This window comes from Salinimicrobium flavum (assembly GCF_042684505.1).
GTDB lineage: Bacteria > Bacteroidota > Bacteroidia > Flavobacteriales > Flavobacteriaceae > Salinimicrobium > Salinimicrobium flavum.
On sequence record NZ_JBHULT010000005.1, the window covers coordinates 403,699 to 461,369 of the forward strand.

Annotated in this window: 46 protein-coding genes and 1 tRNA gene (2 of these 47 only partly in view); 33 read left to right on the forward strand and 14 right to left on the reverse strand. The window is 43.2% G+C overall.

All coding sequences use genetic code 11. The features are described 5' to 3' along the window. Window positions 1–1,307, reverse strand: partial view of an alpha/beta hydrolase family protein gene (locus ACFSTG_RS02280; protein WP_380748047.1) — the 5' portion only. The gene continues 1,156 nt to the left of window position 1, outside the view; 1,307 of the gene's 2,463 nt are visible here — the first part of the coding sequence; the start codon lies at window positions 1,305–1,307; the stop codon falls past the left edge of the window. Between the two features lie 131 nt (window positions 1,308–1,438). On the opposite strand from ACFSTG_RS02280, the gene ACFSTG_RS02285 reads away from it, so the two are divergent. Next, the gene (locus tag ACFSTG_RS02285) at window positions 1,439–2,449 is read left to right on the forward strand and encodes a 3-oxoacyl-ACP synthase III family protein (protein WP_380748049.1); all 1,011 of its coding nucleotides are present in this window, start codon (window positions 1,439–1,441) and stop codon (window positions 2,447–2,449) included. Between the two features lie 105 nt (window positions 2,450–2,554). Here the strand turns inward: ACFSTG_RS02285 and ACFSTG_RS02290 are convergent, their stop codons facing one another. Then, window positions 2,555–4,918 carry a TonB-dependent receptor domain-containing protein gene (locus ACFSTG_RS02290; RefSeq protein ID WP_380748051.1) on the reverse strand — a complete coding sequence of 788 codons (2,364 nt, stop codon included), beginning with the start codon at window positions 4,916–4,918 and terminating at the stop codon, window positions 2,555–2,557. A gap of 400 nt (window positions 4,919–5,318) precedes the next feature. On the opposite strand from ACFSTG_RS02290, the gene ACFSTG_RS02295 reads away from it, so the two are divergent. Next, the gene (locus ACFSTG_RS02295) at window positions 5,319–5,681 is read left to right on the forward strand and encodes a CoA-binding protein (RefSeq protein ID WP_380748053.1); all 363 of its coding nucleotides are present in this window, start codon (window positions 5,319–5,321) and stop codon (window positions 5,679–5,681) included. Here the strand turns inward: ACFSTG_RS02295 and ACFSTG_RS02300 are convergent. Beyond that, window positions 5,658–7,097, reverse strand: a complete 1,440-nt coding sequence (locus ACFSTG_RS02300) for a sodium:solute symporter (RefSeq protein ID WP_380748055.1) — start codon at window positions 7,095–7,097, stop codon at window positions 5,658–5,660. The two genes, ACFSTG_RS02295 and ACFSTG_RS02300, sit on opposite strands and share 24 nt — an antisense overlap. Before the next feature lie 106 nt (window positions 7,098–7,203). Here ACFSTG_RS02300 and recR point away from each other — a divergent pair, with 106 nt between their 5' ends. The 3 genes from recR (at window position 7,204) to ACFSTG_RS02315 (ending at window position 10,300) form a co-directional block, all read left to right on the forward strand. Next, on the forward strand, window positions 7,204–7,821 hold the full coding sequence (recR, locus tag ACFSTG_RS02305; RefSeq protein WP_380748057.1) for a recombination mediator RecR: 618 nt from the start codon (window positions 7,204–7,206) through the stop codon (window positions 7,819–7,821). Between the two features lie 244 nt (window positions 7,822–8,065). Next, entirely contained in the window at window positions 8,066–9,376 is a 1,311-nt protein-coding gene (locus ACFSTG_RS02310; protein ID WP_380748059.1) for a dihydrolipoamide acetyltransferase family protein, read from the forward strand. Window positions 9,377–9,520: 144 nt separating this feature from the next. After that, window positions 9,521–10,300 (forward strand): 3'-5' exonuclease, encoded by a 780-nt coding sequence (locus ACFSTG_RS02315; protein WP_380748061.1) that lies wholly within the window; start codon window positions 9,521–9,523, stop codon window positions 10,298–10,300. Here the strand turns inward: ACFSTG_RS02315 and ACFSTG_RS02320 are convergent, their stop codons facing one another. After that, complete coding sequence (locus tag ACFSTG_RS02320; RefSeq protein ID WP_380748063.1) at window positions 10,301–11,866, reverse strand: Omp28-related outer membrane protein; 1,566 nt, start codon at window positions 11,864–11,866, stop codon at window positions 10,301–10,303. A gap of 141 nt (window positions 11,867–12,007) precedes the next feature. Here ACFSTG_RS02320 and ACFSTG_RS02325 point away from each other — a divergent pair, with 141 nt between their 5' ends. The 17 genes from ACFSTG_RS02325 to ACFSTG_RS02405 all read left to right on the forward strand — a co-directional run bounded on the left by ACFSTG_RS02325 (window position 12,008) and on the right by ACFSTG_RS02405 (window position 27,229). After that, window positions 12,008–12,487 carry a TlpA family protein disulfide reductase gene (locus tag ACFSTG_RS02325; RefSeq protein ID WP_380748065.1) on the forward strand — a complete coding sequence of 160 codons (480 nt, stop codon included), beginning with the start codon at window positions 12,008–12,010 and terminating at the stop codon, window positions 12,485–12,487. Between the two features lie 14 nt (window positions 12,488–12,501). Further along, window positions 12,502–14,151 carry a DUF6029 family protein gene (locus tag ACFSTG_RS02330; protein ID WP_380748067.1) on the forward strand — a complete coding sequence of 550 codons (1,650 nt, stop codon included), beginning with the start codon at window positions 12,502–12,504 and terminating at the stop codon, window positions 14,149–14,151. Between the two features lie 78 nt (window positions 14,152–14,229). Next, a complete protein-coding gene (locus ACFSTG_RS02335; protein WP_380748069.1) occupies window positions 14,230–14,844 on the forward strand; it encodes a fumarylacetoacetate hydrolase family protein in 615 nt (204 codons plus the stop codon). Beyond that, on the forward strand, window positions 14,844–15,182 hold the full coding sequence (locus tag ACFSTG_RS02340) for an Hpt domain-containing protein (RefSeq protein ID WP_380748071.1): 339 nt from the start codon (window positions 14,844–14,846) through the stop codon (window positions 15,180–15,182). The genes ACFSTG_RS02335 and ACFSTG_RS02340 overlap by 1 nt, the downstream gene beginning before the upstream one ends. After that, complete coding sequence (locus ACFSTG_RS02345; protein ID WP_380748073.1) at window positions 15,183–16,430, forward strand: competence/damage-inducible protein A; 1,248 nt, start codon at window positions 15,183–15,185, stop codon at window positions 16,428–16,430. It abuts the gene before it with no gap. A 347-nt stretch (window positions 16,431–16,777) separates the two neighbouring features. Beyond that, complete coding sequence (gene rpmB, locus ACFSTG_RS02350; RefSeq protein ID WP_029038579.1) at window positions 16,778–17,017, forward strand: 50S ribosomal protein L28; 240 nt, start codon at window positions 16,778–16,780, stop codon at window positions 17,015–17,017. 27 nt (window positions 17,018–17,044) lie between these two features. Next, complete coding sequence (gene rpmG / locus ACFSTG_RS02355; protein ID WP_182125037.1) at window positions 17,045–17,227, forward strand: 50S ribosomal protein L33; 183 nt, start codon at window positions 17,045–17,047, stop codon at window positions 17,225–17,227. A gap of 6 nt (window positions 17,228–17,233) precedes the next feature. Further along, window positions 17,234–17,386 (forward strand): DUF4295 domain-containing protein, encoded by a 153-nt coding sequence (locus ACFSTG_RS02360; protein WP_380748076.1) that lies wholly within the window; start codon window positions 17,234–17,236, stop codon window positions 17,384–17,386. Window positions 17,387–17,547: 161 nt separating this feature from the next. Beyond that, window positions 17,548–18,501, forward strand: coding sequence for a signal recognition particle-docking protein FtsY (gene ftsY, locus ACFSTG_RS02365; RefSeq protein ID WP_380748078.1), 954 nt, complete (start codon window positions 17,548–17,550; stop codon window positions 18,499–18,501). A 22-nt stretch (window positions 18,502–18,523) separates the two neighbouring features. After that, window positions 18,524–20,188: an amidase family protein gene (locus ACFSTG_RS02370; protein ID WP_380748080.1), complete on the forward strand. Its 1,665-nt coding sequence runs from the start codon at window positions 18,524–18,526 to the stop codon at window positions 20,186–20,188. 2 nt (window positions 20,189–20,190) lie between these two features. Continuing rightward, window positions 20,191–20,466, forward strand: coding sequence for a hypothetical protein (locus ACFSTG_RS02375; RefSeq protein WP_380748082.1), 276 nt, complete (start codon window positions 20,191–20,193; stop codon window positions 20,464–20,466). Next, window positions 20,445–20,612 carry a hypothetical protein gene (locus ACFSTG_RS02380; protein ID WP_380748084.1) on the forward strand — a complete coding sequence of 56 codons (168 nt, stop codon included), beginning with the start codon at window positions 20,445–20,447 and terminating at the stop codon, window positions 20,610–20,612. The genes ACFSTG_RS02375 and ACFSTG_RS02380 overlap by 22 nt, the downstream gene beginning before the upstream one ends. Window positions 20,613–20,755: 143 nt before the next feature. Next, window positions 20,756–21,046, forward strand: a complete 291-nt coding sequence (locus ACFSTG_RS02385; protein WP_380748086.1) for a hypothetical protein — start codon at window positions 20,756–20,758, stop codon at window positions 21,044–21,046. A gap of 45 nt (window positions 21,047–21,091) precedes the next feature. Beyond that, window positions 21,092–21,517 carry an SRPBCC family protein gene (locus tag ACFSTG_RS02390; protein WP_380748088.1) on the forward strand — a complete coding sequence of 142 codons (426 nt, stop codon included), beginning with the start codon at window positions 21,092–21,094 and terminating at the stop codon, window positions 21,515–21,517. A gap of 277 nt (window positions 21,518–21,794) precedes the next feature. Continuing rightward, the gene (locus tag ACFSTG_RS02395) at window positions 21,795–25,046 is read left to right on the forward strand and encodes a S41 family peptidase (protein WP_380748090.1); all 3,252 of its coding nucleotides are present in this window, start codon (window positions 21,795–21,797) and stop codon (window positions 25,044–25,046) included. Between the two features lie 425 nt (window positions 25,047–25,471). Beyond that, window positions 25,472–25,933, forward strand: a complete 462-nt coding sequence (gene tnpA, locus ACFSTG_RS02400; RefSeq protein WP_380748092.1) for an IS200/IS605 family transposase — start codon at window positions 25,472–25,474, stop codon at window positions 25,931–25,933. 435 nt (window positions 25,934–26,368) lie between these two features. Beyond that, window positions 26,369–27,229: an aminotransferase class IV gene (locus ACFSTG_RS02405; RefSeq protein WP_380748094.1), complete on the forward strand. Its 861-nt coding sequence runs from the start codon at window positions 26,369–26,371 to the stop codon at window positions 27,227–27,229. A 299-nt stretch (window positions 27,230–27,528) separates the two neighbouring features. Here ACFSTG_RS02405 and ACFSTG_RS02410 read toward each other — a convergent pair whose 3' ends face one another. Further along, window positions 27,529–28,647: a DmpA family aminopeptidase gene (locus ACFSTG_RS02410; RefSeq protein WP_380748096.1), complete on the reverse strand. Its 1,119-nt coding sequence runs from the start codon at window positions 28,645–28,647 to the stop codon at window positions 27,529–27,531. A 178-nt stretch (window positions 28,648–28,825) separates the two neighbouring features. Between ACFSTG_RS02410 and rimO the strand changes: the two genes are divergently transcribed. Both rimO and ACFSTG_RS02420 read left to right on the forward strand, forming a co-directional pair. Next, window positions 28,826–30,178: a 30S ribosomal protein S12 methylthiotransferase RimO gene (gene rimO, locus ACFSTG_RS02415; RefSeq protein ID WP_380748098.1), complete on the forward strand. Its 1,353-nt coding sequence runs from the start codon at window positions 28,826–28,828 to the stop codon at window positions 30,176–30,178. A 7-nt stretch (window positions 30,179–30,185) separates the two neighbouring features. Beyond that, window positions 30,186–30,288 (forward strand) — tRNA-Leu (locus tag ACFSTG_RS02420). A 328-nt stretch (window positions 30,289–30,616) separates the two neighbouring features. Here ACFSTG_RS02420 and ACFSTG_RS02425 read toward each other — a convergent pair. The 4 genes from ACFSTG_RS02425 to ACFSTG_RS02440 form a co-directional block, all read right to left on the reverse strand. Beyond that, the gene (locus ACFSTG_RS02425; RefSeq protein ID WP_380748100.1) at window positions 30,617–31,675 is read right to left on the reverse strand and encodes a class I fructose-bisphosphate aldolase; all 1,059 of its coding nucleotides are present in this window, start codon (window positions 31,673–31,675) and stop codon (window positions 30,617–30,619) included. 116 nt (window positions 31,676–31,791) lie between these two features. Next, window positions 31,792–32,475, reverse strand: coding sequence for a TIGR02117 family protein (locus tag ACFSTG_RS02430; RefSeq protein WP_380748102.1), 684 nt, complete (start codon window positions 32,473–32,475; stop codon window positions 31,792–31,794). A gap of 1 nt (window position 32,476) precedes the next feature. Continuing rightward, window positions 32,477–33,724, reverse strand: coding sequence for a cysteine desulfurase-like protein (locus ACFSTG_RS02435; RefSeq protein WP_380748104.1), 1,248 nt, complete (start codon window positions 33,722–33,724; stop codon window positions 32,477–32,479). Further along, a complete protein-coding gene (locus ACFSTG_RS02440) occupies window positions 33,717–34,397 on the reverse strand; it encodes a TVP38/TMEM64 family protein (protein WP_380748106.1) in 681 nt (226 codons plus the stop codon). Before ACFSTG_RS02440 ends, ACFSTG_RS02435 begins: the two co-directional genes overlap by 8 nt. Before the next feature lie 319 nt (window positions 34,398–34,716). Here ACFSTG_RS02440 and ACFSTG_RS02445 point away from each other — a divergent pair, with 319 nt between their 5' ends. The 6 genes from ACFSTG_RS02445 (at window position 34,717) to phoU (ending at window position 40,164) form a co-directional block, all read left to right on the forward strand. Continuing rightward, window positions 34,717–35,916: a porin gene (locus tag ACFSTG_RS02445; RefSeq protein WP_380748108.1), complete on the forward strand. Its 1,200-nt coding sequence runs from the start codon at window positions 34,717–34,719 to the stop codon at window positions 35,914–35,916. A gap of 12 nt (window positions 35,917–35,928) precedes the next feature. After that, window positions 35,929–36,864, forward strand: coding sequence for a PstS family phosphate ABC transporter substrate-binding protein (locus ACFSTG_RS02450; RefSeq protein ID WP_380748110.1), 936 nt, complete (start codon window positions 35,929–35,931; stop codon window positions 36,862–36,864). 68 nt (window positions 36,865–36,932) lie between these two features. Next, window positions 36,933–37,811, forward strand: a complete 879-nt coding sequence (gene pstC, locus ACFSTG_RS02455) for a phosphate ABC transporter permease subunit PstC (RefSeq protein WP_380748112.1) — start codon at window positions 36,933–36,935, stop codon at window positions 37,809–37,811. Continuing rightward, on the forward strand, window positions 37,804–38,658 hold the full coding sequence (gene pstA / locus ACFSTG_RS02460) for a phosphate ABC transporter permease PstA (protein ID WP_380748114.1): 855 nt from the start codon (window positions 37,804–37,806) through the stop codon (window positions 38,656–38,658). Before pstC ends, pstA begins: the two co-directional genes overlap by 8 nt. 8 nt (window positions 38,659–38,666) lie before the next feature. Continuing rightward, window positions 38,667–39,467 (forward strand): phosphate ABC transporter ATP-binding protein PstB, encoded by an 801-nt coding sequence (pstB, locus tag ACFSTG_RS02465; protein WP_380748115.1) that lies wholly within the window; start codon window positions 38,667–38,669, stop codon window positions 39,465–39,467. Between the two features lie 13 nt (window positions 39,468–39,480). Continuing rightward, on the forward strand, window positions 39,481–40,164 hold the full coding sequence (gene phoU / locus ACFSTG_RS02470) for a phosphate signaling complex protein PhoU (protein WP_380748116.1): 684 nt from the start codon (window positions 39,481–39,483) through the stop codon (window positions 40,162–40,164). Window positions 40,165–40,327: 163 nt separating this feature from the next. Here the strand turns inward: phoU and ACFSTG_RS02475 are convergent, their stop codons facing one another. Next, on the reverse strand, window positions 40,328–42,256 hold the full coding sequence (locus ACFSTG_RS02475) for a hypothetical protein (RefSeq protein ID WP_380748117.1): 1,929 nt from the start codon (window positions 42,254–42,256) through the stop codon (window positions 40,328–40,330). Window positions 42,257–42,318: 62 nt separating this feature from the next. Continuing rightward, complete coding sequence (locus ACFSTG_RS02480) at window positions 42,319–45,111, reverse strand: TonB-dependent receptor (protein ID WP_380748119.1); 2,793 nt, start codon at window positions 45,109–45,111, stop codon at window positions 42,319–42,321. A 239-nt stretch (window positions 45,112–45,350) separates the two neighbouring features. Between ACFSTG_RS02480 and ACFSTG_RS02485 the strand changes: the two genes are divergently transcribed. Next, on the forward strand, window positions 45,351–48,569 hold the full coding sequence (locus ACFSTG_RS02485) for a VPS10 domain-containing protein (protein ID WP_380748121.1): 3,219 nt from the start codon (window positions 45,351–45,353) through the stop codon (window positions 48,567–48,569). Between the two features lie 67 nt (window positions 48,570–48,636). Here ACFSTG_RS02485 and ACFSTG_RS02490 read toward each other — a convergent pair whose 3' ends face one another. Genes ACFSTG_RS02490 through ACFSTG_RS02500 form a run of 3 tightly spaced genes read right to left on the reverse strand, consistent with a single transcriptional unit; the run spans window position 48,637 to window position 54,945 of the window. Further along, a complete protein-coding gene (locus ACFSTG_RS02490) occupies window positions 48,637–51,471 on the reverse strand; it encodes a M16 family metallopeptidase (protein ID WP_380748123.1) in 2,835 nt (944 codons plus the stop codon). 38 nt (window positions 51,472–51,509) lie between these two features. Further along, entirely contained in the window at window positions 51,510–52,463 is a 954-nt protein-coding gene (locus tag ACFSTG_RS02495; protein ID WP_380748125.1) for a calcium/sodium antiporter, read from the reverse strand. Between the two features lies 1 nt (window position 52,464). Next, a complete protein-coding gene (locus tag ACFSTG_RS02500) occupies window positions 52,465–54,945 on the reverse strand; it encodes a M14 family metallopeptidase (RefSeq protein WP_380748126.1) in 2,481 nt (826 codons plus the stop codon). A gap of 117 nt (window positions 54,946–55,062) precedes the next feature. Between ACFSTG_RS02500 and bshC the strand changes: the two genes are divergently transcribed. Continuing rightward, a complete protein-coding gene (bshC, locus tag ACFSTG_RS02505; protein WP_380748127.1) occupies window positions 55,063–56,679 on the forward strand; it encodes a bacillithiol biosynthesis cysteine-adding enzyme BshC in 1,617 nt (538 codons plus the stop codon). Window positions 56,680–56,684: 5 nt separating this feature from the next. Then, window positions 56,685–57,671, forward strand: the 5' portion of a protein-coding gene (locus ACFSTG_RS02510; protein WP_380748424.1) for a pyridoxal phosphate-dependent decarboxylase family protein. It continues 390 nt past the right edge of the window; only the first 987 of its 1,377 coding nucleotides appear in the window; the start codon lies at window positions 56,685–56,687; its stop codon lies off the right edge, out of view.

Genomic DNA, 57,671 nt, shown 5'->3' on the forward strand with positions numbered 1-57,671 from the left:
TTCTTGGTGGTCACAAAACTTCCGGGGTCACTATACCTGTCCTGGTAATTTCTGTCAAAAAGAATGGTGGGTTCTTCTGAAGGATTGGAAGGGTTGAAAACATAAGTCCTGGTATTCCTGTTGTTCCACCAGTAATCATAGATCAAAGCTGTATCCTTATTCCCCCATAAAATTCCGGAATAACGGTCTTTGGTCTTAAAGATTGATTCTCCTTCTCCTTTAAAAGGCTTTTCCAGGAGAAAGATCTCATCGCGAAACTCCACCTCATTCTCCGGATCCCCTTCATCGAGAGCTTCAGCATAAACAAGGGTGGCGGGAGCGTCATTTCTCCATTCCAGATTACGCCGGCCTTTCCTTACGGCCATGAATCCTTTTGGAAGATCTTCAATAAGCGGAACTTCATTCACAACACTAACCAACTCTCCTTGTTTCGTGTAGATAATACTTTCCGAAGGAAATCGGTAATACGGCACGAGATAAGAGAAAGGTTTTTTGATCACACTCGTCATAACATAATTCCCATCTGGAGAAAACGAAATATCGTTATACATTTCTGAGTGTTTCCATGTTGACGAAGTACCGTCCAGGTTAACCTTCACCAGTTCAGCACGGGCAAGCTGCTCAAAATTATATTCATCGTTAGGGTTCTTTAATAGGTCCTGATAAGTTCTGTTCTGGGCTTCCTTTCCGTCACTTACAGACACGGTTGGCCCTGTAGGTACCGAAGTTTCAGTATCAATAAGATCTTTACGATCTTTTGGGAGCATTTTCACCAGAAGGGAGGAATTATCCTCAAACCAGTTGATCACATCGCGCATATTGGCATTCAAATGCGGTCCCACGAGCTTTCTGGCTTGTGCAGAAGCAAGATCTGCAACCCATAGTTCCACCCCTTCAGTAGCAGTATGGGTAAATGCGAGCTTTGTTTCATCAGGAGACCAACTGAAGTTGGTAAGACGGGCATCTTCAGGGAGGCCCTTGATCTGGATCGGCTCTTCTCCTTCAAGCGGTTTAACCTCAATATTGTTGAAATAAGTGGCTCGACTACTAATATTGGTTACCGGGTTGATACGCAACCCTGCCAATCGTAGTTCTTCTTCACTAAGCTCGGCAATAGATTTGTATTGGTCCCTGTAAAGGAATATCATCATTTCACCTTTGGTGTCGATCAGGGTTGACGGTGCAAGCGGCACATCAACCAGTTCCAGGATCTCCTGTGGTGGCTTTTGATAGGTCAGGTTTTCCTGCGAATAAAAGCTACCCGTAATAAGTAGCAGGATTAGAAGGCATAAAACATTTTTGTTCATGGACTTTAGGTTTTTTTGATATTTAGGCATTGAAATTAGGGGAATGTTAATCTTTCTTATATTGCACAACAGCATTTTATTAAATGCTTAAATTTAAGAGAAATATTTTTTAAGATCCTAAAATATAAAGAATGTATCAAAGTAAAATTGCAGGGTTGGGAAGTTATGTACCCGAAAATGTGGTGACCAATGATGACCTGGCCAAACTAATGGACACTAATGATGAGTGGATCCAGGAACGAACCGGAATCAGAGAACGCAGACATATAAAGAAAGGTGACGGCAATACTACAGCTACCATGGGAGTAAAGGCTGCCAAAATAGCTATTGAGCGGGCTAAGATCTCAAAAGATGATATTGACCTTATTGTTTTCGCAACCCTTAGTCCAGATTATTATTTCCCAGGTTGTGGAGTACAGGTGCAGGATATGCTGGAAATCAACACCTGCCCGGCCCTGGATGTAAGGAACCAGTGTAGCGGATTCATCTATGCTCTTTCTGTTGCCGATCAATATATCAAGACCGGAATGTATAAGAATGTTTTGGTTATTGGTAGTGAAAACCATAGTGGAGGATTAGATTTTTCAAATCGGGGAAGAGGAGTATCTGTGATCTTTGGTGATGGGGCCGGGGCGGCTGTTTTGACCCGAAGTGACCATAACGGTCAGGGTATTTTGTCAACTCATTTGCATTCTGAAGGAAAACACGCCCTTGAACTTTCATTGAAAGGTCCAAGTACTCTTCACTGGGTTCCTGAGATCATTGCTGAAAATCCGCAGGGTGATGATATTCCGTATTATCCATATATGAACGGGCAATTTGTGTTTAAGAATGCTGTCGTTCGGTTTTCAGAAGTGATTAAGGAAGGTTTGGAGGCAAACGGCCTTGAAGTAAAAGATATTGATATGTTAATACCTCATCAGGCAAATTTGAGGATTTCTCAGTTTATTCAGCAGAAATTTCAACTTGGTGATGATCAGGTTTACAACAATATTCAAAAATATGGAAATACAACTGCGGCTTCTATTCCTATTGCTTTAACCGAGGCATGGGAAAATGGAAAGATCAAAGAAGGAGATACAGTAGTTCTTGCCGCATTTGGTAGTGGATTTACCTGGGCAAGTGCCATCATGAAGTGGTAACTTAAAAAGCTTAAATTAGAGAGGCCTTGAAAATGGCATTTTTGAGACATAATAAAAAACCCGCGACTGTAATAGTTGCGGGTTTTCAGCTAAATTAACAAACTACTAAAACATTCCTCCGCCGTCCTTTTCATTATCATCCCTGTCCTTACGTTTAAGCGCTCCGTTCTTTCCGCCACCAAAACGGTAAGAGAAGCCCAGGTACACATTTTGTGAATCTCCCTGGAAAGTCCCGCGCTGGGAATATGGGATCTCACTGGTGAAGGTGAATTTTTGGGTGTTGAAGATGTCATTAAAATTAATGCTTAAGGTCGCCTTATCCTTTAGGAAGTTGTAGCGGGCACCTGCATTGATAAAGTAAAATTCTTCGGGACTTATTTGTAACATATCTGTACTGCTGCGGTACAAGCCGAACATCTGCAGTGTAAGTTTTTTAGTGACATTCCAGCTTTGAGTAAGCCTGAAGTTCCATGCAGAGCTTTCAACCTCCTGGTATTCTTCTCCCACCATCCCTTTTTCTGTACTTTGGTAAAGTTCAAAACTTGGGTTAATGCTCCACCAGTTAAAAGGTTTATACCTTCCGCTAAGTTCGAGTCCGTAGGCTGTGTTGTCTTCCCAGTTCATATAGGTGAGCAGCATCCTGGAGGGATCTTCGGGATCAATGATCAAGATCTGGCTTATCTCCTGTTCGATGAGCCTGTAGAAAATCCCGCCCGTAAAACTGCCTTTTTCGAAGTTCTGGGTATAGTTCAATTCTATGGAATTTGTGAACTGCGGGTCAAGTTCAGGGTTACCCACCCCTGTTATCCTTGGGGTAGAGAATTCCCGAACAGGATTTACCTGGTTCAGGCCGGGTCGGTCAACTCTTCTTCCGTAGCTCATTTGCAGGGTTTTCATTTCGTTGAACTTATAGGAAACAAAAGCACTGGGGTAAAGGGTTAAATAATCTGTCTCATAGATCTGGTTGTCGTTGAGGACCGCCTCTACGTCATAATGTTCAAACCGGGCGCCAAACTGGTATGACCATTTGTCGAAGTTCTGTCCAAAGGTGGAATAGAACGAATAAATGTTGTTGTCGTAATCATAAAGGGCATCTTCCAGAACGGTATGAGTGGTGCGATAGTCATTAGTACTCCTCCTGAACCTTGCCTCTGCACCCAATTCAAGTTTTGACTTTTCTGAAAGGGGATTCTCATAATCCAAATTTAGGGTGGTGTTGGTGATATCATCATTGACATCATCACTATAGGAGGTGTAATCTCCTGCCCCTTCTCCTGTATAGATGAACCGGGCTTTTTCTGAGTCGTCTGTAATACTGTGATCTGCTTCCATGATAAGGTTATGGCCTTCTTTTTCAAAATCCCTCTTGTACACAAAGTTGTAAGTGCTTGTTGCATTCTCATTCTGAAGAAAGAAATCCTGATAGATATTTCCGGTGGAGGAATCAAAAAGTATATCTGCATCGCCTGAAGGCTCCCCGTCATAGAAATTCTGGTTGGTGTAGACTGAAAAAGTATTCTTGTCATCCAGGTAAAAATCTACCCCTACCTTAAAAAGGTACGATTCACTATCGTTTACAAACCTTATGAGTTCGGTATAATTCCGGGTAAAATTCTCGATCTTCCCCATTTGTTCCCGCTTCCCGCCGTTAGTTCCCAGGTTTCCGAAGAAATTCAGTTTGCCGGTGCGGTAGTTCATATTTAGGGAGCCATTATACCTGGTGTGGTCTCCAATGGTCACGCCGGTGTTAAGGTTACCGTTGAAGCCCAGATTGGAATTCTTGTGCAGAATGATGTTGATGATACCGCTCATACCTTCAGGGTTGTATTTGGCTGAAGGATTGGTGATCAATTCAATGCTCTTGATGGAGGTACTGGGAATTTGCTTTAGCAGTTGTGCAGCGGGAATATTGGTAGGCTTCCCGTCAACCAGGATCCTTACATTGTCATTCCCCCTCATTGAAATATTACCGTCCTGGTCTACAGTGAGGCTTGGTATATTGCCCATAATCTCAGAAGCAGATGCTCCTGCGGTAGTAAGGTCCTTCCCTACATTGATCACTTTACGATCAATTCGCTGTTCTATGGTTGAACGTTCGGCCACCACTTCAACATTTTCCAGCTGGTCTACTGCAGGTTCCAAAAAGATCTCCCCCATGTGAAAATCTTTCTTTTTATCTGAAATAATGACCTCTGTTGAATAGGATTCGTAACCCATAAACTGAATCTGGAACATGTAGGTGCCTTCAGGTAATTTATCGAGAACAAAAGTGCCGTCTACGGCACTTACTGTACCGGTTACGATCTCACCTGCTTCATTCTTTACCGAAATGGTTGCATAGGGAATGGGTTCTTTAAACTCCTGATCCATTACGATACCTGTCACACTACCTAACTCTCCTGATGAATAGCCGATGTTACCATACAAGTTGGTTGCCACCAGGACTACTAATAAAAATAACTGTTTCATTTTTTGACTGATTGATGATGAATTTGTTTGTATTTATTTATTACCCATTACTAGGTAAAACCTAATTCCTGCACCTGCGCTCCCAAAAATAAAGGGAAAGAGGTAAAAGAATTTTCCTGATAACGATACCCGGGATGATTAGCTCCGGGGTGTTCGTCACTTTTCGCTGCCTTACCTTTTAGGTTTCGGTATATATAATAGACTGTCAAAAAAAAGTTTTGTTACACCCATTTGTGATTTTTAAGAAAAAAAACCCACACAAATTTTGTGTGGGTTTAGCACCAGAGCTCTCATAACACTAACCATCAATGTAATTCGAGAGCTTTCATGCGGGAAATATTTCTTAACTTAAAGACTGTTTAAATTTATATTTGTTACACCTACAGCAAAAAAAAACAGAATGGAGAAGAAGACTTTAGTACTTGGCGCCTCAACCAACAGGAACAGATACGCTAATATCGCAATGAACCGCTTAGCCTCCCGTAATATACAAACAGTAGCCATTGGGCTACGAAAAGGGGAGGTGGCAGGAATCCAGATCGAGACCGAAAAACTGCCTTTTGAAGATATTGATACCGTAACCCTTTACCTGGGTCCACCCAGGCAGGAAGAGTATTATGACTATATCATATCCCTGCACCCCAACCGGGTGATCTTTAATCCCGGCACAGAAAACCCTGAATTTTTCCGTCTTCTTAAAGAGAATGGAATTGAAGTCGAGGTAGCTTGTACCCTTATCTTACTTTCTACTGATCAATACTAATCCCAGGAAGGTCAGGAGTCCGTTAAGGATAAGTACAAAGAACCCAAATTCAAATCCAAACCAGGCAAGGCTGTTGATGCTAATGAGATAGGTAAGGATGGGGGAAGCTATGGCTATTGCCGGCACCAGCCTGTCCTTAATGTTCAATCTGGTAAATAATCCAAAACTGTATAGTCCCAGTAGTGGGCCATAGGTATATCCCGCAAAGACAAAGAGTTTCGCGATCACACTTTCATCCTTAATAATATACTTAAAGGCAATGATCACCAGGATCAGGACAACTGAGACTCCTACATGTATCTGTTTGCGCATCCTTTCCTGTTTTTCAGGGGTATATTTTTTTTCAATATCCATGATATCGATACTGAAGGAGGTGGTGAGGGAGGTAAGCGCACTGTCGGCACTACTGTATGCGGCGGCTATTAAACCAAGTATAAAAAAGGTAGCTATCCCTAATCCCAGTCCGCTCTGAGTGGCGAGCACAGGGAAGAGTTCATCTTTGGAAGCATCTATCCCGTTGGTTCGGGCATATTCAGTTAAAAGAACACCTAAAGCCATAAAGAGGAGGTTTACGAAAACCAGTACAATGGTGAACCAGAACATGTTCTTTTGAGCATCCCCCAAATTGCGGCAGGTAAGGTTTTTTTGCATCATATCCTGATCCAGCCCCGTCATAACAATAGTAATAAACGCTCCTGAAATAAATTGTTTCCAGAAATAATCGGCGCTTTTAATATCGTCAAAAAAGAATATTTTGGAGAGTTCACTGTTTGAAATATGGCTTACCAGGTCTCCTCCCTGGATCCCCAGGTCTTCAGAAACATAATAAATACTTACCCCTACAGCAATAAGCATACATAGGGTTTGCAGGGTATCTGTATAAACAATGGTCTTGATCCCCGACCTGAAGGTGTATAACCAAATGAGCAGAATGGTCATGACCACTGTGACCCAAAAAGGTATTCCCAGGGAATCGAAAAGTATGATCTGTAAAACATTAGCCACCAGGAACAACCTGAAACTGGCTCCTACAACCCTCGAAAGAAGAAAGAAGGAGGCACCTGTTTTATAGGAATAATACCCAAACCTTCCTTCCAGATAGGTGTAGATCGATGTGAGGTTCATCCTGTAATAGAGGGGAAGCAACACCAGGCCTATTACCAGGTAGCCTACCACATATCCCAGGACCACCTGCATGTAACTGAACTGGCTCGCCTCCACCCATCCCGGGACAGAGATAAAGGTCACCCCACTCAGAGATGCTCCAATCATCCCAAAAGCAACAATATACCATGGCGACTGCCTGTTAGCCTTAAAGAAGGTGGCGTTATCTGATTTTCTTCCGGTTATCCAGGAGATGAAAATAAGGGTGAGGAAGTAGGCTGCAATTAAAAGGAGGATGTATTGGGGCTGCATTAAGTTCAGAATTTCGGGGCAAAATACAAATAAACCCTAAACGTGCAGCAAAGAGATCGGCGGTTATTTTTATGAAGTCTCATGGAAAAATCCGTATTTTTGGGGCATGGAATTTTCGTCAAAATTACTGGAGGAAGCAGTAAATGAAATGTCCCAGCTTCCGGGTATTGGGCGCCGCACAGCTCTACGTCTTGTGCTACATTTGCTTAAACAACCCGAGTCGCAAACCGTGGCCCTTAGCAAAGCATTACTCGACCTCAAGACCGAAGTGAAATTCTGCAAGAACTGTCACAACATCAGCGATACAGAGCTGTGTGAGATCTGTGCCAATGCATCAAGAAATTCAGAGATCGTGTGCGTGGTGGAAGACATCAGGGATGTGATGGCCATTGAGAATACCAGTCAGTACAGGGGGTTGTATCATGTCCTGGGTGGAAAGATCAATCCTATGGAAGGTATTGGCCCTTCCCAGCTTACCATAAAGTCGCTGGTGGAGAAAGCTAAAAGCGGTAAGATCGATGAGATCATTTTTGCCTTAAGCAGTACCCTGGAAGGGGATACTACGAATTTCTATATTTTCAAGCAACTGGAGGGGCTCGATATTAAGACCAGTACCATCGCCAGGGGTATCTCTGTGGGAGATGAACTGGAATTTGCAGATGAGGTCACCCTGGGCAGAAGTATAACCAACCGGATCCCTTTTGAAAGCTCCCTGAGGAATTAAATAAGAAAGTTGTAATGATCTTTCGGCTAAAACGTTTTCGTCTGAAAGCATCCGTAAAGTAAAAAACAGTTGCAATACCTTCGGAATAAACCTGCGAAATCGTAATTTTACGCGCAAAAGCAGCTCAGTACAAGAGCATAAGCAGCTTCCGGATTTTTTATGGGCTGAATATTTATTATTAAAATACCTTATTTTTTAGTAAATTCGCAGTCAGTTTAACGTATAACATCTTCGAGATAAGAATATGGCAAAATTTGAACTTAAATTACCCAAGATGGGTGAAAGTGTTGCCGAGGCAACGATAACAAATTGGTTAAAAGAAGTAGGAGATACCATTGAAGCTGATGAGGCAGTTCTGGAGATTGCCACAGATAAGGTGGATAGTGAAGTTCCCAGTGAAGTAGATGGCGTTCTGGTGGAGAAGCTGTTCAATGCAGATGATGTTGTACAGGTTGGGCAAACCATTGCTATTATTGAAACCGAAGGAGAAGGCGCAGCAGATGTTACCCCGGTGGCAGATCAGGAAGTACCTTCCCCTGAAATTGAAGAGGCCGTTGCGGAAGCCGAACAAAGAGTGGAGCAGGCCCAGGGTATCAGCACTTCAGATTTTGCAGATTCTAACAGGTTCTACTCGCCCCTGGTTAAAAACATTGCCAAAGAAGAAGGGGTATCCTTTGAAGAACTTGAAAATATTCAAGGTTCCGGAAAGGATGGAAGAGTGACTAAAAATGATATTTTAAGCTACCTTGAAAATCGTACAGCTCAACCGGCTGCAGCGCAACAAAAGACCGCACCAAAACAAGCGGCTCCACAACCGGTTGCTAAAACTCCGGTAAGTGTGAATGGGGAAGATGAGATCATTGAAATGTCCAGAATGGGTAAAATGATTGCTCACCACATGGTAGAAAGTACCCAAACTTCTGCTCACGTTCAGTCTTTTATAGAAGTGGATGTCACCAACATCTGGAACTGGCGAAAAAAGAACAAGGATGCTTTCGAAAAGAGAGAAGGTGAAAAATTAACTTTCACTCCAATCTTCATGGAAGCTGTGGCCAAGGCTATCAAGGATTTTCCTATGATCAACATATCTGTTGACGGCGACAAGATCATTAAAAGAAAGAACATTAACCTGGGGATGGCAGCAGCCTTGCCAGACGGTAATCTTATAGTACCTGTGATCAAGAATGCAGACCAGTTGAACCTGGTGGGCATGGCGAAGACCGTAAATGATCTTGCCAACCGTGCCAGGATGAACAAACTGAAACCAGACGATATCCAGGGAGGTACCTATACGGTGACCAATGTGGGTACCTTCGGAAGTGTTATGGGAACCCCTATTATCAATCAGCCTCAGGTAGCGATCCTTGCCCTGGGTGCGATAAGAAAAGTACCTGCGGTAATTGAAACGCCTGAAGGTGATTTCATAGGAATAAGATATAAGATGTTCCTTTCCCACAGCTATGACCATCGTGTGGTGAATGGGGCCCTTGGGGGTCAATTCGTACAGCGTGTGGCACAGTACCTCGAGAAATTTGACAAGAACAGGGATCTTTAGAATTAAGGTCCCGTTAGCATAAAAGCCATGAACTTATGAAAAAGAGAAGTTCATGGCTTTTCTCTTTATATTATAAAGGTCCTGTCAATCCTATTTTCGGGACCTCCAAAAAACAGTATCTTTATCAAAATTTGAATTAAGATTATGGAGTTAAAACTCACCAGGCCTATTTGTTTTTTCGACCTTGAAGCAACCGGTACCAATGTAGCAAAGGATCGTATAGTTGAAATTTCGATCCTGAAGATATTCCCTAACGGCAATAAGGAAAGCAAGACCTGGCTGGTTAATCCGGGAGTGCCTATTCCTAAAGAAGTAATAAGCATCCATGGGATAGATGATGAAAAGGTGGCCAATGAACCCACTTTTAAAGAGCTGGCCGGGGTGGTGAACGAAATGATAAAGGGATGTGATCTTGCGGGCTATAATTCAAACAGATATGACATTCCGCTTTTGGCTGAGGAGATGCTGAGAGCCGGTGTTGATTTCGAGGTAAAGAACATGATGGCAGTAGATGTGCAGACCATTTTTCACAAGATGGAACAACGCACCCTGGCGGCCGCATATAAGTTTTACTGCGGTAAAGATCTGGATGGTGCACACAGTGCTGCGGTAGATGCAGAGGCTACCTATGAGGTGCTTAAGTCACAGCTGGACATGTATGGCGATGATCTCAAAAATGATGTAAAATGGCTTTCAGACTTCAGTGCCCGAAAGAACTGTGCTGATATAGCAGGTTATATTGCCTTTGATAAAAAAGGCAGGGAGATCTTTACTTTCGGAAAGCACAAAGGAAAATATGTAGAGGAGATCCTGGAACAGGAACCCGGCTATTTCGGATGGTTCCAAAATGCCGATTTCCCCCTTTATACCAAAAAGATAATTACTGCCATTAAGTTGCGAAAACTGAATACCAAACTTAAATAACTATTCAAAATTAACACTGTGCCCGGCAGTTACATGTTGTGCATTTAAAGCAGTGTTATCTTCCTTAGTCAGGAAAACCGCTACCTCAAAATTATTGGGGTTATAACTGTTTTTTGGGGTGTTGTAAACATATGAAGAGAGATCAACAGGTCCATATTCAAAGGTGACTTCTTCAAAAGCAGAAACAGCACCCAAAGAATCCCCCAGAACATTGGTGAGGGAAACCTCAAGGACCTCGTCATGAACAAAGTTGGGAATTGGATATCCTGCCTGGTACCAGCGACTTGAAGAATCATTGTTCAGGTAGTTCTCCTGTGGAAAAATGACCCCGTTTTGCAGTACATAAACCACTAATTTGTAATTCGCGGGAATATCAACTGCAGAGATCATTTTTACTTCAATATCCAGCAGGTCATTGTTAAGCGTTGTATTTATGGCAAAACTATATAGGGATTCTGTGCCTGCGACATCCAGGACCTGCTCAAGTTGCTCTTCTCCATCTTCGGGATATTCAAGCACGTGGGTACGATTCAACCTGGCGTGAGGAAACCTCAGGATCTCAAAATGGTCCACCAGCACCTCAGATTCATCCTTCATCATATCATCCTGGTAGTGAACAGCAACCACTACAATGTCATTAGTTTGTTCCTTGATAAGAAGAATAGCGTTTGTAACCCGTGGGCACCATCCGCACCAGGTGCCTGTATAATCTTCAAATAAAGCTTTTCGTACCGGGGTGAAAACCTCAAAACCCTTTGCTTCGGTTTCCTCCCCACTGTCGGTTTTGGCGATTACTTCATACACTCCCGTAGTTTGGGTGCTAAAGGTATTCCCGCTAATAGCGCTACCGTTGACGAAAAAGGTGGCATTAGTCGTAGCTTTCTCTCCATCAGATCCAAAAAATTCAAAATTCACTTCCTGACCTTTTAAGGCTTTGTTTCGGTTGATCGTTATATAATTGGAAGAAGTTACTTTGAAATTCAGCGCGTTACTATTCAGGTTTTCATAAACTGCCTTGATCTCATGGTCACCGCCCTCGTTAAAAGTGTGTTTGTTTCCTTTGATAGGTTCCCCGTTGACCATTATCGTACTTAGGGAAGTATACTCGATCCCGTTATCTCCCAAAACCTGAAAAGTTACTTCTTCATTGACGTTAACATTTGAGGATCCCATATTGGAGGAGAGGGTGATGGCATCAGGTTGAGCTACTTCTCCAGTGTTTTCAACTGTAATGGAGATTACATTACTGGTAAGTTTGTCCATTTTAGCAGTAAAGGAATGAGAGCCACCCTCGGTAAATTTGTGACTTTTTCCGCTTATAGCCTCTCCGTCAAGGTAGATCGTACTTTGACTGGTATAGTCTTTTCCGTCATTTCCCTTAACAGTAAAATTGATGATCTCATTTACGCTGGCGGTCTCCGAAGTAAAATTGGAGGAAAGTGTTATAGACTGGGGAGAATTTGAACTTCCGCCTCCTTCTCCGCCATCATCACTGCTGCAGGAAAAAAAGAAAATTGAGAAAATAAATAGGATGATAACGGTGTTAAAGGAATAATAATTTTTCATGATGCCCCACTTTGTTTTACTTAAAAATAAATAAAAATTTAAAACATTTATCATAATCTCTTGATTATTTACCTTAATATTAGGGGATTATCAAACTTTTAGCTAAATTCCTTTTCTTAAAATCTATTAAATAAGTAAGGAGTGAAAAAACTGTACTTCATTATTATTTACTTTGTTTTCTCTACTTGTTTTGCCCAGTCAGAGGTGCCCCGGTTCACCTTAAAAGATCTCGATGGCAGGCAGGTGGATCTTCAAAAGATCTCTGAAGAAAGAACAGTGGTCATTTCCTTATGGGCAACCTGGTGCGTTCCCTGCATCAATGAATTGGAAGCCATTAATCTCTATTATGAAGATTGGCAGGAGGATTTCGATCTTGACCTTTATGCTGTCTCCATTGATGATCCAAGGACCGTAAACCGGGTGCGGCCCATGGTGAAAGGAAAAGGATGGGATTACAAGGTCCTGCTGGATACCAATAACGACCTTAGAAGGGCTCTTGGGGCCGCAACTGTTCCTTTAACTCTCCTCGTAAAAGACAATAAGATACTGTATAAACATTCGGGATATTCTCCCGGATCTGAAGATATATTGTATGAGAAACTGCTAGAATTTTCACGGTAAAGGCACCAATAGGTATGAAGAAGACCCTTTTCTTGCTTTTCCTTTTCACTTTGCCCTGGCTAACCTTCTCACAGGATACCGGCAATTTCTATGGAAGCTTCGAATCCAATTCCCAGTGGCTGCAGGATGATGAAGGCCTGGATTTTACGGCTCCTTCTGAAGATCTCAGATCAAACAATTATTTCAATCTTAATTTTAGTTTAAAGAACTTCACGGTGGGGTTGCAGTACGAGGCTTATCTTCCTGAACCGTTGCTGGGGTACGATCCTCTGCTGGAGGGAAATGAGATCGCTACCTACTTTCTTAATTATAAAAATGAGAATGTTGAAGTAACTGCAGGCTATTTTTATGAGCAGTTTGGCAGTGGCCTTATTCTGCGTTTTTGGGAAGACAGGCAGCTGGGGATCAATAATGCTATGAGAGGGGTAAGGTTAGGTTTTACAGGGATTGATCATTTTGATCTCACGGCTTTGTATGGGGAGCAAAGAATAGGTTTTGAGACTTCAGAAGGTACCATTGGGGGAATAGATGCAAATCTTGATATTTCCGGACTAATGGGGGCTGAAGCTTATAGCCTGAGCTTTGGCTCAAGTGTAGTGAACAGGTTTCAGGATGACAGAGACCTTGAAGGAGTTCCTGTTTCTGTTGCTGCTTTCTCAGGAAGGTTAAATTTTGATTTTGGGAATTTCTTTTCTGAACTGGAAGGAGTCTATAAGCAGCCCGATGTGCTGGTTTATAATGGTTTCATAACCAATGAACGTAAAACTTTTAAAGGTTCAGCCTGGCTTTTAAATCTGGGATATGCAATCCCGGGCTTCGGAATTAATACAACTTTCAGAAGATTGGAGAACTTCAGTTTTTATTCAGATAGGTATGCAGAGGGGAATCAATACAACCGGCAGCTTATCATTTACGTCCCTGCGCTGACCAAACAGCATGATTATCTTCTCAACAATATTTATGTTTATAGTTCCCAGCCCAGGTTGTTGCTTTCATCCGCACAAAACCAGGCCGGGGAGACAGGTGTCCAGGCAGATGTATACTATTCTCTACCTAAAGAAACATTTTTTGGAGGTAAATATGGAACGAAGCTCGAGTTGAATTTTTCTCACTGGTCTGGCCTTGATGCAGAATTCGATGTGACCGGGAATGAGTATTCTTCTGCATTTTTTTCATCAGGAAAAAACTACTTCAGGGAATTAAGCCTTGGCATTAGAAAACGCTGGAATATGAAATGGAGCGGGATATATTCAGTAACAGATCTTAATATTGATGAAGGGATCACTGTTGGCAGTCCGCTGGGGTACTATGATATTCAGGCCACAATTGCGATCATTGAAAATACCTATAGGTTTGGAAAGGGGAGGTCTGCACGGCTGGAACTTCAGCATCTTTGGACCGAAGAAGACCGCGGTAATTGGGCCGGGGGTTTACTCGAATATAATTTTACCCCGGCACTGGGTATTTATGCGGCAGACTCGTGGAACTATGGTGGGGAGTTTGAATATCATTATTATAATTTCGGCGGAAGCTACACTCATGGTAGTACACGCATTGCCCTGAACTATGGGAGGCAGCGTGGAGGATTAATCTGCGTTGGCGGAGTGTGTCGTTTCGTGCCCGAAAACACCGGTCTCAGCATGAATCTTCAGTTAAGCTTTTAAAACTGCCTTTTAAAATTCCTATATTTGGCTGGGGAGTCAAAAAGGATTCTTTCTCTAAAACTGGTTTAGACGTTATAAATGAAGATAATTTGTATTGGCCGTAATTATACCGATCATATTGAGGAACTGAAAAATGAACGGCCCAACGATCCCGTGATCTTTCTAAAACCCGATTCTGCGATCCTTCTTAAAAAACAACCTTTCTTTATTCCGCCATTCACGAATGATGTGCATTACGAGGTCGAGTTGCTGGTAAGGATCAACAAGATAGGAAAACACATTCAGCAAAAATTCGCTCATAAATACTATGATGAAATAGGATTGGGAATTGATTTTACTGCACGTGACCTTCAGCAGAAATTAAAGGAAAAAGGACTCCCCTGGGAAAAAGCAAAGGCGTTTGACGGGGCTGCGGTGATCGGGGAAAAATGGATAAATAAAAGTAAATTTTCCGATCTTGATGATATTGAATTCAGTCTTGAAAAGAATGGAGAGCTAGTCCAAAAAGGCAACACATCTCACATGCTTTGGAAAATTGACGAATTAATTCAATATATTTCGGAATATTTCACCCTTAAGATTGGCGATGTCATTTTTACAGGAACACCAGCAGGAGTAGGACCGGTAAAGATCAATGATGGGCTTAAGGGATTCATAAAAGATGAACAAATTTTTTCAATACAGGTAAAATAATGAGCACTTACAACTTAGACAGTGTAGAAGAAATGGCCGGTGGCGACCAGGATTTTCTTAAAGTCGTGGTACAGACCTTTATCGAAGAGATCCCGCCAGATCTTGAAGCGATGAACCAGGCTGTTTCAGAAAACAATCCGGGGCAGGCATACCAGTATGCGCATAAAATGAAACCTAACCTCCAGATGTTTGGCCTCGAACTGATGCCTCAAATCAAGGTCATTGAAGAGTGGGCGAGAGACGGTAAAGAAAAAACTAAAGTAGACGAGGCTGCCGAAATCATTACTGTAAAGGTTGACAAAGCCGTTAACGAACTGAAGCAAGATTTTGACCTGTAGATGACGGCAGAAATTATTACCATTGGGGATGAACTTTTAATAGGGCAGGTGGTAGATTCCAACTCTGCCTTTATTGCTAAGGAACTCGATGGAATTGGAATTTCTGTTTATCAAATCACCAGCATCCAGGATGATAAAGCTCATATTCTGGCAGCCCTTAAAGAGGCTTCCGGCCGCGCCGATGTTATTCTTCTAACCGGCGGATTGGGTCCTACAAAAGATGATGTCACCAAATATACCTTCTGCGAATACTTTGGAGATCAACTTGAATTGAATGAGAAGGTCTTGTCACACATAGAAGAACTTTTCAAAAAATATAAAACCACACCCATTTCAGATCTTAACCGGGAGCAGGCAATGGTCCCTTCCAAAGCCGTTGTTTTAGAAAATAAATACGGTACTGCACCGGGAATGTGGATGGAAAAGGACGGGAAGGTCTATATCTCCATGCCGGGTGTGCCTTATGAAATGAAGGAAATCATGGAGCTAGAGGTGATTCCCCGCCTACGTCAAAAGTTCCACAGACCTTTCATTTACCACAAGACCCTCCAGACCCGGGGGATGGGTGAAAGTGCCATTGCGAACAAACTTGCAGGTTTTGAGGACAAATTACCTTCCCATGTCAAACTGGGTTATCTCCCTGATTTTGGTAGTGTGCGTCTGCGATTAACCGGGAAAGGTGAGGATGAAGAAAACCTGATAAGTTCTGTTGAAAAAGAGGTAGAAGACCTTTATGAAATCCTGGGAGACATTATTACAGATGAACATGAAGAGGATGAGACCATCGCGGTACAGATAAGTAAACTGCTTAGTACTGAAAAAAAGTTCCTTTCAGCAGCCGAGAGCTGTACAGGAGGTGCCCTGGCAGCCGAATTCACCACCCATCCCGGAGCTTCTGCCTGTTTCAAAGGTGGGATCGTAACTTACGCTACACAAACCAAGATCGAGCTCCTTCACGTAAATAAAGAACTAATCGAAAAATACAGTGTGGTGAGTGCTGAGGTTGCAGAAGCTATGGCAAAGAATGCCCGGAAGTTATTTAAGACCGATTATGCCCTTTCTACCACCGGAAATGCGGGCCCATCAAAAGGGGACAGTGATGCTGAGGTGGGTACAGTGTTCATCGCTCTTGCAACTCCTGAAAAAGTGTTTTCGCAAAAGTTCCTCTTCGGAAATCACCGCGACCAGGTGATCAAAAAATCCATTTACAAGGCTTTTGAGATGATATTGAAGGAAATTACTTCTTGAAGAAGCTTTTAGCTGTTGGCCATTATCTGTTAGCCGATTTCTCCTGGACCCTATGTATCATCAAGTCTAAAAGCTGGGAGAAGCAACTGCCGGTCCAATTCGTGTTTTGCTATGTTAGCTTGTATATTATGATGAGATTGCTTCAGGTGATTCTCCTTCGGCAGGCTCGCGAAGGCGAAAAAAAGGCCAGCGGCTAACAGCCAAAAGCCAGTGGTTTTTTAAGGTGTTGCTGCAGAAGTCTTCCGAAGAATAATCTCAAAAAATAATTTTTAATCGCTGTTGGCTATTAGGTAAAAAATTCGTTAATTTGCAGCCTGTTTTGAAATAACGAGTTAAAGTATAGAGCAATGTCAAGAGTTTGTGAACTTACAGGTAAGAAAGCGATGGTTGGAAACAATGTTTCCCACGCGATGAATAAAACAAAACGTAAATTTGACGCCAATTTGGTCAAAAAACGTTTTTATATTCCTGAGGAAGATAAATGGATCACTTTGAAAGTATCTACTTCTGCAATTAAGACAATTAATAAAAAAGGAATTGCTGCAGTAATTAAAGACGCCCGTGCAAAAGGCTTTTTAAACAAGTAGTAAATCTAATATCTAAGAAGCAGTAAAATGGCAAAGAAAGGCAACAGAGTACAGGTTATATTAGAATGTACAGAGCATAAAGGTACTGGGAAACCGGGAACTTCAAGATACATTACAACAAAAAACAAAAAGAACACGCCAGACAGAATGGAGCTGAAGAAATTCAACCCTATTCTTAAGAAAATGACGGTTCATAAAGAAATAAAATAATAAGTCATGGCAAAGAAATCAGTAGCAACATTACAGACAGGATCAAAGAGATTGACCAAAGCGATCAAGATGGTAAAATCTCCTCAAAGCGGCGCCTATACTTTTGTGGAGCAAATCATGGCTCCAGAAATGGTAAATGACTTCTTGAATAAGAAATAAGTTATTTTAAAATATTTAAAGCCGTCCCGATAGCTATCGGGACGGCTTTTTCTTTTTGTGTATATTTACCTGCACTATGAAGCCGGACATCAGTTCCCATATATCTTCTTTAGGAACGATAAACTGCTTTAGCAGGTAGAACTTTAAGACCATTTCAAATAATGAGTTTATTTAAGAAAATCTTCTCTAAGGAGAAAAAAGAAACCCTTGATAAAGGGCTTGAAAAATCCAAAACCGACTTCTTTTCCAAACTGGGTAAAGCCGTTGCCGGAAAAGCAAAAGTTGATGACGAGGTCCTGGATGACCTTGAAGATGTGCTGGTAAGCAGCGATGTGGGGGTGAGTACCACGGTAAAGATCATTAACAGGATAGAGGAGCGTGTGGCCAGGGATAAATTCCTGGGAACAGACGAGCTTAATAAAATACTTAGGGAAGAGATAGCAGCCCTATTGTCAGAAACCAATTCAGGGGAGGCTACAGACTTCTATGTGCCTACAGATAAAAAACCATACGTGATCATGGTAGTGGGTGTGAATGGTGTGGGTAAGACCACGACCATTGGTAAACTTGCCTACCAGTTCAAGAAAGAAGGCAGGAAGGTTGTGCTGGGTGCAGCAGATACCTTCCGTGCTGCAGCCATTGATCAATTGCAGGTGTGGGCAGACAGGGTAGATGTACCCATCGTCAAACAAAAAATGGGAAGCGATCCTGCTTCCGTAGCCTTTGACAGCGTGCAAAGCGCAGTGAAACAGAATGCCGATGTGGTCATCATTGATACTGCCGGCCGTTTACACAACAAGGTCAATTTAATGAATGAGCTTACAAAGGTGAAAAGGGTGATGCAAAAGGTGGTTGACGATGCCCCTCATGAAGTTTTGCTTGTTCTTGATGGTTCTACAGGCCAGAATGCTTTTGAACAGGCAAAGCAGTTTACCGCCGCTACCGAAGTTACTTCCCTTGCTGTTACCAAGCTTGATGGTACTGCGAAAGGCGGTGTGGTGATAGGCATAAGTGACCAGTTCAAGATCCCTGTGAAATACATTGGAGTAGGAGAGGGAATGGAAGATCTCCAGGTATTCAACAAATATGAATTCGTAGACTCATTTTTTAAATAGCATTCCTGAAATTCCCCATCTTATGAAAAACCTGTACTTCCTGCCGCTTTTGTGCCTGGCACTGTTTTCCTGTAAATCTGACTCCACACAAAAACCCACTTCAGAACCCATTGTTTGGGAAGCCGGCGATGAAAAAGCTGAGCTTGAGGAACAGGCAAAACACGAGAATGAAAGGATGCAGTTTAAACTCATCAACTCAAAATTTTCGGACAAAAACGATATCTGGAAATCTTTTGAAGCTGATCTTGCAGATTTTTCCGAAGAAAAATATGAGGAACTAAAACCCCTTATTCTTGAAAAAAATATTCCGGAACTCCAAAATGCGATAAAGGAAGGAAAGCTTAGCTATACAGACCTCACCTTGTTTTACATTTACAGGATAAGGAAGTTTGAAAGTGACAACCGGCTTTCCCTTAATGCCGTGATCGCGCTCAATCCAGATGTGGTTGAGCAGGCAAGAGCCTTAGATGCACGAGCGGGAGTGAACGTAAACGAGAATTCTATTTATGGTATGCCCGTACTTTTAAAGGATAATATCAACACCAGTAATATGCCTACCACTGCCGGCTCTATTGCTCTTGCAGCAAATGAACCTTCAGAAAATGCTTATATAGTTGATCGTCTTATAAAACACAAAGCCCTTGTACTGGGTAAGGTTAACCTAAGCGAATGGGCCTATTACTTCTGTGAAGGCTGCCCGTTGGGCTACAGTGCCGTTGGGGGGCAAACCCTTAATCCCTACGGAAGGAAACAGTTCGAAACAGGGGGTTCCAGCTCCGGTAGTGGGGTTGCGGTAGCCGCTAATTTCGCCGTAGCTGCGGTAGGAACCGAAACTGCCGGTTCCATTCTTTCGCCGGCTTCCAAGAATTCGGTAGTAGGGTTGAAGCCAACTATTGGGCTTTTAAGCCGAAGCGGAATCGTTCCTATTTCGGGAACTCTCGATACCCCTGGCCCAATGACCAAATGGGTGATCGATAATGCCATTTTAATGAATGCAATGACAGGAAAAGATAGCCTGGATTCAAGATCTGTTGCGGGTGGGAAGAACTATGTTCATGCCCTGGAAGGAGCTACTTTGGAAGGAAAAAGGGTAGGGGTCATGAAATCTCTGCTGACTGATTCCCTGTATAATCATGCGGTGGAAAAAATAAAGGAAATGGGCGCTGTCGTAGTAGAATATGACACTCCTGAAGTACCGCTTGATGGCTTCACCACCCTTCTGGATGCAGATATGAAAAGGGATCTTGCCGGTTATCTTTCCTCAAGTGCCGGTGATAAAGTACAGTATAAAAATGTGGAAGAACTGCTTAACTTCAATAAGGAAGATAGTGTATTACGGGCACCCTACGGGCAAAAATTGTTTGAAGGCATTGTGGCTGACACCACCAGCCCTGAAGATCTGGAGGCGCTAAGTACAAAACTGGAGCAGAACGGCAGAAGGTTTTTTGAGGAGTCCATGCAACAACATAATCTGGATGTAGTACTCTCAGTAAATAATTATCATGCGGCCTATGCCGCCGTGGCGAAATATCCGGCCCTTACGGTACCCATGGGTTATGAAGCCTCGGGGGAGCCTAAAAGCCTTACCCTGATCACCAGGCCGTTCGAAGAGGAAAAATTACTCCAACTGGGTTATGCCTTTGAGAAGAATTACAGGACCCGTAAGGTACCTGCAAATTACAATTAGGAATGTCGTACAGAAACCTTGTCATCCTCACCAAGATCATTTTGTTCTACAGCCTGTTCTATATGTTTATGAAGGCGGTGGTCATTATTTTCAGGGAAGCCTGGGTAGTACCTAATCTCCTCCTGAGTGTACCATTTTTGATCCTGGCCGTAATTTCCTGGTGGCAGGTAAAAAAAGAAAAATATTCCTGGATCTTCGTCTTTTTGGGAGCCGCGGCCATCATCCTCACCCGCATCTACGAAAGGGAACTGGCGGTGTGGATACAGCAGCAGCTATAAAAAGTGATATTTTAAAGTCCATTGGAAAAATACTTTCTCATCCTGCAGTCTCCTGGAGAATTTTTTTCTTTGAACTATTCCCTGAAATTGTTAAAAAACCCTTCGCTCCTTTAGGTTTTCCTTTAGCTACTTATGCAGGAATTTGATAAATTTACGGGGAATCGGAAAAATTGATTTCATCAATCTTTTTTTTGATAAAAATCAAATTGGTTTTCCTAAAAAGGTTGTGTGCACGGCTTCTTGGACGACCAAATAGACGTACTTTCTAATTTTTAAAAGGATAAGCAGAATGAAAAAATCAAAAAGTATTAATTCAAAGCCTTTTAAAGGTGCAGGTTACCTCCTTGGGGCGATCATTGGATTTACCGCAGCAATTACCTCATTTGTTATCACAGAAAACATTGCCATCTCAATACCATTGCTTGCAGGACTCAGTATTCCTTTAGGGATGTTTATTGAGCAAAAATTCCAGGTTCAGGACAAAGAGAAAGATACAAGTAAAATGAAAATATTGGTTGCTCTCTTTGCGGTTGGTATTTTGTTATTTTTCTTAATTGTTTTTATTGCAAAATTGATATAATACAATTCTTTTCCAAAATTTCAATCAGTTACCAGGTGAAAAGATATGGAGGCCAAAACCATAACTGTAGAAACTCTTGTGGACCTTCCCGCAGAGAAAGTCTGGGAACTGTGGACCCAACCCCAGCACATCACCCAATGGAATTTTGCCGCAGAAACGTGGCACTGCCCCTCGGCAGAGAATGACCTGAGACCCGGTGGAAGGTTCTCCTGGCGTATGGAAGCAAAAGATGGCAGCATGGGGTTTGATTATAGCGGGAAGTATAACGAGGTTGATGCCCACAAACAAATTTCCTGCACCCTTGACGATGGCCGGCCGGTAGTCATCCAATTTTCTGAGGTGGAAGGCAAAACCAAAATCACCGAAACCTTTGAGGTAGAAGGTTCTCACAGTATGGATCAGCAAAAGACCGGCTGGCAGGCCATCCTGGATAATTTTAGGAAGTATGCCGAGAAACAGGCTGGACAATAGTTTTCTGCGCCGGGAAACTTCCCGGTGATTCCGTAGATTTGCGCTGAAAACTTTTGGTTTTTGGTGCTTTAAATTAGGATTTTTCGAAGGTTTTCACGCAAAGTCCGCAAAGCTCTTCGCAAAGACCGCGAAGGAGATTTGTATTGAAAACGATTGGAATTTAATGCTTGAACAATTGGAATTTCACGAATGTCTGGTGCTTAAAAAATTTTCCCAAAGGTGTGGTGCTTAACAAATTGTGATTTTTCCGATATTTATCTTTCAAAAACCTACTTTCATGAAAAGATTTTTCCTGGCAATCCTCATTGCCATGTTTTCAGCTTCAATTTCAGCCCAGGAGGCTGCGCACTGGTTGCGCTCCCCGAGCATCTCGCCCGATGGGAAGACCATTATTTTTAGTTATATGGGCAATTTGTACCGTGTGGCCCAACAGGGAGGCACAGCCATTCCTATCACTACCGGTGACGCGTATGACGGTTGGCCTGTGTGGAGCAACGACGGCAGGACCATTGCCTTTGCCAGCGACCGCAACGGGAATTTCGATGTCTACACCATGCCTGCTACCGGCGGTGCACCTGTGAGGTTAACCTTCAACAGTACAGACGACCTGCCTTATGATTTCACGGCAGATGATAAGAAGGTACTATTCGGCAGTGGGCGCAATGCCCCCGCAGAAAGTGTAAGATTCCCGAGTCCGGGTTTGTTTTCCAACCTGTACACCATTCCGGTAAAAGGGGGGAGGCCTATCCTGCTCACCGCGGCAGGGGCAGATGATGCAAACTTCAGCAAAGACGGTTCTAAACTCGTTTTTGAAGACCGTAAAGGATATGAAGATGCCCTGAGAAAACACCACACTTCTTCAGTCACCAGGGACATCTGGTTGTATGATATCAATAACAACACCTATAAGCAACTGAGCAATTTCGAAGGCGAGAACAGGGAGCCGGTTTTTAGTTCAGATGCTTCCGCAGTATATTATCTCAACGAAAAGAGCGGAACGCAAAACCTTTATAAAATGCCCCTTTCGGGAGAGAATGAAGAACAGCTGACGCAATTCAAGGATTTTCCGGTAAGGCATTTGACGATTTCAGATGATAACCAACTGGCCTTTTCCTGGAAAGGGGATATCTACACCCTGAGTCCGGGTGCAACGGCCCAAAAAGTGGAGGTAAAGGTGATGAGTGATTCGGGCTATGAGGCCGTGAAGAATATGGAGATCAATTCGGTCACCGAGTTCGCGGTATCACCAAACAACAAGGAGATCGCCTTCGTGAACCGCGGGGAGGTCTTTGTTACCGGCGTGGATGATTCGCGCACCAAAAGAGTCACGAACACCCCCGAGCAGGAAAGAATGATCAGCTGGTCCAAAGACGGGAAAACCTTGTTATTTTCCGGGGAAAGGGACGGCAGCTGGAATGTGTATAAAGTGACACTAACCCGACCCGAAGAGGAGTATTTCTATGCTTCTACCGTGCTAAATTCAGAACCTGTTATTGCTACGGAAGCAGAAGAATTTCAGCCAGAATATTCACCGGACGGGAAGAAAATCGCCTTTATTGAAGAAAGGAACATCCTGAAGGTGCTCGATCTGGATTCAAAAAAGAAGACCACCATTTTCCCCGAAGGCAGGAACTATTCCTACAGTGACGGAGACTGGTCTTACGAATGGAGCCCCGACAGCCGATGGCTGCTGGTGGATGATCAAAAAGGTTATTTCTTCAACAACAATGTGGCCCTGATCAAAGCAGATGGTTCGGGAGAAATTTTCCACCCGGTGAACAGCGGATTTGGCGAGTCCAACGCCAAGTGGGCCATGGAAGGAAAAATGATGACGTATGAAAGCAGTAAAGAGGGAAGAAAATCCCTCGCCTTACAAGGCAGCAGGGAAGTGGATATTTATGGGGTTTTCTTTGACCAGGAGGCCTATGACAAGTACAAACTAAGCAAAGAAGAGTTCGAGCTGCTTACCGCTAAAGAAAAAAAGGAGAAGGAAGAACAGGAGGAAAAAGAGAAAGAAGAGGAAGAAGCCAGGAAATCTAAAAAGAAAAAAGAAAAGGTTGACGACAAAAAGCCCCTAACTCTTAACCTGGAGAACCTGGAGTATAGGAAGGAAAAGTTGACTATCAATAGTTCCAGTATCAGTGACTATGTGCTTAACAAGGACGGGAGTAAAGTATATTACCTGGCGTCTTTTGAAAAGGGTTATGACCTTTGGGTGACAGAGCCACGCACGAGGGAAACGAAGATCCTCGCCAAGATGGGAGGTTCCCCCGGCGGTGTTGAGATCAGTGAAGATGACAAAACCCTCTTTTTGAGCAATGAAGGGAAATTGGTCAAAGTTGATGCAGAATCGGGGGAAGTGACAAATATCGCCATTGCAGGAGATATGCTGGTAGATGCAGAGGGTGAAAGAAAATATATGTTCGACCACATGTGGCGGCAGGTAAAGAAGAAATTTTATGATCCCGGGCTGCATGGAGTCGATTGGGAGATGTACAAAGAAGAGTACTCTAAGTTCCTTCCTTACATCAATAACAATTACGACTATCAACAGCTTTTAAGTGAAATGCTTGGGGAACTCAATGCCTCTCACACCGGCGGCAGATATCGCCCCGAGAATAACGGACTAAAATCTGCAGCTCTTGGCTTACTTTACGATGAAAAATACAGTGGAGAAGGAATAAAGATTTCCGAAGTACTTGCAGGAGGTCCTTTAGATAAAGCCAATTCAAAAGTTAAGGCCGGCGATATCATTATAAAGATCAACGGGAAAGAAATTGGAGCCAATGAGAACTGGAACAAATACCTGCTGGGTCTTGAAAAAAAGAACACTCTGTTGACCTTCAAAAGGGGCAATACCACTTTTGATGAAAAAGTACAGCCATTTTCCACAGGTGAAGAAAGTCAGTTGATGTACAGGAGATGGGTGAACAGGATGGAGAAAATGGTCAACTCCCTTAGTGGTGGGGAGTTGGGTTATCTTCATATTCGCGGAATGAATGACAGCAGTTTCAGAGACGTATATGAAAATGCCCTGGGAAGGAATATCGGCAAGAAAGGGCTGGTTGTAGACACCAGGTTCAACGGCGGGGGATGGTTGCATGACGACCTGAACACCTTTCTGAGCGGACAGGAATACCTGAAGTTTGCACCACAAGGCAATGTTGTTAAAGGAGGGGAACCAATGGCCAGATGGACCAAGCCGAGCATCGTGGTAATGGGAGAGGGGAATTACAGTGATGCCTTTATCTTTCCTTATATATACAAACAAAACAAGCTCGGAAAGCTGGTAGGCATGCCTGTTCCCGGAACTGGAACCGCAGTATGGTGGGAACGCCAGATCGATCCAACCATCGTCTTTGGAATTCCAATGGTGGCCACTATCGGTGCCGAAGGCAGGCCAACCGAGAACCTCCAACTGGAACCGGATATCATGGTACCGCTGCCCTACAATGATTTCCTTAACGGAAAGGACCCTCAAATAGAAACCGCTGTTAAAGAGTTAGAAAAAGAACTATCTCAGGAGTAAATTTTAATTGATTCTGAAGTCAAAAAGCCTTTCGTTATCCCGGGAGGTTTTTTTTCAAGGTTCGGGGTTTCGGGTTCCGTGTTTTGAAATGTATAGAAGATGGACCCTGAAAGGGTCAAAGATTTATAGAAAAAGTACGATTAGAGGGTACGACCCCTTCGGGGTCGCATGTATTCACCCATTACTTTTCTATAATTATACCATCCCTTCGGGATGAAAATGTAAATTAATAACTGGCTATTTTAACTGGTAAAAACTTGTTGATTCTATAAGGCTCAAATGCTTCCTGAATTGGAATTCAAAAAATAACCTGGAAAGGGGGGCAACTGAATAGAAAAATAAATTGATTATATCACGATCCCGACAGGGTGGAATATCTTTTTTTGTAATTTACTGGGATTTAAAAACAAAAGAAATTCTATCTAATGCCGGGCACCTTCTCACAACTTTATATTCAAATTGTATTTGCTGTAAAAGGACGCCAAAGCCTGATTGCAGAGAAATGGGAAACAGAACTTTATAAATACATAACAGGAATAATTACCAATAAAAATCAGAAATTATTGGCTATAAATGGTATGCCAGACCATATCTATATTTTCATAGGTTTGAAACCATCCTGTTGTTTATCAGATTTGGTCAGAGAAATCAAGAAGGCTTCAAATGAATTTATAAATAATAAAGGTTTTTTAAAGTCAAAGTTCGAATGGCAGAAAGGTTGTGGTGCATTCTCCTATTCTCATTCAGCCGTGGATAATGTGATTTTGTATATCCAGAATCAGAAAGAACATCACAGAAGACGATCTTTCAAGGAGGAGTACAAGGAGTTTCTAATCAAATACAGAATAGAACATAAAGACGAATACTTGTTCGACTGGATTGAATGAAGCTGTCGCAAGTTGCCAGGCGAATTTTTATGCGACCCCTTCTGGGTCGAGATTGGATCAATTGAATTACTTCTATAAATATTTAATCCCTTCGGGATTCATTTTTCATGAAAATATTATGATAAACTCAAAAACTCCTCTTTATTGAGCCAATATGAATACCACCCTGAAAGGGACATATATTTCCAGAGCAGTGGAAAATGAAGGTATGACCGCGACCTTATTGACTTTATATTGTACAACTGCAAGAAAAATTCGACCCTTAAGGGTCGAATATTACTCTACTACCTATTATTATCGAATCCCTTCAGGAGAAAAAGACTTGTAGACGATTGTTTTGGCAGAGAATATTATTTTGCAACCTGAATAAATCCTGAGATAAAATAATTTTTCTGAAAGGCCTTCCGTAAATTCGGGAGGCGTTTTAGAACCAGTATGAAAAACAAAAAAACTTACCCCTCAGAAGTTTACCTCAGCGGCAAATGGATGCCACCCCGGGAAGCTACTATATCTGTTTTTGACCGTGGCTTTATGTTTGGTGACGGAATTTATGAGGTAACCCCTTTTTACCGCGGAAAAGCTTTCAGGCTGCAGGATCATCTGGACCGGCTGAAGTATTGCCTGGCTGAAATAAAAATACCGTTCGATCTAAGCATTTTAGAGCCCCTGATGTATGAAGCTCTTTCCCGCGCCGGACTGGCAGCTTCAGATGCGGCGGTTTATGTTCAGATTTCTCGTGGCGCTGCTCCGCGAACCCATTACTTCCCGGAAACTCCCAAACCAACTTTTCTGATGTATGCTTTTCCTGTAAAGCTGGAAAATTTTCATGAGAAGCGATGGAAGGTTCTGGTTTCTGAAGATTTCAGGTGGCAACGCTGTGATATTAAATCCACAGCCTTACTTGCAAACACCATGTCCAATGAACAAGCCGTTTTGAGAGGTTATGACGAGAACCTGCTGGTACGCGATGGATATTTTACTGAAGGCTCGCATTCTACCGCATTTTTCGTCAGTAATGGAATCATCTACACCCATCCCAAAAGTCCGCACATCCTTTCCGGCATCACCCGCAAGGTGGTTCTGGAAATTTGTAGGGATCTCGGAATCAAATTCAAAGAAGAAGCTTTTCCGTTGGACAAAATTTCAGAAGTTGATGATGTATTTCTCACCGGCACTACGACACAGATCACTGCCGTTTCCCTACTGCAGGAAAAGGAACAGGTGTTGTTTCAGGGTGAAAAAGGGGAGATCACGGGAAGGCTTCAGGAGGAGTTTTTGAAGAGAACCAGGGGTTAAAGCACTAAGCACCAAATTCCAAATTAATGTCAGGTCGAGCGGAGTCGAGACCTCATAAATCATAGACATTCCGTTTCAAAGGTACCCCTCGACTCCGCTCGGGGAGACAATCGTGGTGACTTCTGCCGTCAGTTCGAGTGATTTTTTAGAGCGGCAGCGAGAAAAAATTGTATCGAGAATAGAGGCTGACACTCTCCCTTGTTCTCGATACAAATTCCCTTCTGCTGTTGCAGTAGAGAATTCACTCGAACTGACGGGAGATCTGTAGTTTTTGGTACTTGGAATTTCATGCCAGGAAATTAATTCCTGATAAACTCCATCACCTTCTCCACCGGCAACTTCTCAACAGTTCTTCCCTCAAATCCCGTCATAGTCTCTGCCATAAAAAGTGAATTTATAATTGCCTCCTCAGTGGCTTCGATGGCTGCCATGAAAATGGGAGTCACCCGGTCATTAGGTACGACCTCCTGTGTTAATGTGTTGGTTTCTATCCTGTATGGAATTCGCATATTTTCAGCAGTCGAGAAGGCGATAACGTAATCACCACTGCCGTTAGAGGCAATTCCGCCGGTTTTAGCCAGTCCCATAAAAGCCCTTTTCGCCAGGCGTTCGAGGTTGCGGTGATCAAGAGGAGCATCTGTAGCGACCACGATCATACAGGAGCCATCCACATCATTTAGAAGTTGCCTGCTAAAGCTGAATTTCCCCAGCTCTTCGCCAACCTGCATTCCATCGATCTGGAGTACACCTCCAAAATTGGTCTGCACCAGCACTCCCACCGTATAGCCTCCCAAAGATTCAGGCAGTTTTCGGGATGAGGTGCCAATTCCGCCTTTGTAACTAAAGGCAATTGTACCGGTGCCGGCACCAACATTCCCTTCGGAAATGTTATTTTCCGAAGCATTTTCTATTGCCGCGATCACATCTGCTTCTTTCAAATGTCTCCCGCGGATGTCATTCAGATATCCGTCATTAGTTTCTCCCACCACCGCATTCACAGACCGAACATCCTCGTTGCTTTCCAGGCTCAGCGTATAATCGATCACCGCATTCATAGCAGTAGGAACACTTAGAGTGTTGGTGAGGATCACCGGAGTTTCCAGAAGGCCGAGTTCTGAAATTTGTGTGCTGCCGGCAAGTTTTCCGAAGCCATTGCCGACAAAAACGGCGGCAGGTACTTTTTCCTGAAAAATATTTCCGGAGTGGGGGAGAATGGCAGTTGTTCCTGTTCTTACAGAATCGCCTTTGATCAGGGTAGTATGGCCCACTTTCACTCCGGCAACATCATTAATCGCATTTAACGTTCCCGGGGTCATTACGCCAATCTCTATTCCCAGATCGCGTGCTCTTTCCTGGCAAAGAGCAGAAAACATTGGAAACAGGATGAAAGTGAGGCAGATAAAGAAGTTATTTTTCATTGGAATAGTTTAATGAGGCTTCAATTTAAATTTTTTCGGGAGATTATTCTAAAAACTACAAGCTTAAGTTGTTAGATGAGAGATTTCTCATTTTTGATTGTATCTTTGCAGCCCCTAAGAAAGACCTAACCTGTTTTCAAAACCTGTTAGGTCTGGAAAGGTACAAGAGAAGAATTTTATGAGAACAAAGTCGTTAAAGAAGAACAGGATCAATGTGGTCACCCTTGGATGCAGCAAGAACGTCTATGACAGTGAGGTGTTGATGGGTCAGTTAAAGGCCAATGAGAAGGATGTGGTACATGAACAGGATGGGAATATTGTAGTGATCAACACCTGTGGTTTTATTGATAACGCCAAAGAGGAATCTATCAATACTATTCTTGATTTTGTTGAGCTTAAAGAGCAGGGTGAGGTGGACAAGGTTTTTGTGACCGGATGCCTTAGTGAACGCTATAAACCCGATCTTTTAAAAGAGATCCCAAATGTGGATCAATACTTCGGAACTACCGAATTGCCCGAACTTCTTGCCGCTCTTGAAGCCGATTACAAGCATGAACTGGTAGGAGAAAGGTTAACGACCACTCCGAAAAACTATGCATACCTGAAGATTGCCGAAGGTTGCGACCGGCCGTGCTCTTTTTGCGCCATTCCGCTAATGCGCGGGAAGCACCGTTCCACGCCTATTGAGGACCTGGTGACTGAGGCAAAGAAACTGGCTGCAAAGGGGGTTAAGGAACTTATCCTTATCGCCCAGGATCTGACCTATTACGGTCTCGATATCTACAAAAAGCGAAATCTGGCTGAGCTTCTTGAAAACCTGGTAAAGGTGGAAGGGATCGAATGGATACGTTTGCATTATGCCTTTCCCACCGGATTCCCGATGGATGTACTGGAGGTGATGAAGCGGGAACCGAAGATTTGTAATTACCTCGATATTCCGTTGCAGCATATTTCTGATGAACTTCTGAAGTCCATGCGCCGCGGCACAACACACGAAAAGACCACCAACCTTCTTAAGGAGTTTAGAACATTGGTACCCGGAATGACCATTCGCAGCACGCTGATCGTGGGATATCCCGGGGAGACCGTGGAACATTTTCAGGAGTTAAAAGATTGGGTGAAGGAGATGCGTTTTGAACGCCTCGGATGTTTTACTTATTCGCATGAAGAGAATACCCATGCCTACAACCTGGAAGATAATGTGCCGCAGGAAGTGAAGCAGGAACGCGCCAATGAGATCATGGAGATACAATCTCAGATCTCCTGGGAACTGAATCAGCAGAAAATAGGACAAACATTCAGGGTCATCATTGACCGTAAAGAAGGAGAGTATTATATTGGAAGGACAGAATTCGATTCTCCCGATGTAGACAATGAAGTGCTGATAGACGCTACAAAAATTTACCTGAAGACCGGGGAATTCTATGAAGTGAAGATCACAGAAGCCGCAGATTTTGACCTTTATGGTGAACCGGTGAACGTGAAAGACGAAAGGCCTAAGAGAAAAGAGCTGAAAATAAGAACAGTTTAAAATAATGCCCGGGTGCTGGAACTGGTAGACAGGCATGGCTCAGAACCATGTGTCCATTAGGGCGTGCGGGCCTGTCTGCCGACAGGTAGATTCGACTCCCGCCTCGGGAACTTTGCTAAACCTAACAGGTCTCGAAGACCTGTTAGGTTTTTTTATTTAGGTTTTCTAGTTTTCCGCCTCATGCTCCAAACCTGCAAGGTCTTTTTTTTGACCTTGTAGGTTTCCTTTTTTAAGCCACGGAGGCACGGATAATTTTTTAGCTCTGACAGGACATTGGATTTAACTCTGAAAGGGTTTTCTAGTTTTCCACGTCATGCTGAACTTGTTTCAGCATCTTTGAGTTAAGCTACTGAAAACTCAGTACTGAATACTCACTACTCAGTACTGAATACTCACTACTCACTACTCAATACTCACTACTCAATACTCACTACTTTTTTAAGCTACAGTGATCTCTTTCTCCAGATAAACCTCCTGTACACTTCTTAAGATCGTGACTCCCTCATCCATGGGTCTCTGAAAAGCTTTTCTGCCCATTATGAGTCCGCAGCCTCCCGCACGTTTATTGATCACTGCTGTTCTGACTGCCGCCTGAAAGTCTGAGTCCCCTTTGGAACCTCCGCCGGAGTTGATGAGTCCTATTTTTCCCATGTAACAGTTGGCTACCTGGAAGCGGCAAAGGTCAATAGGATGATCTGTGGTGAGACTTTCATACATTTCCTGACTTTGTTTTCCAAAGCCAATGTCCCTGAAACCGAAATTGGTTTCCGGAAGTTTTTGTTTGATAATGTCTGCCTTTATAGTAACTCCAATATGATTGGCCTGCCCGGTAAGATCGGCTGCTGAATGGTAATCTTTATCGTCTTTTTTGAAGGCTGAATTTCGGGTGTAGCACCATAAAATGGTCGCCATTCCCAGTTGGTGTGCTTCCTCAAAGGCAGCTGCTATTTCCTGGATCTGCCGGGTGCTTTCTTCAGATCCAAAATATATGGTGGCTCCAATCGCGGTAGCGCCCATATCCCATGCTTCACGAACACTTCCGAAGGGAATCTGGTCATATTTATTGGGATAGGTAAGTAATTCGTTATGATTGATCTTTACGATGAAAGGGATTCTATGTGCATATTTCCTGGCGTGCAAGGCTAGTCCGCCAAAGGTGGAAGCCACGCCGTTACAGCCTGCTTCCATAGCAAGTTTTATGATGTTTTCGGGATCGAAATAAGCCTGATTCTTATAAAATGAAAATGCTGCACTGTGCTCTATTCCCTGGTCTACCGGTAGGATATTAAGATAACCTGTACCGCCCAGCGACCCGTGATCATACAACTGCTTTAAACTTTTTAAAACCTGCGGACTCCGGTCGCTGTCAATGAAATTATCTACGCTATGAGGACCGGGTACTACCAGACTATCTTTTGGTATACTTTTGCTTTCATATTTCAATAATGACTCAGCATCTGAGCCCAGGAGTTCAATAATTCTGTCAATAGTTCTCATAGCGACTGGTTTTAGATTAGTTGTGTATTTATGGTTGGTAGAACACCTATGATTCTGAAGATAAGATTTTTAATATGAAAGAGGGGGAGGAGGATTCCTAAAAAATATATAAAAGATCAGCGATAGTGGTAAAAAATACCCTCGTCAAAAGGAGTCCAAAGACAGGCTTTCATATTAGCTTTTTTCAAACCGTTGTTCACCCAGGTGTTGCAGGTGTAGAAAAAGTTCAAAGACCTTTTGGCTTGGTAAAACACATCATTTTGGTTGTAATGAAGATCTTTTACCGGTTGCACCCGGCCTACAGTATTGGTCTCAAAACTTTCGGCAACATATTGGGACAGCACACGGTACTGGGAAGATGTGATCTCCACCGGCACCATTGGATAACGTGACCTCCGCGATTCCATGAATTCCACATGAAGGGCTGATGGTTTGGGGAGGAATACTGCCTGAAAGGCTACAGGAAAAGTAAGATCGGACCATTCAGGGGTCTTTTCATAAAATTCGAGATCGCCCCACCCAAAAGAAATATAACTGAAATCTGTTCTTTTTGAGAGGGTATGCTGCGGATCTGTAATCTCCTCCCAGTTCATAACCTCGTTCTTTATTGGGAAAACAAGGTCTGTGTGTATCCCGTTCGTGCGAAGATAAATGGTAATTTCACCGTTTTCGGGCTGTTCAACATTTACCGGGACTACAGATCCTATCAATGCCCCTATAAAATACAGCAGCATGACGATCAAAAGTGAAAGAATCCCCTTGGTGATGAAGGTCAATATCCGGTAAAGCCATTTCAGCATCTTATTTGGAATTCATAAATAGAAGGTCTTTGAGCGCTTTTTTAAAGATCTCAATTTCCTCCCGGGTATTGTAGGGAGCAAAGCCAATTCGTATCCATCCCCCGGTAGCCATGACCGGAAAGATCTCGGCCATTGTGGCAGCATAAAAATGCCCGTCTCCAATGCACAAATTATACTTTTCTGCGAAGAATTCAGTCGCTTTTCTGGAATGGATATTTTTAATGCGGAAGGCAAAGGTGGGGGTCTTCTCGATCTTATCGGGAGCCCTGTAAAGGGTAACCTCCGGAATATTTTTCAAGAAACCCTCCAGGTCCTTCATAAGTTCCTCCTCATAAGCTTTGATAAACTCCATTCCCGTTCTCAGTCTTTGCTTCCTGTGACCCCCTGATCCCAGCTTTGCGATGAACTCAATCGCTCCGCACAATCCTGCAATAGCCTCATGATTCTGAGTTCCGGTTTCCAGTTTGTAAGGAATCTCATTGGGAGCGGGTTTTAACTTTGCCACCGGTAACTTATTGAACAAGTCAGCTTTTATTACGGCTATTCCTAAATGTGGTCCAAAGAATTTGTAGGCAGAACAGAAAAGTATATCACAATCGAGGCTTTCGAAATCAACCGGGAAATGAGGAACGGCATGAACAGCATCTGCAATGGTAAACGCGTCTACTTCCCTGGCTTTTTGGAAGATGATTTTAGCATTAGATACAGTGCCAGTGAGATTTGAAGATAGGCCCACGGCCACCAATTTTGTTCTTTTTGTGATGATCTCTTCCAGTTTTGTGAGGTCCAGGGTAAAATCATCTTTATTAACGGGAATGAATTTTACAACAGCTCCGGTTTCTTTTGCCAGGTAAAGCCATGGATCAACATTGGCCCTATGGTCCAGTTGGGTAACCACAATCTCATCACCTTCTTTAAGAAAACTGCGCAGGCTGTTTGATACCTGGAAAGCCAGGCTGGTCATGTTCTGTCCAAAAGCTACTTCTTCGGCTTTACAATTTAGGAGATCCCCAACTGCTGTTTTTGCTTCGAGCAGCAAGGCATCGGTTCTCTGGCTGGTGGGAAATGTGCCATGTAAATTCGCCATTCCGGTGGTAATGTATTCCGTCATTCTGTCCAGGCAAGGCTGTGCCATTTGGGTTCCCCCGGGTCCATCAAAATAAATGGGAAAAACCTGTTCCTGGTCTTTAATTTGAAGTGCGGGGAAAAGGTTCCTTACTTTTTCGATCGGAAATGTGGTTTCAGGCATTTTTTCTTTTTTTGTAGTCCATATAAATATAGAAAATGTAAAGGACTGCTCCCAGACCTCCCACCCAGTATAATCCGTTCTCAAGCCGGTCAAGATCTTTTGAAAAATAAGCTACGGCAATAGAGAGAAGGATCATTCCCGTATAGGTGGCCAAAATGAACTTTTTAAAACTCATTTTGAAAATTCCGGCAATAAAACTTATGGCATCATTGGAGAAAAAAGGAGATATACGAAACAGTATTATGGTACCAAAGGCATAATTGGAGACCCGGAAATCCATTTTCTCGAACTTTTTCTTGCCGAGAAAGACTCCTTTTAACTTCTTTCCTATATGATAACCTATTGTTGAGGCGACTCCAACTCCAATAAGATTGATCAATATTCCCCACCAGAACCCGTAGGCAAGTACTGAGACTATTATGGGCAGCCAGGATGGAAAAACAATAAGGAACATTTGCAGAACAACAAAAAGTATAATAGGCACAGGACCCCAAATTCCAAATTGGTCCACATAATTTCCTATGATTTCCCTGTCTTCACTTAGCAGGACGCGCCATGCTTCTATGGCCCCTTCCCGGAACCGGGGATCATAGAAATATAATGCCACCAAACCGAGGATAAGGATGCCGCTTAGGATAAAACTGAGATATTGACCGAAAAACGATTTTGCCAAACCGGGATTTTATAAATCTAAATTACAAATTATTAAATCTATAGGTGGTTGAGGATATTTTAAATTTCCATGCTTATATAAAATACAATTAATTAAAGATTTGGTAATTTTAAGGTTACACGGGCAAACCGAAACTATTCTATTTTTGAAGGACTTAATGAGAATTGAGTAGTTTTCATATATTCTTAGTTTTTGTCAATTAGATGTATGAGTAAAGGTTGCCCCGGCCAGGCAGCCTTTTTTACTTAGAAATAACCTGCCGGTAACATTCAGTTAACATTAATGAGGGTTATTTGCAGTGACAAAAACAAAGAATACCATGAAATTTCAAAAAAGCATATTTGCTATTCTATTATTATTAAGTTCCTTATCGATCAAGGCTCAGGATGTAACCGAAAGCAGGTTCGGAAAAGGACTTTTCAATGTAATCGCCAAAGACAGTTCGTATAGTGCGAATTTCACGGTGAGAATGCAGTCCTTATTTACTTCAGATTGGGGAATCCCTGAAGCGGGAGATTGGGAAGATGCCCAATCCAACCTGATGATAAGAAGAGCCCGGCTAAAACTCGGTGGTTTCGCATACTCTCCGAAATTAAAATACAAATTGCAGTTAGGCCTTGCCAACAGGGATATATCGGGAGCATCACCGTACACAAGTAATGCCCCAAGATATATTCTTGATGCACTGGTAGCCTGGAATTTCTATGAGAACTTTGAGCTTTGGGTGGGCCAGACCAAACTACCCGGGAACAGGGAGCAGCTTATTTCCTCTGGAAGTCTCGAAACGGTTGACCGTTCCCTGGTGAACAGCTATTTCAATCTTGGCCGTGAAATGGGAGTGCAATTACACCATTCTACAAACCTGGGCGGAAATTTTCTGCTAAAAGAAGCTGTTTCTGTTTCCCAGGGGGAAGGAAGAAATATTACTACCGGAAATCTTGGAGGCCATCAATATATGGGGAGGTTGGAATTACTTCCGTTTGGAGATTTTGATGCCTATTCGGGTGCTGATCTGGATAGGGAGGAAACTCCTAAACTGGCTATAGGATTGAGTTACGAATTCAATAATGATGCGGTTAAGACCCGTTCCAATGCCGGTTCTTACATGGTGAATGATGAAGGTTTTTTCGAAACAGATATTACCACCTTCTTTCTGGACGCCATGTTCAAATACCGCGGATTTTCCTTGATGGGTGAATACGCCGATCGCAGGGCAGATGATGCTTTTGCCAGGAATTCTGATGGCAGCCTTACAGGGGATGCGGTAAACATTGGTAAAGGATACAACCTGCAGGCCGGGTATGTATTCGGGAAGGATTGGCAGGTTGTGGGTCGTTATACCAATATTGATCTTGACGACCAAATTTCCGAAGCAATAGAAAACCAATATACCCTTGCACTTTCAAAATATATCGCTAAACATAAACTTAAGATCCAGACAGATCTTAGCTATACAGACCTTGACCTTGGACTGGACGATAATCTACTTTACAGATTGCAACTTGAAATTCAATTTTAACAACGATAACTCATGAAAAAACTCATTTTACTAGCCGCTGTGTCCTTCACTGTGATGTCCTGCGGAAATAACAAAAAAGACGACGGGAGTACCTCCATTTCAATTGACGGTTCCAGTACAGTTTATCCTGTGACCGAAGCTATGGCAGAAGAATTCCGTAATGAAGACCCAAAGACCGATATTACCATTGGAGTTTCAGGAACAGGGGGCGGATTTAAGAAATTCGGACGAGGGGAATCAGATATTGCCAATGCATCACGTCCGATTAAAGATGACGAACGTGCCATTGCAGAAGAGAACAACATCAGCTTTGTAGAACTCGAAGTTGCCTATGACGGACTTGCCGTAATTGTACATCCTGAAAATGACTGGGTGGACTGTTTCACTGTGGAGCAACTAAAAATGATCTGGGAACCCGGGGCACAGGGAACGATCACCCGCTGGAACCAGATCGATCCTGCATGGCCAGATGAAGAGATCCATCTTTTTGGACCCGGAGTAGCTTCAGGGACCTTTGATTATTTCACCGAAGCTATTGTAGGAAAATCGGGAAGCAGCAGAGGTGATTATACCGCCAGTGAAGATGATAACGTGCTGGTACAGGGAGTTTCCGGTGATAAATACGGTCTTGGTTTCTTCGGACTAGCCTATTTTGAAGAAAACAGCAATAAATTACGCCTGGTGGGTGTAGATGGAGGTGAAGGCTGTGTGAAACCATCTATAGAAACCGTGAGCAATGGTTCCTATGCCCCACTTTCAAGACCACTATTTGTTTACGTGAACAGTTCATCTGTGAAAAATAACCCTAAAGTGATAGATTTTATCAATTTTTATCTTGATGAAGCTTCATCTTTATTGAAGGATGTGGGTTATGTGCCATTGACTCCTGAAGAGTACAAAGCACAAAAAGAAAAATTCAACACTTTTGTTGAGAAACATCAGAAGTAAATAAGTATTCCTAAAGGAAGATACCAGGGTCTTACAGGACTCTGGTTTTTCCTTGTAATGGATTTTTTATGCGAAAATTAAAAGAAACGGTAATTGAAAAAACGCTCCTTTCGAGTGCTTTGGTTACCATTGCGGTTACTGTTGGTATCATCCTGGTCCTGTCTCTGGAAGCGATAAATTTCTTTAGTGAGGTGTCCATCATTGATTTTCTTACAGATACACAATGGACACCGCTTTTTTCAGATAAACACTTTGGGATCCTGCCTTTGTTATCGGGAACATTACTTACCTCTTTTATAGCCATAATATTTGCTGTACCTGTTGGTTTGTCGATAAGTATCTATATAAGTGAGTATGCACCCAAGAGCTTCAGAAGGACCATAAAACCTGCATTAGAGCTCCTCGCTGCTGTACCAACAGTTGTATATGGATTCTTTGCCTTAACGGTAGTCACACCATTTTTACAAACCTTTATCCCGGGATTGTCGAGTTTTAACTCCCTTTCAGCCGGACTTGTTATGGGAATCATGATCATTCCATTCATATCTTCTTTGAGTGAAGATGCCTTGCATGCGGTACCCTATTCTTTAAGAGAGGCAGGCTATGGAATGGGGTCTACAAAGCTTCAGAATTCTTTTAGGATACTTGTTCCTGCAGCATCCTCGGGAATCATTGTTTCCATTATCCTGGCTATTTCAAGAGCAATAGGGGAGACGATGATCGTAGCCATCGCGGCAGGACAACAGCCAAGATTGACCTTTGATCCAACCGTCCCAGTAGAGACCATTACTGCCTATATAGTACAGGTAAGTCTTGGAGACGTCCAGCATGGTTCCCTGGAATACAGGACCATTTTTGCAGCGGGGATCACCTTATTTATTTTCACCTTCCTGCTGAATACCATCAGTTATAAGATTAGGAAAAAATTCAGGGAGAAATATGAATAGGATAAAGAAAAACCGGTTAAAAGACCAGATATTCAAAGCCTGGGGTGTTTTTTGCACCTTACTGGGAATTGTGCTCCTTGCCATTTTTATAGGATCTATCCTTGTAGATGGAATTCAAAGAATAGACTGGGATTTCATTACTAACCTTCCCTCCCGGAAAGCTGAAAGAGCCGGTATATTTACGGCTTTAATGGGAAGTGTTTGGATCCTGGTACTTACTACGATCATAGCGTTACCAATAGGGATCGCAGCGGCTATTTACCTGGAAGAGTACGCTAAAAAAGGTAAACTGTCTTCCTTGCTGGAAATCAATATTTCGAATCTTGCAGGTGTTCCTTCCATCATCTACGGGCTTTTGGGATTGGAGATATTTGTAAGAATTATGCAAATGGGATCAAGTGTGCTGGCAGGAAGTTTTACCCTGGCGCTTCTAATCCTGCCCATTGTGATTGTTTCTACAAGAGAAGCTTTGAAAGCCGTTCCAAAATCAATCAGGGACGCTTCTTTTGCCATGGGTGCTTCTAAATGGCAAACCGTATCCCGGCAGTTATTACCGGCCTCATCGGGAGGAATACTTACCGGGGTGATCCTGGCCTTATCCAGGGCAGTAGGAGAGACAGCACCGTTGATCGTTATTGGTGCGCTGGCTTATGTTCCCTTTGCACCTTCTTCTCCTATGGATGAGTTCTCTGTATTACCAATCCAGATATTTAACTGGATCTCCCGTCCACAGCACGGCTTTGAAGTAAATGCAGCAGCAGGAATCATAATTTTATTGTTGATTACTTTTATAATGAATGGAGTTGCAGTTTATTTCAGAAATAAATGGCAGAAAAAATTTAAATAAAGCTTTTCATGAGCAAAGAGAATAAAGAAAAAGTTGTAGATAAGTCTATCAAAAGAAAGCATAAACTACAGGCGAAAGGTGTGAAGGTGTTCTATGATGATTTCATGGCTATTAAAGGTATAGATATGAACATCAGGGCGAATAAGGTCACTGCTTTTATAGGCCCTTCCGGCTGCGGAAAATCCACGTTCCTGAGATTGTTTAACAGGATGAATGATTATGTGGATGGCTTTAGAATGGAAGGGGAAATTTTGATTGACGGAAAGAATATCTACAAAAAGGATGTCAACGTAGAACAACTCCGGAAGCAGGTAGGTATGGTTTTTCAAAAACCGAATCCATTTCCAAAATCAATTTTCGAGAATGTTGCCTATGGTTTGAAAATTCAGGGAATCAAGGATAAGAAATTTCTTCAGGAGAAGGTTGAGGAGTCATTAAAAAAGGTGGCGCTTTGGGGTGAGGTGAAAGACGATCTTCAAAAATCGGCTATGGCGCTTTCCGGAGGGCAGCAACAAAGACTTTGTATTGCAAGGGCCCTGGCGGTGGAGCCTTCTATTATTTTAATGGATGAACCTACTTCTGCGCTAGACCCATTGTCTACAGCCAAAATTGAGGAGCTCATCTATGAATTAAAGGAGCAGTATACTATCGTTATTGTGACGCATAATATGCAACAGGCAGGAAGGGTCAGTGATTACACAGCATTTTTCTATCTGGGGGAATTGATTGAATATGACAAATCAAAAAAACTGTTCACCAATCCCGAAAAACAACAAACAGAGAATTATATCACCGGTAGATTCGGTTAAAAATTTTGAGCCTATGATAAGTTTAGACCAACATAGAGAAGGATTAAATCAAACAGGGTTAGAGATGTTGCATCTTTGCACCAAGCAATTGGAGAATTCCCGGGAAGCTTTTTTTAATCATGACAATGATCTTGCAGAGGAAGTGCTGCATACAGAGAACAGGGTAAATGCCCTGGACCTGAAAATTGATCGCGACTGTGAGCGGTTTATTGCCTTGCACAATCCCGTAGCCAGTGACCTTCGATTTGTTCTTGCCCTGAGAAAGATCAATTTTGACCTGGAGAGGATAGGGGATCATGCCTTCGGAATTTCCAAGTATATTATCGAAGTAAACACTCCCATTGATGATCGGCTGATGGAAAAGATGAGGGTTAAAGAGATGTTTGATGCCACCCTTTCTATGCTGGAAGATATCACTGATGCCTATAATGAAGTGGATACAAAGGTCGCCCGAAAGGTGTTCAAAAAAGACAAAACCCTTAACGAGATCAACATGCAATCGTTCGGAGTCATTTCAGAAGAGGTAAAAAAAGATCCGAACCTTATCGACCAATTGATGTTATTATTTTCAGTTATTAAAAAACTGGAAAGAATAGGAGACCTAATCACGAATATTGCTGAAGAGATCATATTTTACAGGGAGGCTGAGGTGTTAAAACATCAAAAGAAGAAGAAAGTTAGAAGAAGTAATGACTGATCAGTTAAGGATAAAGAAAAGAAAAGACTGCGGAGGCAGTTTTTTTTTGCTCCAGGATCAAGATTATGACAACAGATTAATTTTGGTAAGGCAAACAGGATTAGAACAAATAAAGGGCTTCCAATTGGCAGCCCTTTAACTTAATTTTTAAACCTGAATAGCTTTACAGGGAAGCTTCGATCCAATTCCATGCAGAGATATCCACTTTTGTGCCTGTGGTATAATCTCCGTCCGGAGTCGCATCAATACCATCTATTTTTACGTTGCCTAAAGCTCCACCATCCTTCATGTCCACCTTGGTGGTATATCCTTCAAGATACAGGTTAGATAAAGTGGCGCCAGATTCCTTCTTAAATTGCAAAGCGGTTCCTCCTGTGGTTGAAACAGCGGTCAAATTAACCAGATTTGGATTGTTGTTCGCTCCATCAGCTTCAACAGCGGTAGAGAAGTTATCAATGCTGTGATTTACATACACATTGGTAACGGTTCCCTTCCATCCTTCTGTCCAATCTACGGCATCATCTTCGTTGTTCTCAAGGTAAAGATTAGTAGCAGAAACAGTTCCTCCAAAAAACTCCACCCCGTCGTCAGCTCCGTTGATAACCGCAATGTTTTCAACTACAGTTCCAGATCCTACCGCGTAGAAAGAAACTCCGTTATATTGAGATTCTGAATTGATCTGGGCACCCGTTCCCGAGATCACAAGGTTTTTGATGCTTCCTGAGCTGTCTGTATCATCATTTCCTCCATAGATAAAACCACCTACTTCAGCAGTTGCGTCTACACCTTCAGTAGTAGTAGCATTTCCAACCAAAGTCAAACCTCCCCAATCCCCGGGCATACCTTCCTCAGATGAGATCACAACCGGATTGTCTTCAGTTCCCTGGATATCGATCAATCCGCCTTTAAGAATGGCAATATAAACATCTGTTCCACCCTCTCTTGCGATGATCTTTGTTCCGGCAGGAATAACCAGTTTTGCACCGTTTTGAACGATGTATGAAGAGTTTAAGGAATAAGTGACAGCAGGATCAAGGGTCACAGTACCTTCAACTGTTCCCTGTAAAATGTTTGATTCTACACTTGACCTGTTGTTGATCCAATTGAAAGAAGCATGGGAAGTCGTGGCAGGGATAGTATAGTTGGATTCGGGATCTCCAATATTTTTTTCTATGACAACGTTTTCCAAAGACCCGCTGTCTTTCATATCAATTGAAGTATCGTAGCCTGTCAAAGAGAGTCCTTCAAAAGTAGCTCCCGATTCCTTTTTGAACTGTAAAGCAGTACCTCCGGTAGTAGATACAGCTGTAAAGTTGACTATTGTGGGATTGTTATTGACTCCGTCAGCTTCAATTGCTGTTGAAAAACCATCTATGGTATGTAAAACATACACGTTGGTGATCGTTCCGGTCCAGCCTTCTGTCCAGTCAACAGCATCATCTTCGTTGTTTTCGAGGTAAATATCGGTAACTGAAACAGCCCCGCCGAAGAATTCCACTCCGTCATCGGCTCCGTTTTGTATAGCTACATTCCTTATGTTTGTTCCTGAACCCACCGCATACAGCGTCAATCCATTGTATTGAGAATCGGCGTTGATCTGGGCGCCGGCACCTTCTATTACCAGGTATTCGATAGAGCCTGAGTTGTCGGCATTATCAGAACCTCCGTACTGGAATCCACCCACTTCTGCAGTGACATTGGTACCTTCAGTAGTTACTCCTTTTCCAAGGATTACCAGACCCCCCCAGTCTCCTGCTTTTTTATTTTCTGAAGTCATGATAACAGGGTTGCTTTCTGTACCGTTGATCACGATATCTGCATCCTGATGCACAGCGATGTAAACCTCTGTGCCTTTGTTGGCAACTATTTTGGTTCCAGCGGGAATGGTAAGTTTAGCCCCGGCCAGTACTTCGTAAGACCCTGTAAGTTGATATTCTACGGAAGGGTCAAGAGTAACATCTTTATTGATTTCCCCCTTTAGCTCGTTGTTTCCAGCGACAGGAATGTCGATAATGGGATCATTATCCTCACTACAGCCGGTCAAGATCAAGCCGCTAAATACAAACATTAGGACAGCCAATGTGTTGTTCATTTTTTTCATTTTTCTGAATTTTAAGTTTAGTTTAATTGTGTTGTTTTTAAATTGATTAAAGATTAAAAGCTATAGTTTACTCCAAGGCTTAAACTGGCTCCTCTCGTGTATGAACGAACGGTTTTTGTGGTCTCAATTCCGGTGGTGGATGGTCTGATCTTCTGGACTCTTTCACTTTCCGGGTTTAAAAGGTTTTTTCCGGTGAATTTCAAGCTCCAGTGCTCTCCCAGTTCCTGGCTGAATACTGCATTAAGTGTGACGAACCCTTTTTCAACGACTGCATCGTTGTAAAAAGTTTCACTTTCAGTTTGCCTTTCCGGAGCCCCTAAAGCGTAGATCTTGTCTGAAGCATAATTCGCAACAAGACTCGCCATGAACGGATTTTCGTTTCCGGCTATCAGGTTGATTGAACCGTTAAAGATCCAGTCTGATGCTCCTTCCAAACCGGTCTCAGTCAATCCTTTGTACTGAAAGGTTCTTATGAAGGTGCCATCAGCAGCCCTCACTTCTTTCAGGTCTTGTGAATGCCACATTCTGGAGGCATTGAATCCAAGATTAAGATCGTATGCCGCCCCATTTTTCATGGTGATCAATTCAAGTTTTGACTCAAGTTCAAGTCCGTAGATCTCGGCCTGTTTTCCGGCGTTGAAATAAGAGAACACACCTGCAGAACCTCTGTCTTGTACTTGATTAATAGGATCTTCAATCTTCTTGTAGAATCCGGTAAGGGAGATCAGCTGTCCTGCTGAGGGGAAATATTCCCACTTCAGGTCAAAATTGTAATTGTCGGATGCCTGCAGATCTGGGTTCCCACGCGTTACCTGTCCGGTTTGAGAAACATATTCAAAAGGAGCAACTTCCTTAAACTCCGGAAGAGTCAGGGTTTTGCTTGCCGCTAAACGAATGTTGTTCTTTTCATTTAAGGCATATCGCAAATTGAGAGCTGGATAGAAATTATTGTAGGTCATATGGGAAGAACCAATTCTTCCGGGAATATTTCCTACGTTATAAACAACATCCAGTTCATCTTGCTGATAGCGAACCCCTGCGTTGATGTTCAGTTGATCCAAACTGTAATTGAACATGGCGAAACCGGCCGTTGACTCCAGGTTAGCCCTGTACCGGTCTGCCTGTAAACTATTGTTGATGTCCAGAGAACCGGTGTTTAGGTTGGCTTGTGTGAATACTTCTGAAATGTTGTCGATGGAGGAAGGAGTCAGGATCCCTGTAGAAGACTCTTCAAGTCCCAAAAACCTTGAAATGAAATCCCTTGCCTTGTATCTGTAATTTCCGCCAAAGCTTACATCCAGAGAATTCTCTTCATTTTTAAAGAACTGGAGTTTATCGGAAATAGATCCGTTGAATTCCTGGTCATCGATCTCCTGGTAACTTTTACGCTGTTGATATCCTCCGGTGTTTCCCAGATATACAACATCTTCATTAAAATTAACTTCATTCCTGATACGGTTAGGTTCGTCGGCATTTACCATGTTAATACCGGCGGCCCAATTAAGGCTGTTTTTTTCGGTTATTTGGTGCTCTCCTAAAAGTTGGTTAACCCAGAGTCGGGTCTGTTTTGTATTCTGATCCCTTACGAATTGTGACAGTCCGTCTTTTGGATCTGTTTCTTCATAGATGTAACCTTCTCCATTCCTTCCTCCTTCAAATACGTTGTCTGATAGTTTATTAATGAATAGGCTGTTCCCTCTTATTCTATGGTCCTTGTTGAACTCGTAAGCAATAGTAGCGAGTCCGGTTGTGTTGGTGGTCTTTGAAAAGTTTTCGGCATCGGTGATGGAGTCGTTGATAAAATTCGCCCTGAATTCTCTGAACACTCCTTTTGTATGTTCGAAGGAAACATCCTGTGATCCGGTGATCAATACCTCAAGTTTTTCCCCAATTCGCTTTCCTGCTGAAATATTATATTTATAGTTCATGGGGAAATCTGCTGTTCCCGGTGTCCAGTCCTGGTAAATCAATTTGTATTCAGACGCTTTTCCGCCGGTATAAAAACCGAAGTCCACATTTTTCATGTTGGTGGAAACTTTAAAATTGTTGAACACACCTTCTTTCATTACGTTGGTGTTTATTCCCGCACCTGCACCTACGCTTAATTCCTGTGATCCAACCAATTCACGAGTGGCAATGTCGATATTTCCTGAAGCCTGGTCTGCGGAAGTGGTCGAGGAGTGCGTTTTACTGATACCTACACTCTGTATTACCCCTGTAGGGAAGAGTTCCAGGTCAATGTTTTTACGTTCCACATCATCAGATGGGATTGGGAGGCCGTTCAAGGTGGTGTACAGGTAACGGTCTCCCAACCCTCGTACAAAAATGTCACCCGATGCTTCGCTACTGCTCACCCCCGAAATGCGGGTGGTGGCTGTTGCAACATCGGAAACGCCCAATTTGGCTAATTCATGGGCTCCTATACTTTCTTTTATTTCTATTGCTTTTTTCTGGTCCAGCAGCAAAGCAATTTCCGAATCCTTACGGGACACGGTTGTAATGACTACCTCGTCTAATGAGGCTGCGCTGGAACCTAATTCGGTATTTACTTCGGTAACTTTTCCCGCAACCACTTTGACATTAGGTACTTCTATAGATTCATAACCCACAAAGCTGAATACCAGGGTGTACTCTCCGGGCTCCAGGGCATTCAGTACATATAATCCGTTAATATCTGTAGTGGCCCCTTTGGTGGTCCCTTTTAAAAGTATGTTTGCAAAGGGAAGAGGTTCCCCGTTCATTTCCTTGTCTGTTAGTTTTCCGGCGATCGTTCCGGTAGTTTCATTTTGCGCATGTAGAGCAAGGCTCATGAGTAAAGCGGCAGTAATGGTAAATATTCTTATCATTTTTGTCATATTTCTTACCGCAAAGAAAGACCTGTAATGTAACTACAGGGTTAACTCACAATTATTTCATTATCATTTAAACATTATGAGAATGTTACGAAACCGAATCCCGCTGCAGGTTATTATTCTGAAATAGTTAGGGATCTTTTATGGTTCACATTTGGCAGAAGAAGCAGGGGTGAGCCTAAAATGTTTGTGCATTTTATTAACTTGGGCAATCCTAAACTTAATCTGCAATTATGAAAAGAACTCTTCTTCTGGTATTTTTTATAATACCATGTATGCTTCTGGGGCAGAAGCTTGATATGTCCCTCCTAAAAAATATGGAACCCCGTAATATTGGTCCTGCAGGAATGAGCGGAAGGATCACTGCAATTGATGCGGTAACCTCCAACCCTGATATCATTTATGCAGGTTCTGCTTCGGGTGGATTGTGGAAATCTACTTCGGGTGGAGTGACCTGGAAACCTGTTTTTGATGATCAACCCACTGCCTCGATTGGTGCAGTTGCCATTCAGCAGTCCAATCCTTCCGTAGTGTGGGTGGGTACCGGAGAAGGTAATCCACGTAACAGCCTTAACGGAGGCTATGGAGTGTACAAATCTCTTGACGGCGGAAAGACCTGGAAGAGTATGGGGCTGGAAAATACCCGTCATATTCACCGTGTAGTCATTGATCCCACAGATCCAAACACGGTTTATGTAGGGGCTATAGGCTCTCCCTGGGGGGAACATTCTGAAAGAGGCCTTTACAGAACACGTGATGGGGGAAAATCATGGGAAAAAATACTTTTCACGAATAACCGAAGCGGAATTGCCGAGCTGGTGATGGACCCATCCAATCCAAACAAACTTATCGCCGCCATGTGGGAGCACAAAAGAGATCCCTGGTTCTTCCATTCCGGAGGTCCGGGATCAGGTCTCTACATAACTTACGACGGAGGAGACACCTGGAAAGAGATCACCTCAGATAAGGGTCTTCCTGAAGGAGACCTGGGAAGAATGGGGCTGGCAATTGCCGCCAGTGATCCAGATAGGGTGTATGCCTATGTGGAAGCCAAAAAGAATGCTTTGTACAGGTCTGACGATGGAGGAGAGAATTGGACCATGGTGAACGATGATATGGATGAAATAGGAAATCGTCCTTTTTATTACGCTGAAATATATGTGGCACCCAATAATGAAAACCGGGTCTACAGCATTTTCACATATGTGAATGTTTCTGAAGACGGAGGAAAAAGCTTCAAGGAACTCATGCCTGCGTACGGGGTTTCCAACGGGATCCATCCCGACCATCATGCATGGTACATCCACCCTCAAAATCCCGATTTTATGATGGATGGAAACGATGGCGGATTAAATATTACCCGTGACGGTGGAAAGACCTGGAGGTTTGTTGAAAATCTTCCCGTAGGACAGTTCTATCATGTATCTGTAGATAACGAGATCCCGTATAATGTGTATGGAGGAATGCAGGACAATGGCAGCTGGCGCGGACCTGCATACGTTTTAAAAGCCCAGGGGATCAGGAACTCCTATTGGCAGGAGATCTCTTTTGGAGATGGGTTTGATGTGGTGCCCGACAGGGATAATAGCCAATATGGCTGGACCATGAGCCAGCAGGGTTATGTAAGCCGTTATGACTGGGTAACCGGGAACAATTACCTGGTTCGGCCAACCCATCCCGATCCTGAAGTAGAGCTAAGGTTCAACTGGAATTCAGCGATCAATATAGACCCCTTTGATAACAGCACGGTTTACTTCGGAAGCCAGTTCGTTCACAGATCAACAGATAAAGGTCTCACCTGGGAAGTGATCTCTCCCGATCTCACTACCAATGATCCCGAAAAGCAAAAACAAATGGACAGTGGGGGATTGACTATGGATGCCACCGGCGCCGAGAACCACACCACCATCCTGGTCATTGAGCCAAGTCCTGTAGAACAGGGAATGATCTGGACAGGGTCTGATGATGGTAAAGTTTTCTATACCCGTAATGGAGGCGGGGAATGGAATGAGGTATCGAAAAATTTGAAAGGCTTGCCTGCCGGAAGCTGGATCGCACAGATCAAAGCCTCTGCGCATAACAAAGGAGAAGCTTTACTGGTGGCAAATAATTACCGCCGTTACGACTATGAACCATACGTATACCGCACCAAAAATTATGGTAAGAGTTGGGAACGAATTGTTGGCAAGGATGACGCTTTAGGCTTCGCTCAATCCATAATAGAAGATCCTAAAGAGCCCAACCTGATGTTCCTGGGAACAGATGACGGTTTGTATATATCCCTGGATGCCGGGAAGAACTGGGAAAAATGGAAAAATGGCTTTCCTACGGTTCCTGTGAAAGACATGGTGATCCATCCAAGGGAGCATGACCTGGTAATTGGGACTTTTGGCCGTTCTTTCTGGGTCCTCGATGATATTTCTCCTCTAAGAATGCTGGCCGGGAACGAAAACCTGCAACAGCAAATGAGATCTGAAGCCGCCGCACCTTTACTAGAGGTCATAGCACCTTCCACGACCTATCTCGCCTCCATACAACAACCCACGGGACTTCGGTTTGGGGCTGATGCTACCTTCCAGGGTGAAAACAGGAGCAGGGGAGCGGAGATCAGGTACTTTTTTAAACCTGAAAAACAAGCGGAGAAAAAAACTTCCGAAGAAAAAGAAGAGGGTTCAGAAAAGGAAGAATCTGATGTCAAAAAGGATTCTGTTACCCTGAAGATCTATGACGGGGAAAGATTGATCAGAACTCTTAAAGAAGAAACACCAGATTCTACCGGGATCTATTCTGTTCGTTGGTATCTTAATGAAAAAGGCGCTGACAGACCTTCCAGAAAAATAACAGAAAAAAACGGGGAGCCGGGAGGGGTTACCGTAGAACCCGGAACCTATAAATTGGTTATGGACTATGCGGGCATGAAATCAACTGCTGATATCACTGTAAAAAGTGATCCAAGACTTGAACTTTCCGAAGCAGATATCAATGAGATCTATGCAGCAGAGAAAGAACTGGAAAGTAAAATGCAGCTTGCCGCAGATGCCGTAAAACAACTGGTGGAAAGCAAAAATACAGCTGAAGATTTTAAGTCACGTCTAAAGAAGGAAGACAAAGAAAAGTATAAAGAAGAGATCGAAGCTTCAACGGAAATGATCAAAAAGCTTGAAGAGAAGATCGCGTTGTTTCTTGGAGAAGAAGATGACAGGCAGGGTATTGTGCGTAGCCGTGAGATGAATGCGGTGAACCGGCTTAACCTGGCTGCTTCTTATGTGGGCAGTCGCCCTGCCGGGATTACCGGTACAGAAGATCAGTTGATTTCACAGGCAGAAACAGAACTCAAAGAGGCCCTGGAGCAAGTGAATTCATTCTATAAAAAAGAATGGCCTGCTTACCGGTCAAAAATGGAGCAGGTGGAGATTTCACCTTTTAAGGAGGTGAAGATGTTCAGTTTGTGATCAATTCAATAAAAAATGCCCGGCTTTGACCGGGCATTTTTTTTATAAATATACTTCAAAGTAAACCTTATTTTTCTGCAGCGACTTCTTCATTAAGTAATACGGGAGTCCCAAATCCCAGCTGCTCCAGGCGGTCAAGCTGAGTGGCGGCATCACCTACCACGAGGTAGTACATCTTGTCGGGATCAACATAATTTCTTGCCAGTTCCCTTATTTCAGAAACTGTGATATTCTGCACTGTTTCTTCCTGTTGCTTGACGAAATCCTTATCCCGGTCATAGTTGTAAATATCCTGCAACATCCCCAGTTTGGAAGCAGGTGTTTCAAACTTGCGGGCGTTGCTTTTGATCATGAAACCTTTGGTAACCTCCAGGTCTTCTTCAGTAAACTCTTCAGCATAAGTTTCGAGAATATGCTTTATCAGGTCTAAAGCTTCATAAGTGATATTCGTTCGAACCCCACTGGAGATGGTGAAAGGTCCCGGAAGGGTACTCCCGGTAAAACCTGAGCGAATTCCGTAAGTGTAACCTTTACCTTCACGCAGTTCCTGGGTTAGCCTTGAAGCGAAACTTCCGCCTCCAAGCCGGTAATTCATTACGGTAGCCTTATAGAAATCTTCGTCTGTTTCGGCAAGCGCAGGATAGCCTATATTGAGAACAGACTGTTTTGCCCCGGGGACATCGTAAAAGTAAATTACTGGTTTTTCGGGGGCTGAGGGAACAGTGATCTCAGGAAGGTTTACATCCTTCACGGGCCATGCAGATGCAAGATCCTTTACAGCTGCCACAGCCGTATTCTTTTCAATATCGCCCACCACATAGAAAGCTGCCAGGTTTGGTGAGAGAAAATTGTGGTAATAATCTTTCAGGTCCTGAAGTTCTATTTTTTCAACCGACTCTTCACTTCCGAGGTTATTGTTTGATAATATATGGTCTTTTCCATAAATGATCTTCCGGAATTCATTGGCTGCAATACTATTTGGAGAAGCTTTTTGCTGCTGGAGCATACTCAGCACCTGTTGCTTGCTTAAGGCAAACTCGGCTTCATCCCAGCGCGGCTCCAAAAGGATCTCTTTTACCAGCTCCATGGTTTCCTCATAATTTCTTGCCAGGGTACTTGCCCGAAGGATCATATTTTCCTCACCCGCAAATACTATAATATTTGCTCCCAAAAGTTCGATCGCCTCTTCCAGTTCCCCGGGGGTCTTAGTGGCAGTACCTTTGGTCATAAGGTTGGCCAGTAGATTTGAAACCCCGGGTTTCTCAGGGTCTTCCATTAAGAGTCCGCCTTTGATCTCCAGAATGAAATGCACCAGTGGAACTTCAGAATGGTTTATTCCAAGAATTTCCAGACCAGATTCCAAATCTTCTTCCCAGATCTTGGGAACATTGACCTTAGCCTGTTCGCCATAGGGCGGTTCTGCGCTTCGGTCAAAGGCAGATGGTGTCCTTTGGTAAGTGACTTCCTTATCAAGATCAAATTCCTGTTCGGCCCCCATGACTATTTCTTCCTCTTCTACCTTTGCCTGAACAGAATTCTCAAGGATGAGCTCCACCTGTCCCTTAGGTACAAAGCTGGTAGCGACATAATTTTTGTCTTTGATATACTTTTTGTAAACCATAAGTACATCCTCTGGGGCGACGGCCATGATCTTACCTACTTCTTTATTGATCATTTCAGGATCTTTTGCGAAGATCTGGTACTGTGCCAGCTGGAATCCTTTACCTAGAACACTTGAAAGTCCGTTATAAAATCTGGTTTCCTGTCCTGCTTTGATCCTTTTGAGGTCTTTTTCGGGAATCCCATCCTTCTCAAATTTTTCAAAGGTTTCTTCGATGGCAGCCAGGACGGTATCCAGATCTTTTCCATCATAAGCCCTTACCTGGAGCATGAATTGCCCCGCGAGTTCTGATGTGTAATCAAACATACTCACACTGGGGGCAAGTTTTTTTTCTTCGACCAGGGACTGGTAAAATGGGGCATTCTTGCCTTGAGATAAATAATTAGCCAGAATTTCCAGGGCATAGGAATCTTCGTGGTATGAATGCACAGATGGCCATGCGATGGTTAATTCCGGCAGGTTGGCGAAATTGTCCTCATAATAGAGCTTTTTCGTCTCAAAAAGTTGAACCGGTCGTTTTTCCATCTGGGGGATAGGATCCCCTTTTTTGATCTCTGCGAAGTATTTATCCACCCACACTTTTGCCTGCTCCTTGTCAAAATCACCGGCTATTGTGAGCACCACATTATTGGGAACATACCAGCGATTGTAGAACTCTTTCACATCTTCTAAAGTGGCATTTTGAAGGTCTTCAAGAGAACCTATTACCTGCCAGCTGTAAGGATGGTCTGCAGGATACAGGTTCCTGTCTAAGACATACATGGTATGTCCATAAGGGCTGTTGTCTACCCGTTGTCTTTTTTCATTCTTCACCACCTGTTTTTCCTTCGCCAGAACGGGTTCTGTTACCGTATTAATGAAGAACCCCAGTTTATCTGCCTCTGCCCAGATCATTTTTTCCAGGGCATCTTTTGGAACGGTTTGAAAGTAATTGGTTCGGTCACGACTGGTGGATCCGTTGGCTCCGGAACCTCCAATGCGGGCACTTAATTTATCGAGTCCGCCCTTCCCAAGATTCTCAGATTCCAGGAACAACAAATGTTCAAAAAGATGAGCGAAACCCGTCCTGCCTTCCTTTTCACGAGCCGATCCAACATGGCTGGTAAGGGCAACTGCAACAACCGGGTCTGAACGGTCTATGTGAAAGATTACTTTCAGGCCGTTGTCAAGAGTAAAACTTTCAATTTCAACTTTAAGTTCTCCCTGTGTTTCCTGTGCAACCAGGCTCCCACCGGAGAAAACCAGCAGAAAAGAGTAAATGATTATTTGAATAGTCTTCATTGATATTTGATACTTAAATTAATTTGTAAAACTTCAGTTTAAGTGAGAAGGTAGATAAGATAGGCCACATATAAGGTGACCAGTACGATCCCTTCCCAGCGTTCCAGTTGCCTTCCTTTTCCCGTAAAAACGAAGATGAACAGCAGGAAACCTGCAAGGATATTGATTAAAATGTCAAAAAACGTTGCCTCGGCAATGTGTAAAGGCATGATACTTCCGGAAATTCCCAAAATGAGGAAAATGTTGAAAATATTTGAACCTACTACGTTTCCTATGGCGATATCTACATTCTTCTTTCGCACTGCGATGATCGAAGTGGCAAGTTCGGGGAGGGAGGTTCCAATTGAGACTACGGTTAGGCCAATAACCCTTTCTGAAAGACCGATAACCTCGGCAATATTTACCGCATTGATCACGATAAGGCGCCCCCCGAGTATAAGTCCGGCAAGGCCAAGAATAATGAAAAGAACTGCTTTTCCAACAGTGTAATTCTCTGTACTTATCATTTCCTCATCTGTATTGCCTTTTGCGACCATAAGGTTGTAGACCAGAAAGATCAGAAAGAAAAGGAGCAGGGTAAGGGCATCAGACCGGGTGATAATGTTAGGAGCAGTTCCATCCAACAGAACATCGGCAGCAACTATGAATACAGCAATCGCAGCCAGAAGGCTGAGCGGGATCTCTAGCCAGGTGGTATTGGTTTTCACCGTTAGCGGATAAATAATTGCTGAGATCCCCAGGATGCCCAGCACGTTAAAAATGTTACTTCCAAGCACATTCCCCAGCACCATTTCTGTACTTCCCGTAGTGGCTGCAAAAACATTCACCACCAGCTCGGGTGCCGAAGTCCCGAAGGCTACGATGGTAAGGCCAATTACTATACTTGGGACTCCAAGCCGGGCGGCAAGGCTGGAAGCGGCGTCAACCAGTTTTGTAGCTCCAAAGATCAGGACCACAAAACCGATAAGTAATAAGATGATGTTGAGAAGCATATTAATAGGTATCTATCTTATTATTGTTCACAAAAAACAGGGAATTCACGAAGAATAATTTTCCGTTTTCCCAGAATGCCCTGAATAAAGGATTGTCTACAAAATAAATAAAACTTCCGCTTCCCATAGATTCCACCCCAAAAGTGAGGCTGCTTTTAATTTTTTCCCGGGCTTCGCTTCCTGCAAAACCTGAGATGATCTTTGGTTCTCCTTCAAGATAAGCCACATTGTACCCTTCTTTCAGATGACTGTAACTGTCACTGCTCAACTTCAGACTATAATAAGAGTCATTATATCCAAAGGCCAGAGGATGGGTATTATCTAGTTTTGTTTCAATGATACTTCCTGTGATGAGATTTTTAATCTCCTCCCGCTCCCTTTCGGCATATGGGGTAAGATTTGCTTTTTGAATACTGTCCTTTTCAGGTTCATTTTCTATCAGGTGGAAACCTTCCTTTCCGGCAAAGGTTTTTACCGCATTTCCAATAGCGATCACTTTCCCTCCAGATCGTACCCATTGAGTCAACTCTTCCAGCCCCTCCTTATCGAATAATTTACTGTAATTCCCAGAAGGTAATACCAACACATCAATTTTTGAAAGGTCGATCCTGTCAAAATTACCGGTGTCTATGGAAGTGACAGCATAGTTAAGGTCCTGCTCAAAAAAATACCAGATTTCCCCATAGTTCAGGGAGGAGGTACCTTCCCCTTTTAATACCCCAATTCGGGGTTTGTTGATGATCTTTACCTGTGAGGACCCAAGATCGGGACCTGTGGTAGAGAAACCTGAGGTGGCCGGGGTGAGCTCGCGCTCATGTTTTTCGGCAAGGGCAATAAGTTTTGAATCGAAATTTTCAAGGTTGCGATTGTCGCTCTTGGTGATCACCAGGCTCCCGCGGCCGAATTTTTTTTCTGCAGTTTCCAGAGGTGTTTCGGTGAACCTAACTTTAATCCCCTCCTGCAGAAGCGCGCTTAGGAACCGCGCATCTTTCATACTGTTCCACTCAGAGATGTAACCCGCACCTTCTGGGGTCGCAGTGTATGTGAATTTTTTAGCTTCTGAAGGTTCAGTGGTCGCAACACTTCTGGTACTGGAAACAGCATCCAGTCCATATGCGTGAGGCAGGCTCCAGGCAGTAATATCATAGGTCAGGGAATCAACAAGTTTGGCCGAAGGTTCCATGAGAACCTTGACCATTTTTCCTTTTGGCTGATCTGTCGGGATCACCAGGGTATTCTCTGGAGCGTCGAAACTCCTGTTCTTTTTTTCGATGTGATCATAACCTCTTACCTTTCCGGTAGCCATTCCGTAAGAGATCTCATGACGGTCAAGTAATTCTTTTAATGCAGATATCTTATCGGGATGACCATTCAGAACATAATTTTTGATCGCCTGATCCTGGTTATTAAAGAAGGCCGCGAATTCAGAAGTAAGTCTGTCAACATTTTGGGAGGCGATCTCAACGGTTGACAGTCCGGTGGTATGATGGTGTGCAACTCTGTCTGTAAGGGTAAGAACATAACCTTCGGTGGTTTCAATTCCCAGTCCCACATGTCCCGCCTGTTCGTAAGTCATTCCAATGGCACCCATATAAGTAGGATAAGTGTCGCCATAACTTGGGTACAGCAGGTCAAACCTTTCCTTGGTAAAATATAACCAGCCTTTCTCGTCAAAGTAACGGGCGTGATTCTTTCCAATCTCAGTCTGGAATTCCCTTTGAAAAGGGGTAATGACCTCATGCAGGGGTTCTGCCGCAGGCGCAAAATAATAAGGATCGTTCCTTCCCTGCTCATGAAAATCTACGTGAATATGCGGCATCCATTGATTATAGGCTTCCAGTCGCTGCCTGGTCTCCACCTGGGTAGCCCAGGCCCAGTCACGATTGAGGTCAAAAAGATAATGGTTAGGTCTTCCCCCTGGCCATGGTTCCATGTGTTCGGCTGCCAAAGGGGATGTATTATAAGGAGTGGATTTCACCTGTTTGTACCAGTTTACATAACGGTCACGCCCATCAGGGTTAACTGTCGGGTCCATGATCACCACTGTGTTTTCCAACCAATCCTTTTTTTCTGTGATGAGCTCAAATAAAGTGACCATGGATGCTTCGGTGCTGGATGCTTCATTCCCATGAACGTTATAACTAAGCCATACGATCGCTTTCTTTTGGCTGTTTTCCTCATTTCCGGGAAGGATCCCGGCATTCCTGAGATGATCTTTTCTTATCTCTTCGAGATTGGCCATGTTTCCTTCCGTAGTAATGACAACATAGAAGAGGGGGCGGCCTTCGTTGGTCTCTCCATAAGTTTGAAAGTTGACCAACGGAGAATTTTGGGCCACGTGAGTGAAATAATCCATCACCTTATGGTGACGGGTAAATTGAGTACCGGGTTCATAACCCAAAAAATCTGCGGGAGACTGCTGTGCAAAAAAGGGCTGCACGGCAAAAGTTAATGCCGTAATAAGACTGATTAATCTTCTCATGTATAGGTTTGTAGTTTCGAAATTAGGGGAGTAAAGATAGTATACCCACCGGAATTAAATTAAAATACCTCAATAAAATACAGAAGTTCGGTATCTTTACATTTTCAAAAGAATTCTATGTCTGGTGACTATATTTCCTATTCTGAGACAAATTATTTTTCAAACCTTATTCTCGATTATCTCAACCAAAAAAAGGAGGTAACTCCTTTTTATAACAGGTTTCCTTCCGCCGAAAATTTTGAAGCGCAGATCGCTGAGAAAAGATCTTTTTTTGAAACTTCAGGAAACGACGTGAGAAAAACCCTGGTTGAGGTCTTGAAAAGGCAATATTCGGGCATCAATTCTTCCGAAGCTACCCAAAAAAATATTGATCTTCTGGCCCTCGACAATACCTTTACTATCACTACAGGTCACCAGCTTAATCTCTTTACGGGTCCGCTTTATTTCTTATATAAGATCGTTTCTGCTGTCAATCTTGCCAAAGAATTGCAGGAAAAATATCCTGGGAACAATTTTGTTCCTGTTTACTGGATGGCGACCGAGGACCATGATTTTGAAGAAATCAGTTTCTTTAATCTCCACGGAAAAAAGTTCAACTGGAACCCTCCCGCTTCCGATTATGACGGTGGCGCTGTTGGAGAACTACCTACGGAAGGACTTCAGGACATATTAGACCTTTTTTCAGCAGAGACAGGGAACAGTCAAAACGCGAAGCAGCTGCAGGACTGGTTCGAAAAGGCTTATCTGGAACACGATAACCTTGCCGATGCTACCCGTTACCTGGCCAACCGTCTTTTTGAAAAATACGGCCTCGTGATTCTCGACGCCAATAACAGGGAGCTAAAGAAATTCTTTGTGCCTTATATGAAGGAGGAATTGCTTGAAAAGTCTTCTTTTCAAAAAGTGACTCCCACGGCAGAAGCCCTGGAAAAAGCAGGATATGATATCCAGGTGAACCCCCGTGAGATCAACCTTTTCTATATGGAAAAAGGCTTACGGGAAAGGATCATTGAAAAAGACGGGAAATATTTCGTTCATGACCAGAATATTTCCTGGAGCAAGGAGGAATTGCTGGACCTTTTGAATAATGAGTCTGAAAAGTTCAGTCCAAATGTACTTTTGAGACCCTTATACCAGGAAGTGATCCTCCCAAATCTATGCTACATTGGAGGTGGAGGGGAACTGGCCTATTGGCTGGAGCTGAAAGATTATTTTGATCGATCAAAAGTTCCTTTTCCTATCTTGTTACTGCGGAATTCTGTCTTACTTCAAACTCAAAAGCAGGACCTGAAACGACAAAAACTCGGCATCTCCCTGCCCGAACTGTTCCTGAAGCCCCATGAACTTATCAACAGGAAAGTAAGAAAGATCTCCAATATTGATATTGATTTTTCTATTCAAAAAGATCATTTGGTACAACAATTCCAGGAGATGTATGAGCTGGCAGAAAAAACCGATAAGTCCTTTCTTGGGGCTGTGAAAGCCCAGGAAGTTAAACAGCTGAAAGGGCTCGAAAATCTGGAAAAGAGACTTCTGAAGGCTCAAAAGAGGAAACTTGAAGATGAAGTTTCAAGGATTACTTCCTTGCAGGCAGAACTCTTCCCCAATGGCGGACTGCAGGAGCGCCACCATAATTTTTCAGAATTCTATTTGGAATATGGAGAAGATCTTATCCCTATGCTTATTGAAAATCTAAAACCCCTGGAATTAAAATTTGATATTCTATCCGTATGAATAAAATGCATAAAATAGATATTGATCTGGTGGAAATGACACTGGATGTGATGAAATATACCATTGACCGTATCTCTAATGTAACCCCCGAGCTGGGCACTCCCAAAAAAGAAGAAGAACTTTTTGAATTGATAGGGGAAACGGTTACTCCAAAGGGAATTGGAGGAGAGGTAGCTTTCAAGATGTTTCGTGATATTCTGGTGAAGGCTACCGTTCCTATAGATCACCCCCGACACCTGGCCTTCGTGCCTGCCGCACCTACCCGTGCAGCTATTATGTTTGACCTGGTGACCTCGGCTTCAAGTATACATGGAGCATACTGGATGGAAGGGGCCGGAGGTATTTTCTGTGAGAACCAGGCGATGAAATGGCTGGTTTCCCTGACCGGATTGCCTAAAGATTCTTTTGGGGTGTTTACCAGTGGCGGTACCGCAGCTAATTTATCGGCTATGGTGACGGCGCGGGAAGCATGGAGAAAGAAAGACAGTGGCAATATAGGGGTAAGGGCTTTACTGCTTACCTCCAATGGAGCCCATTCTTCCATCCAGGCCATGGCTAAGGTGATGGATGCAGATATAGTAATGGTTGATTGTCCTGATGAGAACTTCAGGGGCCATGCGTTGAGGTCTGCAATAGATGAACTTGAAGAGAAAGACAGGAAAAGACTTTTTGCGGTAGTGGCTACAGGTGGTACTACCAATGCAGGGATCATCGATGAACTTGATTCTATCGCTGAGGTTTGTGAGCAGGAAGACCTTTGGTTCCACGTAGATGCGGCATATGGTGGAGGCGCATTGGCTGCACCTTCTGTACGGCACTTGTTCAACGGAATTGAGAAAGCTGACAGTATAACCATAGATCCTCATAAATGGCTTTTTTCACCCTATGATTGCGGGGCTGTGATTTATAAGAACATGGAACTTGCTGCCGAGGCCCATTCCCAAAAAGGATCTTATCTGGAGATATTTAAGGATGAAGGAGCCCAGGGCTTC

Bases quoted from the DNA above. Each gene is read 5' to 3' on its own strand.
- ACFSTG_RS02285 (WP_380748049.1), top strand. From the start codon at position 1,439: ATGTATCAAAGTAAAATTGCAGGGTTGGGAAGTTATGTACCCGAAAAT.
- ACFSTG_RS02290 (WP_380748051.1), bottom strand. From the start codon at position 4,918: ATGAAACAGTTATTTTTATTAGTAGTCCTGGTGGCAACCAACTTGTAT.
- ACFSTG_RS02295 (WP_380748053.1), top strand. From the start codon at position 5,319: ATGGAGAAGAAGACTTTAGTACTTGGCGCCTCAACCAACAGGAACAGA.
- ACFSTG_RS02300 (WP_380748055.1), bottom strand. From the start codon at position 7,097: ATGCAGCCCCAATACATCCTCCTTTTAATTGCAGCCTACTTCCTCACC.
- recR (WP_380748057.1), top strand. From the start codon at position 7,204: ATGGAATTTTCGTCAAAATTACTGGAGGAAGCAGTAAATGAAATGTCC.
- ACFSTG_RS02310 (WP_380748059.1), top strand. From the start codon at position 8,066: ATGGCAAAATTTGAACTTAAATTACCCAAGATGGGTGAAAGTGTTGCC.
- ACFSTG_RS02315 (WP_380748061.1), top strand. From the start codon at position 9,521: ATGGAGTTAAAACTCACCAGGCCTATTTGTTTTTTCGACCTTGAAGCA.
- ACFSTG_RS02320 (WP_380748063.1), bottom strand. From the start codon at position 11,866: ATGAAAAATTATTATTCCTTTAACACCGTTATCATCCTATTTATTTTC.
- ACFSTG_RS02330 (WP_380748067.1), top strand. From the start codon at position 12,502: ATGAAGAAGACCCTTTTCTTGCTTTTCCTTTTCACTTTGCCCTGGCTA.
- ACFSTG_RS02335 (WP_380748069.1), top strand. From the start codon at position 14,230: ATGAAGATAATTTGTATTGGCCGTAATTATACCGATCATATTGAGGAA.
- ACFSTG_RS02340 (WP_380748071.1), top strand. From the start codon at position 14,844: ATGAGCACTTACAACTTAGACAGTGTAGAAGAAATGGCCGGTGGCGAC.
- ACFSTG_RS02345 (WP_380748073.1), top strand. From the start codon at position 15,183: ATGACGGCAGAAATTATTACCATTGGGGATGAACTTTTAATAGGGCAG.
- rpmB (WP_029038579.1), top strand. From the start codon at position 16,778: ATGTCAAGAGTTTGTGAACTTACAGGTAAGAAAGCGATGGTTGGAAAC.
- rpmG (WP_182125037.1), top strand. From the start codon at position 17,045: ATGGCAAAGAAAGGCAACAGAGTACAGGTTATATTAGAATGTACAGAG.
- ACFSTG_RS02360 (WP_380748076.1), top strand. From the start codon at position 17,234: ATGGCAAAGAAATCAGTAGCAACATTACAGACAGGATCAAAGAGATTG.
- ftsY (WP_380748078.1), top strand. From the start codon at position 17,548: ATGAGTTTATTTAAGAAAATCTTCTCTAAGGAGAAAAAAGAAACCCTT.
- ACFSTG_RS02370 (WP_380748080.1), top strand. From the start codon at position 18,524: ATGAAAAACCTGTACTTCCTGCCGCTTTTGTGCCTGGCACTGTTTTCC.
- ACFSTG_RS02375 (WP_380748082.1), top strand. From the start codon at position 20,191: ATGTCGTACAGAAACCTTGTCATCCTCACCAAGATCATTTTGTTCTAC.
- ACFSTG_RS02385 (WP_380748086.1), top strand. From the start codon at position 20,756: ATGAAAAAATCAAAAAGTATTAATTCAAAGCCTTTTAAAGGTGCAGGT.
- ACFSTG_RS02390 (WP_380748088.1), top strand. From the start codon at position 21,092: ATGGAGGCCAAAACCATAACTGTAGAAACTCTTGTGGACCTTCCCGCA.
- ACFSTG_RS02395 (WP_380748090.1), top strand. From the start codon at position 21,795: ATGAAAAGATTTTTCCTGGCAATCCTCATTGCCATGTTTTCAGCTTCA.
- tnpA (WP_380748092.1), top strand. From the start codon at position 25,472: ATGCCGGGCACCTTCTCACAACTTTATATTCAAATTGTATTTGCTGTA.
- ACFSTG_RS02405 (WP_380748094.1), top strand. From the start codon at position 26,369: ATGAAAAACAAAAAAACTTACCCCTCAGAAGTTTACCTCAGCGGCAAA.
- ACFSTG_RS02410 (WP_380748096.1), bottom strand. From the start codon at position 28,647: ATGAAAAATAACTTCTTTATCTGCCTCACTTTCATCCTGTTTCCAATG.
- rimO (WP_380748098.1), top strand. From the start codon at position 28,826: ATGAGAACAAAGTCGTTAAAGAAGAACAGGATCAATGTGGTCACCCTT.
- ACFSTG_RS02425 (WP_380748100.1), bottom strand. From the start codon at position 31,675: ATGAGAACTATTGACAGAATTATTGAACTCCTGGGCTCAGATGCTGAG.
- ACFSTG_RS02430 (WP_380748102.1), bottom strand. From the start codon at position 32,475: ATGCTGAAATGGCTTTACCGGATATTGACCTTCATCACCAAGGGGATT.
- ACFSTG_RS02435 (WP_380748104.1), bottom strand. From the start codon at position 33,724: ATGCCTGAAACCACATTTCCGATCGAAAAAGTAAGGAACCTTTTCCCC.
- ACFSTG_RS02445 (WP_380748108.1), top strand. From the start codon at position 34,717: ATGAAATTTCAAAAAAGCATATTTGCTATTCTATTATTATTAAGTTCC.
- ACFSTG_RS02450 (WP_380748110.1), top strand. From the start codon at position 35,929: ATGAAAAAACTCATTTTACTAGCCGCTGTGTCCTTCACTGTGATGTCC.
- pstC (WP_380748112.1), top strand. From the start codon at position 36,933: ATGCGAAAATTAAAAGAAACGGTAATTGAAAAAACGCTCCTTTCGAGT.
- pstA (WP_380748114.1), top strand. From the start codon at position 37,804: ATGAATAGGATAAAGAAAAACCGGTTAAAAGACCAGATATTCAAAGCC.
- pstB (WP_380748115.1), top strand. From the start codon at position 38,667: ATGAGCAAAGAGAATAAAGAAAAAGTTGTAGATAAGTCTATCAAAAGA.
- phoU (WP_380748116.1), top strand. From the start codon at position 39,481: ATGATAAGTTTAGACCAACATAGAGAAGGATTAAATCAAACAGGGTTA.
- ACFSTG_RS02475 (WP_380748117.1), bottom strand. From the start codon at position 42,256: ATGAACAACACATTGGCTGTCCTAATGTTTGTATTTAGCGGCTTGATC.
- ACFSTG_RS02480 (WP_380748119.1), bottom strand. From the start codon at position 45,111: ATGATAAGAATATTTACCATTACTGCCGCTTTACTCATGAGCCTTGCT.
- ACFSTG_RS02485 (WP_380748121.1), top strand. From the start codon at position 45,351: ATGAAAAGAACTCTTCTTCTGGTATTTTTTATAATACCATGTATGCTT.
- ACFSTG_RS02490 (WP_380748123.1), bottom strand. From the start codon at position 51,471: ATGAAGACTATTCAAATAATCATTTACTCTTTTCTGCTGGTTTTCTCC.
- ACFSTG_RS02495 (WP_380748125.1), bottom strand. From the start codon at position 52,463: ATGCTTCTCAACATCATCTTATTACTTATCGGTTTTGTGGTCCTGATC.
- ACFSTG_RS02500 (WP_380748126.1), bottom strand. From the start codon at position 54,945: ATGAGAAGATTAATCAGTCTTATTACGGCATTAACTTTTGCCGTGCAG.
- bshC (WP_380748127.1), top strand. From the start codon at position 55,063: ATGTCTGGTGACTATATTTCCTATTCTGAGACAAATTATTTTTCAAAC.